The 56,419-nt window shown below is 73.9% G+C and carries 56 protein-coding genes (1 of these 56 running past the window's edge); 37 read left to right on the top strand and 19 right to left on the bottom strand.

From position 1 onward, the window contains the following. From ASD06_RS02405 to ASD06_RS02385, 5 genes are all read left to right on the top strand, one after another. Positions 1–518 carry the 3' portion of a DUF3626 domain-containing protein gene (locus tag ASD06_RS02405; protein WP_200941804.1) on the top strand. Its footprint begins 325 nt before the window's first position, so 518 of the gene's 843 nt are visible here — the last part of the coding sequence; its start codon lies off the left edge, out of view; its stop codon occupies positions 516–518. A 53-nt stretch (positions 519–571) separates the two neighbouring features. Then, complete coding sequence (locus ASD06_RS02400; protein WP_056672487.1) at positions 572–1,111, top strand: DinB family protein; 540 nt, start codon at positions 572–574, stop codon at positions 1,109–1,111. A gap of 91 nt (positions 1,112–1,202) precedes the next feature. Next, entirely contained in the window at positions 1,203–1,865 is a 663-nt protein-coding gene (locus tag ASD06_RS02395) for a zinc ribbon domain-containing protein (RefSeq protein WP_056672486.1), read from the top strand. A gap of 37 nt (positions 1,866–1,902) precedes the next feature. Beyond that, entirely contained in the window at positions 1,903–3,138 is a 1,236-nt protein-coding gene (locus ASD06_RS02390; protein WP_056672485.1) for a winged helix-turn-helix domain-containing protein, read from the top strand. A 97-nt stretch (positions 3,139–3,235) separates the two neighbouring features. Beyond that, positions 3,236–4,756, top strand: coding sequence for a DUF4153 domain-containing protein (locus ASD06_RS02385; protein WP_082537599.1), 1,521 nt, complete (start codon positions 3,236–3,238; stop codon positions 4,754–4,756). Here ASD06_RS02385 and ASD06_RS02380 read toward each other — a convergent pair. Further along, on the bottom strand, positions 4,729–5,676 hold the full coding sequence (locus tag ASD06_RS02380; RefSeq protein ID WP_056672483.1) for a helix-turn-helix domain-containing protein: 948 nt from the start codon (positions 5,674–5,676) through the stop codon (positions 4,729–4,731). The two genes, ASD06_RS02385 and ASD06_RS02380, sit on opposite strands and share 28 nt — an antisense overlap. Positions 5,677–5,762: 86 nt before the next feature. Here ASD06_RS02380 and ASD06_RS02375 point away from each other — a divergent pair, with 86 nt between their 5' ends. After that, complete coding sequence (locus ASD06_RS02375) at positions 5,763–6,014, top strand: hypothetical protein (RefSeq protein WP_056672482.1); 252 nt, start codon at positions 5,763–5,765, stop codon at positions 6,012–6,014. A gap of 62 nt (positions 6,015–6,076) precedes the next feature. Here ASD06_RS02375 and ASD06_RS02370 read toward each other — a convergent pair whose 3' ends face one another. After that, positions 6,077–7,228, bottom strand: a complete 1,152-nt coding sequence (locus ASD06_RS02370; protein ID WP_056672481.1) for a GNAT family N-acetyltransferase — start codon at positions 7,226–7,228, stop codon at positions 6,077–6,079. A gap of 55 nt (positions 7,229–7,283) precedes the next feature. Here ASD06_RS02370 and ASD06_RS02365 point away from each other — a divergent pair, with 55 nt between their 5' ends. Then, entirely contained in the window at positions 7,284–7,577 is a 294-nt protein-coding gene (locus tag ASD06_RS02365; protein WP_056672480.1) for a GNAT family N-acetyltransferase, read from the top strand. 92 nt (positions 7,578–7,669) lie between these two features. On the opposite strand, the gene ASD06_RS02360 is transcribed toward ASD06_RS02365, so the two are convergent. After that, on the bottom strand, positions 7,670–8,290 hold the full coding sequence (locus ASD06_RS02360) for a GNAT family N-acetyltransferase (RefSeq protein ID WP_056672479.1): 621 nt from the start codon (positions 8,288–8,290) through the stop codon (positions 7,670–7,672). Between the two features lie 127 nt (positions 8,291–8,417). On the opposite strand from ASD06_RS02360, the gene secA reads away from it, so the two are divergent. Beyond that, positions 8,418–11,165, top strand: coding sequence for a preprotein translocase subunit SecA (gene secA, locus ASD06_RS02355; RefSeq protein ID WP_056672478.1), 2,748 nt, complete (start codon positions 8,418–8,420; stop codon positions 11,163–11,165). 54 nt (positions 11,166–11,219) lie between these two features. Here secA and ASD06_RS02350 read toward each other — a convergent pair whose 3' ends face one another. Then, positions 11,220–11,735, bottom strand: coding sequence for an Rv3235 family protein (locus ASD06_RS02350; RefSeq protein WP_056672477.1), 516 nt, complete (start codon positions 11,733–11,735; stop codon positions 11,220–11,222). Next, positions 11,732–12,481 (bottom strand): LysM peptidoglycan-binding domain-containing protein, encoded by a 750-nt coding sequence (locus ASD06_RS02345; RefSeq protein WP_056672476.1) that lies wholly within the window; start codon positions 12,479–12,481, stop codon positions 11,732–11,734. Before ASD06_RS02345 ends, ASD06_RS02350 begins: the two co-directional genes overlap by 4 nt. Before the next feature lie 146 nt (positions 12,482–12,627). Here ASD06_RS02345 and ASD06_RS02340 point away from each other — a divergent pair, with 146 nt between their 5' ends. Continuing rightward, on the top strand, positions 12,628–13,197 hold the full coding sequence (locus tag ASD06_RS02340; RefSeq protein WP_056672475.1) for a hypothetical protein: 570 nt from the start codon (positions 12,628–12,630) through the stop codon (positions 13,195–13,197). Positions 13,198–13,219: 22 nt separating this feature from the next. On the opposite strand, the gene ASD06_RS02335 is transcribed toward ASD06_RS02340, so the two are convergent. Then, positions 13,220–13,471 (bottom strand): AlpA family transcriptional regulator, encoded by a 252-nt coding sequence (locus tag ASD06_RS02335; RefSeq protein ID WP_056672473.1) that lies wholly within the window; start codon positions 13,469–13,471, stop codon positions 13,220–13,222. A gap of 154 nt (positions 13,472–13,625) precedes the next feature. Here ASD06_RS02335 and ASD06_RS02330 point away from each other — a divergent pair, with 154 nt between their 5' ends. Genes ASD06_RS02330 through ASD06_RS02320 form a run of 3 tightly spaced genes read left to right on the top strand, consistent with a single transcriptional unit; the run spans position 13,626 to position 16,396 of the window. After that, positions 13,626–14,348, top strand: a complete 723-nt coding sequence (locus ASD06_RS02330; protein ID WP_162248026.1) for an SAF domain-containing protein — start codon at positions 13,626–13,628, stop codon at positions 14,346–14,348. After that, positions 14,345–15,721, top strand: coding sequence for a P-loop NTPase (locus ASD06_RS02325; RefSeq protein WP_157371441.1), 1,377 nt, complete (start codon positions 14,345–14,347; stop codon positions 15,719–15,721). Before ASD06_RS02330 ends, ASD06_RS02325 begins: the two co-directional genes overlap by 4 nt. Before the next feature lie 9 nt (positions 15,722–15,730). After that, positions 15,731–16,396 carry an HAD family phosphatase gene (locus tag ASD06_RS02320; protein ID WP_056672469.1) on the top strand — a complete coding sequence of 222 codons (666 nt, stop codon included), beginning with the start codon at positions 15,731–15,733 and terminating at the stop codon, positions 16,394–16,396. A gap of 9 nt (positions 16,397–16,405) precedes the next feature. On the opposite strand, the gene ASD06_RS02315 is transcribed toward ASD06_RS02320, so the two are convergent. Both ASD06_RS02315 and ASD06_RS02310 read right to left on the bottom strand, forming a co-directional pair. Further along, positions 16,406–17,752 carry a hypothetical protein gene (locus ASD06_RS02315; RefSeq protein ID WP_056672467.1) on the bottom strand — a complete coding sequence of 449 codons (1,347 nt, stop codon included), beginning with the start codon at positions 17,750–17,752 and terminating at the stop codon, positions 16,406–16,408. 3 nt (positions 17,753–17,755) lie between these two features. Then, complete coding sequence (locus ASD06_RS02310; protein WP_157371440.1) at positions 17,756–18,217, bottom strand: cupredoxin domain-containing protein; 462 nt, start codon at positions 18,215–18,217, stop codon at positions 17,756–17,758. A 40-nt stretch (positions 18,218–18,257) separates the two neighbouring features. Here ASD06_RS02310 and ASD06_RS02305 point away from each other — a divergent pair, with 40 nt between their 5' ends. From ASD06_RS02305 to ASD06_RS02255, 11 genes are all read left to right on the top strand, one after another. Then, positions 18,258–19,673, top strand: coding sequence for a wax ester/triacylglycerol synthase family O-acyltransferase (locus tag ASD06_RS02305; RefSeq protein ID WP_056672466.1), 1,416 nt, complete (start codon positions 18,258–18,260; stop codon positions 19,671–19,673). After that, positions 19,670–20,722, top strand: a complete 1,053-nt coding sequence (locus ASD06_RS02300; protein ID WP_056672465.1) for a patatin-like phospholipase family protein — start codon at positions 19,670–19,672, stop codon at positions 20,720–20,722. Before ASD06_RS02305 ends, ASD06_RS02300 begins: the two co-directional genes overlap by 4 nt. After that, positions 20,722–21,210: a hypothetical protein gene (locus ASD06_RS02295; RefSeq protein ID WP_056672463.1), complete on the top strand. Its 489-nt coding sequence runs from the start codon at positions 20,722–20,724 to the stop codon at positions 21,208–21,210. The genes ASD06_RS02300 and ASD06_RS02295 overlap by 1 nt, the downstream gene beginning before the upstream one ends. An 89-nt stretch (positions 21,211–21,299) precedes the next feature. Next, positions 21,300–22,928 carry an L-glutamate gamma-semialdehyde dehydrogenase gene (gene pruA / locus ASD06_RS02290; RefSeq protein ID WP_056672461.1) on the top strand — a complete coding sequence of 543 codons (1,629 nt, stop codon included), beginning with the start codon at positions 21,300–21,302 and terminating at the stop codon, positions 22,926–22,928. A gap of 4 nt (positions 22,929–22,932) precedes the next feature. Further along, positions 22,933–24,315 (top strand): FAD-binding oxidoreductase, encoded by a 1,383-nt coding sequence (locus tag ASD06_RS02285; RefSeq protein ID WP_056672459.1) that lies wholly within the window; start codon positions 22,933–22,935, stop codon positions 24,313–24,315. A gap of 51 nt (positions 24,316–24,366) precedes the next feature. Beyond that, positions 24,367–25,986 carry a diguanylate cyclase gene (locus ASD06_RS02280; RefSeq protein ID WP_056672457.1) on the top strand — a complete coding sequence of 540 codons (1,620 nt, stop codon included), beginning with the start codon at positions 24,367–24,369 and terminating at the stop codon, positions 25,984–25,986. Between the two features lie 120 nt (positions 25,987–26,106). Beyond that, positions 26,107–26,613, top strand: a complete 507-nt coding sequence (locus tag ASD06_RS02275) for a MaoC family dehydratase (RefSeq protein WP_056672456.1) — start codon at positions 26,107–26,109, stop codon at positions 26,611–26,613. A gap of 70 nt (positions 26,614–26,683) precedes the next feature. Next, positions 26,684–27,595 (top strand): ABC transporter ATP-binding protein, encoded by a 912-nt coding sequence (locus ASD06_RS02270; RefSeq protein WP_056673033.1) that lies wholly within the window; start codon positions 26,684–26,686, stop codon positions 27,593–27,595. Further along, a complete protein-coding gene (locus tag ASD06_RS02265; RefSeq protein ID WP_200941803.1) occupies positions 27,592–28,791 on the top strand; it encodes an ABC transporter permease in 1,200 nt (399 codons plus the stop codon). Before ASD06_RS02270 ends, ASD06_RS02265 begins: the two co-directional genes overlap by 4 nt. Before the next feature lie 25 nt (positions 28,792–28,816). Then, positions 28,817–29,659, top strand: a complete 843-nt coding sequence (locus tag ASD06_RS02260; RefSeq protein ID WP_056672454.1) for a PHP domain-containing protein — start codon at positions 28,817–28,819, stop codon at positions 29,657–29,659. After that, positions 29,659–30,285 carry a MarC family protein gene (locus tag ASD06_RS02255; RefSeq protein ID WP_056672452.1) on the top strand — a complete coding sequence of 209 codons (627 nt, stop codon included), beginning with the start codon at positions 29,659–29,661 and terminating at the stop codon, positions 30,283–30,285. Before ASD06_RS02260 ends, ASD06_RS02255 begins: the two co-directional genes overlap by 1 nt. A gap of 91 nt (positions 30,286–30,376) precedes the next feature. Here the strand turns inward: ASD06_RS02255 and ASD06_RS02250 are convergent, their stop codons facing one another. Beyond that, a complete protein-coding gene (locus ASD06_RS02250; protein WP_056672451.1) occupies positions 30,377–31,195 on the bottom strand; it encodes an oxygenase MpaB family protein in 819 nt (272 codons plus the stop codon). Between the two features lie 146 nt (positions 31,196–31,341). On the opposite strand from ASD06_RS02250, the gene ASD06_RS02245 reads away from it, so the two are divergent. Continuing rightward, positions 31,342–32,133, top strand: coding sequence for a ParA family protein (locus ASD06_RS02245; RefSeq protein WP_235502179.1), 792 nt, complete (start codon positions 31,342–31,344; stop codon positions 32,131–32,133). 13 nt (positions 32,134–32,146) lie between these two features. On the opposite strand, the gene ASD06_RS02240 is transcribed toward ASD06_RS02245, so the two are convergent. Then, positions 32,147–32,785 carry a 2'-5' RNA ligase family protein gene (locus ASD06_RS02240; RefSeq protein ID WP_162248025.1) on the bottom strand — a complete coding sequence of 213 codons (639 nt, stop codon included), beginning with the start codon at positions 32,783–32,785 and terminating at the stop codon, positions 32,147–32,149. Beyond that, entirely contained in the window at positions 32,751–34,544 is a 1,794-nt protein-coding gene (locus ASD06_RS02235; protein WP_056673023.1) for a DEAD/DEAH box helicase, read from the bottom strand. Before ASD06_RS02235 ends, ASD06_RS02240 begins: the two co-directional genes overlap by 35 nt. 229 nt (positions 34,545–34,773) lie before the next feature. Between ASD06_RS02235 and ASD06_RS02230 the strand changes: the two genes are divergently transcribed. Next, entirely contained in the window at positions 34,774–35,478 is a 705-nt protein-coding gene (locus ASD06_RS02230) for a ferritin-like fold-containing protein (RefSeq protein ID WP_056672447.1), read from the top strand. A gap of 101 nt (positions 35,479–35,579) precedes the next feature. Here the strand turns inward: ASD06_RS02230 and ASD06_RS02225 are convergent, their stop codons facing one another. The 3 genes from ASD06_RS02225 to ASD06_RS02215 all read right to left on the bottom strand — a co-directional run bounded on the left by ASD06_RS02225 (position 35,580) and on the right by ASD06_RS02215 (position 37,050). Next, entirely contained in the window at positions 35,580–35,852 is a 273-nt protein-coding gene (locus tag ASD06_RS02225) for a GlsB/YeaQ/YmgE family stress response membrane protein (RefSeq protein WP_056672445.1), read from the bottom strand. A 165-nt stretch (positions 35,853–36,017) separates the two neighbouring features. Then, positions 36,018–36,242 (bottom strand): DUF3107 domain-containing protein, encoded by a 225-nt coding sequence (locus tag ASD06_RS02220; protein ID WP_056672443.1) that lies wholly within the window; start codon positions 36,240–36,242, stop codon positions 36,018–36,020. A gap of 97 nt (positions 36,243–36,339) precedes the next feature. Further along, a complete protein-coding gene (locus tag ASD06_RS02215; RefSeq protein ID WP_056672442.1) occupies positions 36,340–37,050 on the bottom strand; it encodes a TetR/AcrR family transcriptional regulator in 711 nt (236 codons plus the stop codon). A gap of 128 nt (positions 37,051–37,178) precedes the next feature. On the opposite strand from ASD06_RS02215, the gene ASD06_RS02210 reads away from it, so the two are divergent. The 3 genes from ASD06_RS02210 to moeB all read left to right on the top strand — a co-directional run bounded on the left by ASD06_RS02210 (position 37,179) and on the right by moeB (position 40,195). Beyond that, complete coding sequence (locus ASD06_RS02210; RefSeq protein WP_157371439.1) at positions 37,179–37,985, top strand: hypothetical protein; 807 nt, start codon at positions 37,179–37,181, stop codon at positions 37,983–37,985. A gap of 70 nt (positions 37,986–38,055) precedes the next feature. Continuing rightward, the gene (locus ASD06_RS02205) at positions 38,056–38,856 is read left to right on the top strand and encodes a DUF3152 domain-containing protein (protein ID WP_200941802.1); all 801 of its coding nucleotides are present in this window, start codon (positions 38,056–38,058) and stop codon (positions 38,854–38,856) included. 145 nt (positions 38,857–39,001) lie between these two features. Next, entirely contained in the window at positions 39,002–40,195 is a 1,194-nt protein-coding gene (gene moeB, locus ASD06_RS02200) for a molybdopterin-synthase adenylyltransferase MoeB (RefSeq protein ID WP_056672436.1), read from the top strand. A gap of 107 nt (positions 40,196–40,302) precedes the next feature. Here the strand turns inward: moeB and ASD06_RS02195 are convergent, their stop codons facing one another. After that, positions 40,303–40,692, bottom strand: a complete 390-nt coding sequence (locus tag ASD06_RS02195; protein WP_056672434.1) for a hypothetical protein — start codon at positions 40,690–40,692, stop codon at positions 40,303–40,305. Here ASD06_RS02195 and ASD06_RS02190 point away from each other — a divergent pair. The 4 genes from ASD06_RS02190 to ASD06_RS02175 all read left to right on the top strand — a co-directional run bounded on the left by ASD06_RS02190 (position 40,676) and on the right by ASD06_RS02175 (position 48,838). Next, positions 40,676–41,047, top strand: a complete 372-nt coding sequence (locus ASD06_RS02190) for an MGMT family protein (protein ID WP_082537643.1) — start codon at positions 40,676–40,678, stop codon at positions 41,045–41,047. The two genes, ASD06_RS02195 and ASD06_RS02190, sit on opposite strands and share 17 nt — an antisense overlap. Positions 41,048–41,140: 93 nt before the next feature. Continuing rightward, positions 41,141–44,308 carry an ATP-dependent helicase gene (locus ASD06_RS02185; protein ID WP_369853655.1) on the top strand — a complete coding sequence of 1,056 codons (3,168 nt, stop codon included), beginning with the start codon at positions 41,141–41,143 and terminating at the stop codon, positions 44,306–44,308. Continuing rightward, positions 44,305–47,706, top strand: coding sequence for an ATP-dependent DNA helicase (locus ASD06_RS02180; protein WP_200941800.1), 3,402 nt, complete (start codon positions 44,305–44,307; stop codon positions 47,704–47,706). Before ASD06_RS02185 ends, ASD06_RS02180 begins: the two co-directional genes overlap by 4 nt. A 169-nt stretch (positions 47,707–47,875) precedes the next feature. After that, a complete protein-coding gene (locus ASD06_RS02175; protein ID WP_056673016.1) occupies positions 47,876–48,838 on the top strand; it encodes a TerC family protein in 963 nt (320 codons plus the stop codon). 119 nt (positions 48,839–48,957) lie between these two features. Here ASD06_RS02175 and ASD06_RS02170 read toward each other — a convergent pair whose 3' ends face one another. Next, a complete protein-coding gene (locus tag ASD06_RS02170) occupies positions 48,958–49,809 on the bottom strand; it encodes an endonuclease/exonuclease/phosphatase family protein (RefSeq protein ID WP_056672430.1) in 852 nt (283 codons plus the stop codon). 5 nt (positions 49,810–49,814) lie between these two features. After that, on the bottom strand, positions 49,815–50,720 hold the full coding sequence (locus ASD06_RS02165) for a macrolide 2'-phosphotransferase (RefSeq protein WP_056672428.1): 906 nt from the start codon (positions 50,718–50,720) through the stop codon (positions 49,815–49,817). A gap of 93 nt (positions 50,721–50,813) precedes the next feature. Between ASD06_RS02165 and nudC the strand changes: the two genes are divergently transcribed. Beyond that, positions 50,814–51,740 (top strand): NAD(+) diphosphatase, encoded by a 927-nt coding sequence (gene nudC / locus ASD06_RS02160; protein WP_082537641.1) that lies wholly within the window; start codon positions 50,814–50,816, stop codon positions 51,738–51,740. A gap of 91 nt (positions 51,741–51,831) precedes the next feature. On the opposite strand, the gene ASD06_RS02155 is transcribed toward nudC, so the two are convergent. Both ASD06_RS02155 and ASD06_RS02150 read right to left on the bottom strand, forming a co-directional pair. Beyond that, the gene (locus ASD06_RS02155) at positions 51,832–52,431 is read right to left on the bottom strand and encodes a hypothetical protein (protein ID WP_056672426.1); all 600 of its coding nucleotides are present in this window, start codon (positions 52,429–52,431) and stop codon (positions 51,832–51,834) included. Positions 52,432–52,487: 56 nt separating this feature from the next. After that, positions 52,488–52,757, bottom strand: coding sequence for a mycoredoxin (locus tag ASD06_RS02150; protein WP_056672424.1), 270 nt, complete (start codon positions 52,755–52,757; stop codon positions 52,488–52,490). A 125-nt stretch (positions 52,758–52,882) separates the two neighbouring features. Here ASD06_RS02150 and ASD06_RS02145 point away from each other — a divergent pair, with 125 nt between their 5' ends. From ASD06_RS02145 to ASD06_RS18675, 4 genes are all read left to right on the top strand, one after another. Further along, positions 52,883–55,042: an ATP-dependent DNA helicase UvrD2 gene (locus ASD06_RS02145; protein ID WP_056672422.1), complete on the top strand. Its 2,160-nt coding sequence runs from the start codon at positions 52,883–52,885 to the stop codon at positions 55,040–55,042. A 330-nt stretch (positions 55,043–55,372) separates the two neighbouring features. After that, positions 55,373–55,588 carry a hypothetical protein gene (locus ASD06_RS02140; protein WP_157371438.1) on the top strand — a complete coding sequence of 72 codons (216 nt, stop codon included), beginning with the start codon at positions 55,373–55,375 and terminating at the stop codon, positions 55,586–55,588. Positions 55,589–55,725: 137 nt separating this feature from the next. Continuing rightward, on the top strand, positions 55,726–56,136 hold the full coding sequence (locus ASD06_RS02135) for a WhiB family transcriptional regulator (protein WP_304438668.1): 411 nt from the start codon (positions 55,726–55,728) through the stop codon (positions 56,134–56,136). Positions 56,137–56,234: 98 nt separating this feature from the next. Continuing rightward, entirely contained in the window at positions 56,235–56,414 is a 180-nt protein-coding gene (locus ASD06_RS18675) for a hypothetical protein (RefSeq protein WP_157371437.1), read from the top strand. Positions 56,415–56,419 lie beyond the last annotated feature (5 nt).

Below are 56,419 nucleotides of genomic sequence, written 5' to 3'. Positions count from 1 at the left end.
AGGGAGGATCGCTGCGCTTCGGGTCGTCGCACCTGCGGCTTCGCCCAGAAGTCTTGCAGCGCAGCACCTTCTGCTTCCCCGACAGCGTCTACGAACCCGAGATCGTCGGCACGGCGGCGGCCATGGAGCTCGGCGAGGTGGTCGATGCCGCCGCCCACAGCGACGACCCGCTCGACGACTACGTCGAGGCCCAGGTGCACGGCCCGGTGCGGCTCGATCGCGACGCCGAGGCGCTCGTGCTCGACCCGTGCTACAGGGCGACGGCGGTCGAGGACATCGCGCGCCGGCTGCCGTGCGCCGTGGAGTGGCACTGCGGGCGCCGGCTCCCCGTGAGCGAGCTCGAACGGCACCCCGAGTACCGCGGGCCCGAGTTCGTGGAGCTGGGCGCTCGCATCGCCGACGGCGGGTGGCTCGACGGCCGCGTCATCGGGGACGCCGCCCGCACCGGGCAGCACGACCCGCAGGCGCTCAAGCGGGTGTGGCACTACGTCGCGCGCTTCGGTGGCCCGTCGGTCTGAAGCCGTGCGAAACGCGGTGTCGCGCTGTCGGTGGGGTGGTGCAGGATCACCAGATGACCTGGACCGCGCCCCCAGCCGAGTACGCCACCAACCTGCTCACCGGCACCGAGCGAGAGCAGCTCGAGAGCTGGCTCGACACGCATCGGCAGACGCTCCTGTGGAAGTGCGAGGGCCTGACCGAGCAGCAGCTCAAGACGCCGGCGAGCCCGCCGTCGACCCTGACCCTGCTCGGGCTGGTGCGGCATCTGGCCGACTGCGAGCGCTGGTGGTTCCAGAAGATCGCGGCCGGGCTTGACGTCCCCGACCTGTACGGCACGGACGACGACCCTGACGCCGACCTCGACGCGTACGCCGCCGCCGACGCCGCGGCCGACCTCGAGACCTTCCGGCAGGAGGTGGTCGCGGCGCGCGAGGCGACGGCCGGGTTGTCGCTCGACCACGTCGTGCGCTCGCCTCGGGGCAACGACATGAACCTGCGCTGGATCTACGTCCACATGATCGAGGAGTACGCCCGACACAACGGCCACGCCGACTTCCTGCGCGAGCAGCTCGACGGCACGACCGGCGACTTCCCGCCGCACGCCCGAGACTGACTGGCGGGGCTCGGCCGCTAGCATGCACGCGCGTCCCGTCGGGGGGCCGCGCCGGCCGATCGACCGGATCTCCTGCGGCAGAAGGCCTACCGTGAGCTCTGAGGTTCGTTTTGCCAACAACTACCGAGACCTGTGCCAACGTGACGGCACCGGTGCGGGCTTCCAGTTCGAGTTCTACTGCGAGCTCTGCCTGGACACGTGGCGCTCGCCGTTCGAGCCGTATCGCGCGGCCCGCGCCTCGGGTTGGCTGCGCCAGGCGGGCAGCTTCGCCGGCGGCCTGCTCGGCGGAGCGGGCGGGCAGGTCGACGACGCCGTCGAGGGGGTGGCGAACGCCGGGTACGGCGTCGCGCGCGACAAGGCGTTCAGCCGGGCGATCGCGCAGGCGCAGGAGCACTTCCACCGCTGCGCCCGCTGCCACGAGTACGTGTGCGACCGGTGCTGGGGTGCCGAGCAGGGGCTGTGCGTGCAGTGCGCTCCTGACGTGGCTGTCGAGGTCGAGACCGAGCGGCACCGCGGCACGCTCGACGCGGCGCGCGAGGCGGCGTACGTCGTCGGCGAGGGGCGGGGCGCTCAGGTCGACGTCGCCACCGACCACCAGCTGGTCTGCCCGGCCTGCTCCGCCGAGGCGCACGGCGCCAAGTTCTGCCCGCAGTGCGGCCAGCGGCTCGCCAGCCTGGCCGCGTGCTCCTCGTGCCACACCGAGCTGCCCGCGGGCAGCCGGTTCTGCCCCGAGTGCGGGACGCCCGCCGGCTGAGCGCGCTGCTGTCGGTGGCGTGCGGGAGCATCGGCGCATGACGACGCGACTCACGGTGCCGGCAGCCCGCCGGATCGCCCTGGCCGCGCAGGGCTTCGGCGAGGGGCGCCCGTCCGGTCAGGTCACGACGCGACAGGTGCAGCGCGTCATCGACCGGCTCGGCATCGTGCAGATCGACAGCGTCAACGTGCTCACCCGCAGCCAGTACCTGCCGTTCTTCTCGCGCCTCGGCCCGTACGACACCGCCCTGCTCGATCGAGCGCGTGATCGTCGTCCGCGCCGGCTCGTGGAGTACTGGGCGCACGCCGCGAGCCTGGTGCAGCCGTCGACCATTCCCTTGCTGCGCTGGCGGATGGCGCGGGCGCGCGAGGAGGCGTGGGGCGGCATGCGTCGGGCCGAGCAGGACCACCCCGGCCTCACCGAGGTGATCCTCGCGCAGGTGCGCGAGCGCGGGCCGCTCACGGCCGTCGAGCTCGAGCAGGCCATCGCCCACGACGCGCCGCGCGAGCGCACCGAGTGGGGGTGGAACTGGTCGGTGGTCAAGCGGCTCCTCGAGCTGCTCTTCTGGGCGGGCGAGGTCACCTCGGCCGGTCGCAACAGCCAGTTCGCGCGGCTGTACGACCTCCCCGAACGCGTGCTGCCGCCCGAGGTGTGGCAGGCGCCGACCCCAGGTGACGACGACGCGCACCGCGAGCTCGTCGCGATCTCGGCCCGCGCCTTCGGCGTCGCCACCGAGGCCGACCTGCGCGACTACTTCCGGCTGAGCGCCGAGGCCACCGCTCGCGCCGTGGCTTCCCTCGTGGCGGACGGAGAGCTGCAAACGGTGGAGGTCGAGGGCTGGCGGCGTCCGGCGTACCTGCACACCGACGCGCGGCGGCCCCGACGGGTCGAGGCTCGCGCACTGGTCACGCCGTTCGACTCCCTCGTCTGGGAGCGGGCGCGCACGCTGGCGCTGTTCGGGTTCGACTACCGCATCGAGATCTACGTTCCCGCGCCGCGCCGCCGCTTCGGCTACTACGTCCTGCCGTTCCTGCTCGGGGACGCTCTCGTGGGCCGGGTCGACCTCAAGGCCGACCGCCAGGCCGACGGTGGCGCCGGCGTCCTGCGCGTGCAAGCTGCGTGGGCCGAGGCCGGTGCGCCGTCGCACACTCCGGCTGCGCTGGCCGACGAGCTGGTGCTCATGGCGCACTGGCTGGGCCTGCAGCGGGTCTGCGTCACCGGCCCGGGCGACCTCGCCCCCGCGTTGAGCGAGCAGCTCCTGCTGCGCGGCTGACCGGCGAGCCGCACCTCAGCGGCCCTCCACCGAACCTGCACCGAACCACCGCTGGGACGCCGACACCTGACCTCGCGCGGTCCCTAGCGTTCCGGCCATGTCGTCGACGTCCGCGCCCGTCCCCGTCCCACCCGCTGCTCGCCGACCGGTTCCCGTGCCGTGGCTGGCCGAGCCCGCTCGCCGGTTCTGGGCGGCGCAGCGGACGCCGGCGCCGACCTGGGTGCTTGCGACCAGCGCCGGCGTCGGCTGCGCTGCTGGTGGCCTCGTGGCCGGCCATCGTCCGGGTCTCGGCTTCGCACTCGCCGGTTTGCTCGTCTGGGCCGTCGCCGCACCAAACCTGCTGCGCCACAGGGCTTTTGGTCAGCTCTGGCTCGCGTCGCTCTCGGTGCTGCTGTGCGGCGTGGTCGCGCTGCGCGACGCGGCGTGGGTCGCGTCGCTGTCGGTGCTCGCCGCCATGGGCACGGCAGCCGTTGCGGCGACGTCCGCGCGTTCGGCCGGGGGCGTGCTGCTGAGCGCTCCGGCCTGGGTGGCGGGTGCGGTGCGCGCGGTGCCGTGGCTGGGTCGGCGGGCGAACGCCCTCTCGCACGGGCGCAGCGAGAGCCTCGTGCGCGCCCTGGGCGCGGTGAGCCTCACGGCCCTGCTGCTCGTGGTGTTCGGTGCCCTGTTCGCCAGTGCCGACGCGGTCTTCGCCAGCTACCTCCCGCGTCCGGACCTTCACCTGCTGCCGGCTCAGGCGGCCGTGGCGCTGCTCGCATCGGTGGCCTGCGCCACCAACGGCCAGCTCGTGTCGGCCCCGCCGCCCACTGCTGAGCTGCGTGCGCCCGCGGGCGGCCCGTCGACCCGCTGGGCCTGGGCCCTTCCCGTGACGGCGCTAGCCGCGCTGGTCTGGGCCTTCGTGCTGGTTCAGGTCGCCGCGCTCGTGGGTGGTCACCGCTACGTCGACGCGACGGCGGGGTTGACCTACGCCGAGTACACGCGCCAGGGGTTCGCCCAGCTGGTCGTGGCGACGGCGCTGACGCTGGTGGTCGTCGCCGTGGCGGTCCGTCACGCGCCCCGTGCGTCGGCGGCCGACCGGCTGGTCGTGCGCGCGTCGCTCGGGGCCCTGTGCGTCGGCACGCTCGGCGTGGTCGCGTCGGCGCTGCGGCGCGTCGACCTGTACGTCGAGGCGTTCGGCTTGACCCGCCTGCGGCTGCTCGTGGTCTTCGGTGAGGTGGCCTTGGGGGCGATCGTGGTGCTCGTCCTGGTGGCGGGTGTCCGGTGGAGCGGTGGGTGGCTGCCGCGGGCCGTGGTGGGCGTGGCCAGCGTGAGCATGCTGGCCTTGGCGGCCGTGAACCCGGACGCCCAGATCGTGCGGTACAACGCGAGCGCCACCGCTCAGGGCCGGCTCGATGTCACGTACTTGCAGGGCCTGTCGGCCGACGCTGTGCCGGCCGCTGACGCCTTGGCCGAGCCGATGCGCTCCTGCGTGCTGGCGGGGCTCGGGCGCTACGGGCCGCAGGAGGTGGCCGGCTGGAACTTCGGTCGCGCCCGAGCGCGGGCGGCAGGGGTCCCGACATCGTCCGGCCTGGCGTGCACGAACGTCGCGAGCGCTCAGGCGGCGCAGAACGACCGGCGGTAGTCGGCGGGCGAGACGCCGACGGCCTTGCGGAAGTGGTGACGCAGCAGGGCGGCTGAGCCGAAGCCGCACTCGGCCGCGATCGCGTCGACGCCGAGCGAGGTCTGCTCGAGCAGGCGGCGGGCGAGCAGCACGCGCTGCGTGGTGAGCCAACGGTGCGGCGTCGTGCCGGTCTCGGCGACGAAGCGGCGGGCGAACGTGCGCTGCGACAGGTGGGCGCGCCGGGCCAGCGAGTCGATGGTGTGCTCGGCGCCCAGCTCACTCACCACCTCGTCGAGCAGCGGCTGCAGGCTGTCGGCGTCCGGCGGCAGTGGCTGCTCGATGAACTGCCGTTGGCCGCCGTCGCGCTGGGGCGGCACGACCATGCGTCGGGCGATGGCGGTGGCGGCCGCGCTGCCCACCTCTCGGCGCACCAGGTGCAGGCAGGCGTCGATGCCGGCCGCGGTTCCCGCGCTGGTGACCAGGTCGCCGTCGTCGACGAAGAGCACGTCCGGGTCGAGCCGCGCGGTCGGGCAGCGCTCGGCGAGCTCGTGCACGTGGCGCCAGTGGGTGGTGCAGGGGCGCCCGTCGAGCAGGCCCGCGGCACCGAGCAGGAAGGCGCCACTGCACACCGAGAGCAGGATCGCGCCGTCGCGGTGGGCCTGCCGCAGGGCCTCGAGCACCGCTGCCGGGTAGTCGTCGCGCACCCGTGCCGCCGGGACAGCGACGAGGTCGGCGCCGGCGACGGCCTCCAGGCCGTGGGTCGGCACGATCTGGGCACCGACGCCCGTCGGGAGCGGCGCGCCGGGCCGCTCACCGCACACGCGGAACTCGAAGGCCGGCACACCCTCGTCGGTGCGGTTGATGCCGAAGACCTCGCACAGCACGCCGAACTCGAACACCGCGCAGTCCTCGACGAGAACGACGGCGACGGTGCGGATCACCCGCCCACGGTACTTGGCAGGATCTTTCTGCACAACGCCCCTACTGCCACTCGTGGCTGGATGTTTACGAGCGCAGCATGAATGCCATGACGACTGCACTGGTTCTCATCATCCTCGTCCTGGCCGCGGTGGCCGTCGTCCGGCAGCTCGGCGCCAACCACCGCCGGGTGACCGCCTGGCCGGCCCTCGATGACGCCCGTGACCGCGACGCGGCGCGCGTGCGGGGCGACCTCGCGGCGACGAGGCCGGCCCCCGTGCGCGGCCTGGCGCGCCCCCGCGTCGTGACCGGTGAGGTCACCGGACGACGCACCGCACCGCCCGCTGCCCACGCGGCCTGACCGCAGCGCACCGCGCCGCACCGCACCGCCACCCCACCGCACACCCCACCGGGGCTGCGGCGTCAGATCTCGGTGGCCAGCAGGTCGTAGAGCACGTGGTCATCGCGCGAGCCGTCGCGCAGCAGGTCGCTCCCGCGGGCGAGGCCCACCCGCACCAGCCCGGCCGCCTGGGCCACCCGGTTCGAGGCGACGTTGCCGGCAGCCGCACGCAGCGACACGCGGTGGTGGCCGAGGCCGCCGTCCTCGTACGGCAGCAGCGTGTGCCGGGCGACCAGCCGGGCCGCCTGGGTCATGACGCCCCGCCCGCGAGCGTCCGGGTGAGCCCAGTACCCGATCTCGGCCTCGCTGAGCGGGGCGTCGAGCCGCATCACCGAGATCGCGCCCAGGCACTGGTCGTCCGTGGCGTCGGCGACGCACCAGTACACGCCGCGACCGGCCGCGTGCTCCTCCTCGCGGCTGCGGATGTACCACTGGGCGTCGGCCACGGTGTACGGCGACGGCAGCTGAGCGAGCCAGTGCTGGGTGCGCGGGTCGCTGCACGCCTCGGCGACCCGGGCGGCGTCGTCCTCGCGCCAGGGCCGCAGCACGACGTGCTCGCCGGTGAGCACGGCGGCGTCGAGCCAGGGGCTCGCAGGCGCCATGGGCTCGCCACGCACCAGCGATCCCACCCACGAGTCGCGGCGCTCGCCGCGCTGGTGGCCGAAACCGCGCACCACGCCCTCGACCCGGAACCCGCACGCCCACGCCACCCGCCGCGACGGCCAGTTGCCGACGTACGCCTCCCAGTGCACGACGTCGAGCCCCGCGCCGCCGTCGGTCTGCGCGGCGAACGCCCACTCCAGCAGCAGGCGCACGGCCCGGCTCATGACGCCCCGACCACGCGCCCACGAGGCGAGGCTGAAGCCCAGGCCGCCCGCGCCGTTCGACCGCCGCAGCGACACGCTGCCGGCGAAGCGCGGGCGGCCGGTGGCGTCGTCCACGGCCTCGACGGCGAACGACACGGTGCCCTCGTGCAGGTTCGGCGCGTGCCCGGCCACGAAGGCCTCGGCGTCGGCGCGCGTGTACGGCGCGGGCACCGTGGTCCAGGCCTGCGTCTCGGCGTCCTGGCACGACGCCAGCACGTCGTCGACGTCGGCGGGTCGGTGCGGGCGCAGGGTGATGCGGTCGGGGTCCGCGCCGTCGGTGAGGGTGGGCGTCTGCTCGGGGATCTGCACCGCCCCACCCTCGCCTGCGCTCGCGGTGGCCCGCAAACCGATTGAGGATGGGGTCATGAGCACTGCGACGACCCAGGTGACCGACCAGCCGAACCACGGACGCTTCGAGGCCACGGTGGACGGCGAGCACGCCGGCTACGCGTACTACCGCCGCGAGAACGGCGTCGTGACGTTCACCCACACCGAGGTCGAGGACGCCTACGAGGGGCAGGGCGTCGGCTCGCAGCTCGTGGCGCACGCGCTCGACGTCGTGCGCACGGCCGGCGAGGTGGTGCGTCCCGAGTGCCCCTTCGTGCGCGAGTACATCGAGCGCCACCCCGACTACCACGACCTCCTGTCGACCACCTGATGTTGATCACGTTAAGTGGGCGGGCTGTCACTTCCCGAGGGGTGCAACCCTCGGCAAGTGGCATGTCACCCACATAACGTGATCAACGGGGGTCAGGGGCGCCAGCGGCCGTGGAGGCAGACGGCGTGCCGGACGACGGGCGCGCCCGGGTGCGCCTTGAGCGGCAGGAACGCCTCGCGGCGGCCCTCGACGGCGAAGCCGGCCCGCAGCGCGACGCGGCACGACCCCTCGTTCTCGACCGCGTGGTCGAGCTGCACGCGGCGGACGTCGCCGCCGTCCGGTGCGAGCAGCCAGTCGGACAGCAGGCGCAGCGCCCGGCTCGCCACGCCGCGGCCCCGAGCGGCGGGTGCGACGCCGTACCCCACGTCGAGCACCGAGAACTGGGGGAGCGGGTGGTCGTTGCGCCAGTCGATGGCGCCGAGCACCACCGCAGGGTGGGCGACGTCGACCACCGCGAAGGAGTTGGGCAGCCCCTCGGTGGCAGCGGACTGAGCGCGCGCCACCCGCTCGGCGCACTGCGCGGCATCCGGCGCGTCGAACACCGGCGACCACCGCCGCATGTCCGGGTCGGCCTGCAGCGCGAGCAGCTGCGGGACGTCATCCGGCTCCCAGACGCGCAGCGCCACGACGTCGTCACGCACGCCCCCGGACGGCCAGCGCCCCCGCGCGGGCGTCGTCGCGTCGTCCTGCGGCCCGCCATCGCGCTCGCGCATGGCGGCAGTATGTCCGACCTCGCCGCGGTGCTGCGTACGATGGGCGTGGCCCGCCCCCTGCGGGCCGGTGCTGCGTCACGCCGTCACCCGGCCGTCGCGGCTGCACCCGACCCACAGGAGACATCGCGTGCCGAAGATCGTCGAGAAGCTGCTGCGAGCTGGCGAGAAGCGACAGGTCAAGAAGCTGCACGGCCTCGCGATGCAGGTCAACGCTCTCGAAGAGGACTTCGTCCGGCTGAGCGACACCGAGCTGCGCGAGGAGACCGAGCGGTTCAAGGCTCGGCTCGCCGACGGCGAGGACATCGACGCCCTGCTGCCGGAGGCCTTCGCCGTGGTGCGCGAGGCGGCCAAGCGCACGCTGGGCCAGCGGCACTTCGACGTCCAGCTCATGGGCGGCGCGGCGCTGCATCTCGGCAACATCGCGGAGATGCGCACCGGTGAGGGCAAGACGCTCGTGGCGACGGCGCCGGCGTACCTCAACGCGCTCACCGGCAAGGGCGTGCACGTGGTCACGGTCAACGACTACCTCGCTGAGTACCAGTCCGAGCTGATGGGCCGCGTGCACCGGTTCCTCGGGCTCACCACCGGCTGCATCCTGTCGTCGATGAACCCGGCGCAGCGCCGCGAGATGTACGCCTGCGACATCACCTACGGCACCAACAACGAGTTCGGCTTCGACTACCTGCGCGACAACATGGCGTGGAGCGCCGACGAGCTCGTGCAGCGCGGTCACCACTTCGCCATCGTCGACGAGGTCGACTCGATCCTCATCGACGAGGCCCGCACGCCGCTCATCATCAGCGGCCCGGCCGACCAGCCCACCAAGTGGTACGTCGAGTTCGCGCGCATCGCCCAGCGGCTGCAGCGCGACCGCGACTACGAGGTCGACGAGAAGAAGCGCACGGTCGGCGTCCTGGAGTCCGGCATCGAGCGGGTCGAGGACTACCTCGGCATCGACAACCTCTACGAGAGCGCCCACACCCCCCTCGTCGGCTACCTGAACAACGCCGTGAAGGCCAAGGAGCTGTTCAAGAAGGACAAGGACTACGTCGTGATGAACGGCGAGGTGCTCATCGTCGACGAGCACACCGGCCGCATCCTGGCCGGCCGCCGCTACAACGAGGGCATGCACCAGGCGATCGAGGCCAAGGAAGGCGTCGAGATCCAGAACGAGAACCAGACGCTCGCCACGATCACGCTGCAGAACTACTTCCGCATGTACGACAAGCTCGGCGGCATGACGGGCACCGCCCTCACCGAAGCCGCGGAGTTCAACCAGATCTACGAGCTCGGCGTCATCGAGATCCCCACCAACCGGCCGATGGTGCGCAAGGACCAGGCCGACCTGGTCTACCGCACCGAGGAGGCCAAGTTCGCGGCCGTCGTCGACGACATCGTCGAGCGGCACCGTGAGGGGCAGCCGGTGCTGGTGGGCACCACGAGCGTCGAGAAGAGCGAGTACCTCTCGCAGCAGCTGCGCAAGCGCGGTGTCTCGCACGAGGTGCTGAACGCCAAGCACCACGAGCGCGAGGCCGCGATCGTGGCGCAGGCCGGGCGCAAGGGCGCCGTCACGGTCGCCACCAACATGGCCGGCCGCGGCACCGACATCATGCTGGGCGGCAACGCCGAGTTCATGGCCGTCGCGGCGCTCAAGCAGGCCGGGCTCGACCCCGTCGACTCGCCCGAGGAGTACGAGGCAGCCTGGCCCGCCGCGCTCGAGAACGCCAAGAAGGCCGTGCAGCGCGAGCACGACGAGGTCACCGAGGCCGGTGGGCTCTACGTGCTCGGCACCGAGCGCCACGAGTCGCGGCGCATCGACAACCAGCTGCGTGGTCGTTCGGGTCGCCAGGGTGACCCGGGGGAGAGCCGGTTCTACCTGTCGCTGCAGGACGACCTCATGCGCCTGTTCAACGCCGGGCTGGTCGACCGCGTCATGTCGACGTCCGGCATCGGCGACGACACGCCCATCGAGTCGAAGATGGTGTCGCGCTCGATCGCCTCGGCGCAGAGCCAGGTCGAGGGCCAGAACTTCGAGATCCGCAAGAACGTCCTGAAGTACGACGACGTGCTCAACCGCCAGCGCGAGGTCATCTACGCCGAGCGCCGTCGCGTGCTGCACGGCGAGGACCTGCACGAGCAGGTGCGCCACTTCATCGACGACGTGGTCACCGGCTACGTCACCGAGGCGACGTCCGACGGCTTCGCCGAGGACTGGGACCTCGAGCAGCTGTGGACGGCGCTGCGCTCGCTCTACCCCGTCGGCATCACCATCGAGGAGCTGCTCGAGGAGTCCGGCGGTCGCCAGGGCCTGACGGCCGACATGCTGTTGTCGGAGCTGAAGTCCGACGCGCAGGTGGCCTACGACCAGCGCGAGGCGTCGCTCGGCGCGGAGGTCACGCGCGAGCTCGAGCGCCGTGTGGTGCTGAGCGTGCTCGACCGCAAGTGGCGCGAGCACCTCTACGAGATGGACTACCTGCAGGAGGGCATCGGCCTGCGCGCCATGGCCCAGCGCGACCCGCTCGTGGAGTACCAGCGCGAGGGCTTCCTGCTGTTCGGCGCCATGAACGAGGCGATCAAGGAGGAGTCGGTCGGCTACCTGTTCAACCTCGAGGTGCAGGTCGAGGGCGAGCCGACCGCCGAGGCGGAGGCCGCCGAGGAGCACCCGCAGATCGTCGCCAAGGGTCTCGGCGAGGTGCATCGTCCGGCGCAGCTGCAGTACTCCGCGCCGACGGTGGACGGCGAGGGCGGCGTCGAGGTGCGCGGCGAGGACGTCGCCGGCGGCGACACCGAGGGCGCCTACCCCGGCACGCCGAAGAACGCCCCCTGCCCGTGCGGGTCCGGCAAGAAGTACAAGCGCTGCCACGGCGCGGCCTGAGGACGTGACCGCCTCGGCCGGCTGAGGGTTCGCCCCTTCGCCGGCCGGTGCGGCTCATCCGGCCTGCAGCACAGTCACCCGCCAGCGCCCGTCACCGCCCTCGAGCCGCAGCGCGAGGGCCTGCGTGCGGTGTTGACCGCAGACGACGGCGCTGACCTCGGCGACGCCGTCCGCCGGCTCGCACACGCGCACGCTGCGCACGACCGGACGGCGGGCGGTGCGACGCTGCTCAGGCGATGGCTGTGCCGCGAGCTTGCGTACCTGCTCGTGGACGAGGGTGGTGGTCCAGCGCAGCAGCTGGCTCGCGGGGCGCAGTCCGGCGAGCACCTCCACGACGACCTGGGCCAGACCACGGCTCCAGACGACCGGATCGGGCAGGTCGGCGCTGCGGGTGGGCACCGGGCCGAAGTCGTCCTCCTCGTCGGGCAGCGGGCCCTCAGGCACCACCAGTGCGAGCACACCCTGCACGCCGGAACGGTCCGCCGGCCGCAGCCGGTGACCGCTCTGGCCGAGCTCGACCGGCGGCAGGCAGTCCGGGACGGGCGCTCGACGCAGCGCCACCGTGCTCATCGGCTCGCCACCCGCGGCGCGTGCAGCGTGGTGCCCGGCTGGAGCAGATCGGGATCAGGGCCGATGGCGGCGCGGTTGGCCGCGTACCAGTGCGGCCACTGGGCGGCGATGCGCGCGTCACTGGCTCGAGGGCCGAGCGCTCGGGCCACGATCGCCCAGAGGGTGTCGCCGCGGTGCACCACGATGCCGTCGGGTGCGCGATCGCGCGCAGCCGCGCCGGTGAGCAGGCGAGCCGATGTCACGACGCGCCCGGCCGGCTCGGCCGCCGGCACCCACCCCGCCGACGGCAGGTTCGCCGTGCTGAGGTGCGCCGCGTTCGGGGTCGGCCCGTCGTGCGTCACCGGGACGCGCAGGTCGGCGGCCGACCAGGGCGCGGCCGGCAGCTGAGGGGAGGGCCCGGCGGCCAGGGCCGGGCCGGCCGCCGCCGCGCTCACGCCCAGGGCCAGCAGCGCCGAGAGCCCTGGCCGCAGCAGCCCCGGCGTCACGCGCAGAGCGACCCGGCCGGCGTCGAGCCCAGGGTCGAGCGCGACGGCGGCGAGGCCCAGGAGGGCGCCGAGGCCGCACCGCCCGAGCAGGGCGGCCACCGCCACTTCGGCGGCGGCGAGCAGCAGGCTCGCGGGTTCCCGGTCGGCCACCAGCTCGCCGACGTCACCGCACAGCCAGGCCGCGCCGGCGCCGGCCACCACGACCAACCCTGCGGCCATCGTGACGCCGACTGCTGGTCGGAGCAGGTCACTGCGGAGCATGAGGCCTCCGATTCATGCGTTTGCGTGCATTTGCCTTCCACCAGACCTTTTCGCGTCTACTTGTCGGCGTCAATGAGAGTTCGCAAATCTGTGGAAAACCGACGAAGCGGCGGCTGCAGCGTGGCCCCTCCGCTAGCGTCGTCCGGGTGCGGTGGGAGAACCTGTTCGCTGATCTCGAGGGCGAGCTCGAGGCGGCCGAGGCCGCTGAACGTCAGGGTGAGATCGCCGAGCGCACCAGGGCCGAGCTGTCGCAGGTGCCGTGGATCGACCGCTTGGCGGCGGCGCGCGAGGTGAGCCTCGACCTGCTCGGTGGCGCCACCGTGCACGGGGCGGTCGTGACGGTCGGGGACGGCTGGGCCGTCCTGGCGACCTCCGGCCACCGCCCGGCACCCGTCGTGGTGCGGCTCGCCGCCGTGGTCGGCGCGCACGGCCTCGAGCGCGGCGTGCGCGCAGCCGGGCGGGCGCAGGTCGAGCGGCGGCTCGGTCTGGCGGCCGCCTTGCGGCGCATCACCCGCGACCGCAGCCCGGTCACCCTGGCTCTCGTCGACGGCCGACGCAGGGTGGGGACTCTCGACGCCGTCGGGGCCGACCACCTCGACCTCGCGGAGCACCCGGCCGACGAGCCCCGCCGCACGCACCGCGTGTCAGGCGTGCTGACCGTTCCGCTGCTCGCGCTCGCCAGCGTCGCTCCGGTGGGCGAGACGTCCTGGGCCTGATCGGCTGCGGGTACTGGCCCGGTCAGCCGCGAGCGGCCTCCTCGGTGGCCGGCTCCTCGCCCGCTCCGAAGGGGTGCTGCTCGACGAACGCGCGGGTCTGGGCGTACATCCGTTCGATGTAGGCCTCGAGCTGGGCGGCCTCGACGCGCCACTGCCCGCGACCGCCGACCTTGATCGCCGGCAGGTCTCCGGAGCGCACCAGCGCGTACGCCTGGGCGGCCGAGATGCTGAGCACCTCGGCGACGTCCGGCAGCGTGAGGAAGCGCGGCGGCATGCGTCCAGTATCCCATCGACGCATGCCGCCCACGGGAAGCCTGTGGACGGCGGGAGCAGCCTGTGGACGGCGAGATGACAGCGATGCCCGGAATGCACCAGAGTGTGCCGTGATCATCAGCGGTCTCCGCCACGTCACGGCCATCGGGGGCATCATGACCACACCCACGCTCAGCAGACCACACGACCGGACGGCGCCGGCCGCCCCAGGCGTCACCGCGCGGCGGTTGCGGCGCCCCTCGTGGCGCGACCCGCGGCTGCTCGTGGGGCTGTTGCTGGTGCTCCTGTCGGTGGTCGGTGTGGCGGGTTTGCTGCGCGCGGTCGACACCACCGAACCGGTCTTCGTCGCTCGCCGCGCGCTCACGCCTGGGCAAGCGGTGACCGGTGACGACCTGGCCGTGGCCCACGTGCGCATCGTGGGCGCGGGTCGGCCCTACCTGTCGGCCTCGCGCCCGCTGGCCGGCCTCGTCGTCGTGCGCCCGGTGCCCGCCGGCGAGCTCGTGCCGGCCTCGGCCCTCGGGGGCGCCGACCGCGTCGACCTGCGCCCGATCACGGTGCCCGTCGAGCCGGCCGCGGCCGGTGCGCTGCCGCGCGGGTCGGTGGTCGACGTCTGGGTCGCGTCGCGGTCGGCCGACCGTGCGGACTCCTACGAGCGTCCCCGCCTGGTCGCCTCCGGAGTGCAGGTCGGCGACCGGTCGCAGGCGCGCGCCGGCTGGGGCGGCGCGGCGTCGGCCGGGTCACTTGGCTCGACCGGGTCGACGGTGCAGCTGCTGCTGACACCGGCGCTCGTCCCCGAGCTGATCCAGGCCGTCGACAACTCCGCGCGCATCACGCTCGTGCCCGCCCCGGCGGCGCTGCCCCGACGGAGCGGGACGTGATCTGCGCTTCCCCCGTGCTCGTGGCCACAGCGGTGAGCGATCGGTACGAGGCCGCGCTGGTCAGCGGTCTGGACGCCGAGGCGGGGGTGCAGGTCGTCCGGCGCTGCGCTGACGTCGCCGACGTCCTCGCCTGTGCCGCTGCCGGGCTGGTGCAGGTCGTCGTGGTGTCGGCCGACCTGCGAGGGCTCGACGCGGCTGCGCTGGAGCTGCTTGAGCACCACCGGTGCGGCGTCGTCGCGTTGGTCGACGGCGCGCCGGGAGATCCGAGCACGCACGAGCGCAGGCTGCGCCAGGCCGGAGTCGGACAGGTGCTCAGCGTGGCAGCGCGGCCCGGGGAGGTGGCCGCTGCCGCCCGAGCCGCCGTGGAGGTGGCCGATCGCGCCGCCCGGAGGCGACCCGCTGGCCTCTCGCTGGCTGACCCACGGGCGGTGTCGCGGCGCGAGCCGACGAGCCTCGGGTCGGCGCGGCCCGAAGCCGTGGACGGCGCCGCGCGGCTCCGCGCGCGTGGCCACGTGGTGGCCGTCTGGGGACCAGTGGGCGCCCCCGGACGCACCACGGTGGCCGTCGAGCTGGCCGCCGAGCTCGCCGGTGCGGGGCAGGAGGTGCTGCTCGTGGACGCCGACACCTACGGTGCCAGCATCGCCCAACGGCTCGCGCTGCTCGACGAGTCCGCCGCCATCGCGGCGGCCTGCCGGGCCGCCGAGCGCGGCAGCCTGGACCACACCGCGCTGGAGCGGCTCGCGCCGGGGGTACTGCCGCGGCTGCGGGTGCTCACCGGCCTGCTGCGACCTGACCGGTGGACCGAAGTGCGGGCCACGGCACTCTCGACGGTGCTGGAGTGCGCCCGGTCGCTGGCCGACTGGGTCGTGGTGGACACCGGCTTCTCGCTCGAGCAGGACGAAGAGCTGGCGTACGACACCGTCGCGCCTCGCCGCAACCAGGCCACACTGGCGAGCCTGGCCTCGGCCGACGTCACCGTGGTCGTCGGCGCCGCCGATCCGGTGGGGCTGCAGCGGCTCGTGCGCGCCGTGCGCGAGCTGGCGGACCTGCCCGAGGCCGCCGGGGGCCGTCCCGTCGTCGTGGCCAATCGCCTACGAGCCGCCGCAGTGGGCCCGCGCCCGGCGCGGCAGGTGCGCGAGGCGCTGCAGCGGTACGCCGGGATCGACGACGTGCTGCTCGTTCCCGACGACCCCGAGGCCGTCGACAGCGCCGTGCTGGCCGGCCGCACGCTGGCCGAGCACGCGCGCTCCAGCCCCGTGCGGGCCGCGGTGCACGACCTCGCGCTGAGGGTGCGTCACCACGTCGAGGCCACGAACCACGACACCCGGCCGCTCGACGAGGCGGCGTCCGGCGTGCCGGTCGGGGCTCACTAGGCTGGCCCGGTGAGCCTCCCTTCGACGTCCACCGTGCCCGTCGGACTCGTCGTCGACTGGGGTGGCGTGCTCACCACCGGCATCGGCGACGCGTTCAGCGCGTGGGCGCAGGCCGAGGGCATCGACTACGGGCACTACCTCGCCGCGCTGAAGCAGTGGATCGGCCCGGACGCCGTCGACCCGGCCGAGAACCCCGTGCACGCCCTCGAGCGGGGCGAGCTGGAAGTGCCCGACTTCGAGCGCCACCTCGCCGAGGCGATGTCGGTGCACGGCTCGACGGTGCGGCCTGAAGGCTTGCTGCGCCGGATGTTCGCGGGCCTGGAGCTCGCCGAGGAGTCGATGGTCGGCCTGGTGCGGCGGGCCAAGGCGCAGGGCCTGCGCACGGCGCTGCTGTCGAACTCCTGGGGCAACGACTACCCCCGCGAGGGCTGGGACACGCTCTTCGACGCCGTCGTCATCTCCGGCGAGGTGGGCATGCGCAAACCCGAGCACCGCATCTACCAGCACGTGCTCGACCTGCTCGATCTCGCGCCGGCCCAGGCCGTGATGGTCGACGACCTGCAGCCGAACGTCGTCGCCGCCGTCGAGGTCGGCATGATCGGCGTGCTCCACCAGAGCTACGAGCAGACGCTGATGGAGCTCGAGGCGGTCTTCGGTCTCGACCTCGCCGGCTGATCGGGCTGATCAGGCGGAGAAGAGCAGGAACAGCCCACCGCACGTGTAGGCCACCATCAGCGCGAGCAGCGGCAGCTGCCCCACCACCGCACGCCGTCGCGGGAACAGCGTGATGGCCCGCTCGTGAGCCAGCACCACGCCCAGCACGTGCCCGACGACGATCGCGACCACCTGCACCGTGGCCACGAGGTTCGGCTGCAGCAGCGCGGGATCGGCGGCCCGGCCGGTGAGGCCCAGCCAGTTCGCGCCGGTGCTCAACGGGTCGCTCAGCTTGATCAGCGCGTTCTGCCCCTCGAGCACGAACAGCGACCAGTAGTGGGCGACCACGTAGCCCAGGGCCACGGGCACGAGCGAGGGCGCGAACTGCCGCGCCATTCCGGCCGCACCCACTCCACCGATGGCACCAGCCGCGGCCGTGCATCCCGCGAAGAGCAGGCCGACCACGGCGATGACGGCGAGCAGGCCCAGCGTCTTCACGAGCGTCTCGGGCAGCGGCGAGCTCTGCACGAACGTGAACCACGCAGGCGCGTTGGAGGCACCGTCGTACGCCGTGGTGCCGAGCATCACGGACACCGTCAGCGGCAGCCCCGGCGCGGGCGGCAGGGCGTCGAGCCCGGCGAGCGGCGAGCGCACGACGAGCCGCCCGTCGGTGCGTCGTCCGAGCACGCTGAGCCGGCCGTAGAGCGCCGACCACACCTCGAAGGCGTCGCCGCGGTCGAACCAGCGCGAGCCGAACACGAAGGCGCAGAACAGCATCGCGGTGGCGTAGACGGTGATCGCCAGGCGCATCACCGGCAGGGTGGCGTTGTCGGGCGCCACGAGCTCCAGCCAGGTGAACGCAAACAGCCCGACCGCCGCGGGCCAGAAGCCGAATGACGACGGCAACCGCAGAGCACCGTCGCGCGGGTCGAGCCGAGCCAACGACATGACCGCGAAGTGCAGGTGCCGCAACGGGTTCAGCCGCCGCCAGATCGGCCCGAACAGCACCGAGAGCGGCACCAGCCCCACCCAGAGCAGCACGTACACCACGAACGGCACCGGGTTGTTGGCGTCGTCCTGGCCGAGCACCAGGGGGATCAGCACGTACACCGACGCGACCGCGCCGAGGGCGGCCAGCACGATGCGTGTGACCCGAGAGTCGAGCACGGATGCCAGCCACCCCGGCACCGGCCGCCCGGCGTGCGCCCCGGAGATCCGCGGCTCGCGCCACAGCAGACCCAGCAGCAGGAACGACACCACGAGCGCGACGGCGGCGCCGGCCACGGCGTAGCCGAACGGTAGGGGGAGGTCCTGTCGGCTGCCGACGCCGTGGGCGACGATCGCGCCGCCGGCCAGCACGCCCGAGAGCTCAGGCACGGCTCACGGCCGCACCACGACCTGCAGCAGTCTCAGCTCGGGTTCGTGCGTCTCGACCTCGTACAGGCCGGGCGGCGCGCCGGTGAGGTCGACCGTCGTGGGCTGCCCCGCGACCAGCTCCCGTTCGACGTCGAAGCCGTGGGCGTGCAGCTCGTCGTTGTGGTCGCTCGTCACGACCAGGCGCAGCGTCTGGCCAGAGGTCAGCTCGACGCGGTGCGGTGCCGGCGTCACCTGCTTGCCGCGGATCGTGATCTCGACGGTCTGGTCGGCTGCGGCAGTGGTCGTCGAGCTCGCCGAGGGGCCGGACGACGCGGTGCCGGATGCGGTCGCCGACGGGCTGGAGGTGGCGCCGGACGCCGTCCCCGTCGACCCGCTCGCCCCCGCAGTGCCGCTGCTGCAAGCGGTGAGCGCGAGGAGCAGCGCGCTCGCGGCGACCGTCAGTGGCGCGCGTCGCAGGCCGGGCATGACCGCAGTCTAGGAGGGCCGGGGATGGCACGATGAGCGGGTGCCCGCCCGTCTGAGCGCTCTCGACGCCTCCTTCCTGTACCTGGAGGAGCCGACGACGGCCATGCACGTGGGCTCGGTGGCGGTGTTCGAGCCGCCGCCGGACGGTTTCGACTACGACCGGCTCGTCGCGCTGGTCTCGGCCCGGATCGCGTACGTCCCGCGCTACCGCCAGCGGGTGCGCAGCGTGCCGGGCCGGCTCGCCAACCCGGTGTGGGTCGACGACGAGCACTTCGACGTCACCTACCACGTGCGCCGGTCGGCGCTGCCGCGGCCGGGATCGGACGAGCAGCTGGCCGAGCTGGTCGCGCGCGTGCAGTCGCGCCCGCTCGACCGCAGCCGGCCGCTGTGGGAGGTGTACCTCGTAGAGGGCCTGTCCGGCGGGCGGTTCGCGATCGTCACCAAGACCCACCAGGCCATGGTCGACGGCGTGCACGCGGTCGACATCGCGCAGGTGATCCTCGACGACAGCCCGGACGCCCCCGACCTTCCCGCTGACACCTGGACGCCGGCCAAGGAGCCTACGGACGTCGAGCTCGTCGTGAGCGCCGTCGCGGACGCCGTGCGTAGCCCGGGCGGTGCGTTGGAGGCGTTCCAGGGCAGTGCCAAGGACGTCAAGGCGACGGCCGGCAAGGTGCTGGGCCAGCTCGGCCACGTGCTCTCGGCGGCGGCCCGCACCGCAGCGCGCCCCGCACCGACCAGCCCGCTCAACGCCGAGATCGGCGAGCAGCGGCGCTGGGCGCAGGTCGAGACGTCGCTCTCCGACTACCGGAAGATCCGCGACGCCCACAGCCGCAGCGGTCGAGAGCTCACCGTCAACGACGTCGTCCTCGCCTCGGTGGCCGGTGCGCTGCGGGCCTGGTTGCTGACGCGCGGCGAGTCCGTGGTGCCGGCGAGCGTCGTCCGGGCGCTGGTGCCGGTGAGCGTGCAGTCCGCCGACGACGAGATCGCCTACCGACTCGGCAACCGGGTCAAGGCGTTCATCGTGAACCTGCCGGTGGGCGAGCCGAGCCCGGTGATCCGCCTGCACCAGATCGCCTACGCGATGCGCGCGCAGGCCGAGGCGGGCGACGCGGTGAGCGCCAACACGCTGGCCGGCATCGCCGGGTTCGCGCCACCGACGCTGCACTCGCTCGGTGCGCGGGTGGCCAGTGCGGTGTCGCGCAGGATGTTCAACGTCGTGGTCACCAACGTGCCCGGCCCGCAGCACCCGCTGTACGCCGGTGGCGCGCGGATGCTGTCGTCGTGCCCGGTCATCCCGCTGGCCAAGGGGCAGGCGCTCAGCATCGGCCTGACGTCGTACGACGGCGGCGTGCACTACGGCATCAACGGCGACCGTGATGCGATGCCCGACGTCGCCGTGGTGGCGCAGTGCCTGCTCGACGCCCTGGCGGAGCTGCGGGAGACCGCCCGGTGACCCGACGCGGCCTGGTGCTCGGAGGCGGGGGAGTGCTCGGCGCCGCCTGGATGGTCGGTGCGCTGTCGGCGATCGAGGACTCCCTCGACATCGACCTGCGCGATGTCGAGGCGATCGTCGGCACGTCGGCCGGCTCGGTGGTCGGCGCCCTGCTCGCCGCGGGAGTCAGCGTCGCCGAGCTGCGCACCCACCAGCTGGGCGAGTCGGTGGCCTCCGGCCCGCTCGTCGGCTTCGAGTGGGACTACGAGCGCGCCACCGGTGGCGGGCGTCCGCCTCGGCCTCGACCGGGCCTCGGTTCGGCCGGACTCATCGCGCGCAACGTGGCGCACCTGCGGCGGTTGCCGCCCACCGCCGTCCTGTCGGCGCTGCTGCCGGAGGGCCGTGGCTCGCTCGCCAGCGTGGGGGCCATGGTGCGGCACGTCGTGCCCAGCGGCTGGGTCGACCGTGACGGCCTGCAGGTCGTCACCATGGACTACGAGTCCGGGAGGCGCGTCGCGTTCGGGCGCCTCGGCGCCCCGGAGGCCGACCTGGCCGACGCGGTGATGGCGTCGTGCGCGATCCCCGGGTGGTACCAGCCGGTGCGCATCGGGGCCGACCGCTACGTCGACGGCGGCGCCTGCTCGTCCACGAGCGTCGACCTGCTCGCGGGGCTCGGCCTCGACGAGGTGCTCGTGGTGGCGCCGTCCGTCAGCTTCGCGCTCGACGCACCGGACGCCCTCGTCACCCGGCTCGAGCGCCAGTGGCGCACCCGGGTGACCCGGCGGTGCCTGCGCGAGGTCGCCAAGGTGCACGCCGGTGGCACGGAGGTGACGGTGATCGGCCCGGGCCCCGAGGACCTCGAGGCCATCGGTGGCAACCTGATGGACGTCGGACGCCGGCGTGCGGTGCTCGAGACGTCGTTGCGCACCTCGGCGGTGGCCCTGCGCGACCCCGAGCCGCTCGACGACCTGCCCGCCAAGGTGGCGCGGGCCGAGGCGGCACTCGCGACGGCTGGTCACGACACCGATCACGACACGCCCTCGGACCACGCCCCTGAGAGAGGTGACTGATGCGGGTCTACGTCCCCACCACCGTCGAGCTGCTGCAGACCCTGCGCGACAAGGGGTTTCAGCCACCAGTGGCGGCGCACGCCGTCACACCTGCTGTGCGCGAGTGGTACGTCGAGGGTGATCTCGAGGAGCTCGAGTACGCGGCGTCCGACGAGGCTGCCGAGGCGTCGCTGCGCCTGCTCGCCGCGACGGGCAACGCCGTGCCGCGGCGGGTCGTGGTGGCCGCCGACGTGCCCGACGACGCGGTGAGGCCGAGCGGCCTGGCGCGATCCGGCATCGAGGTGCAGGTGCCCGTCACGCTCGCCGATGTCGCGAGCGTGCACGTCGACGACGACGAGGCGCGGGCCGACGTCCGCGTTGCGGCGCAAGCGGTCTGCGCCGCCGACGCCGGTGACGACGGCGCCGCGGCCGACGTCGGGCAGGCGGCGGCCCACGAGCTGCTCTGGTACGACGTCAGCGAGCTCGACGACGTGCTTGGCCTGGCGTAGCGAGGTCGTGACATGCTGGCCGCTGACCGGCGCGCCGGGACCCGGCCGCGCTGAAGCAGCTGTCGACCCGACCCCGAGGAGCCGCGGCCATGGACGCCCGCACCAACGTCCCCACTCCCGTCAACGAGCCTGTGCTCGACTACGCGCCGGGCAGCGCCGAGCGCGCCGCCGTCGAGGTGAAGCTGGCCGAGCTGCAGGGCGAGCGCATCGACCTGCCGATGACGATCGGGGGCGTGCAGCGCATGGGTGGTGGGCGCCGGGTGCGCGTCGTCCAGCCGCACAAGCACAAGCACGTGCTCGGGGTGCTGAAGAACGCCACCCAGACCGACGCGCGGGCGGCCATCGACGCCGCCAAGGCCGCGGCCCCCGGCTGGCGGGCCCTGCCGTTCGACGAGCGCGCAGCGGTGTTCCTCAAGGCCGCCGAGCTGCTGTCGGGGCCGTGGCGCCAGACGCTCAACGCCGCGACGATGCTCGGCCAGTCCAAGACGGTCGTGCAGGCCGAGATCGACTCCGCCTGCGAGCTGATCGACTTCTGGCGCTTCAACGTCGCCTTCGCCCGCGAGCTGATCGCCGAGCAGCCGATGGCCAACAGCAAGGGCATCTGGAACCGGCTCGACCACCGCCCGCTCGAGGGCTTCGTCTACGCGATCACGCCGTTCAACTTCACGGCGATCGGCGGCAACCTGCCCACCGCCCCCGCGCTCATGGGCAACACGGTCGTCTGGAAGCCCGCGCCCACCCAGCAGCTCGCCGCTCACTACACGATGCGGCTGCTCGAGGCCGCCGGCCTGCCGCCCGGCGTCATCAACCTGGTGACCGGTGACGGCGTCGCCGTGTCAGAGGTGGCGCTGAAGGACCCCGACCTCGCCGGCATCCACTTCACCGGCTCCACCAAGGTGTTCCAGCACCTGTGGCAGGAGGTCGGGGCGAACATCACCGGCTACCGCGGCTACCCGCGCATCGTCGGCGAGACCGGCGGCAAGGACTTCGTCGTCGCCCACCCGAGCGCCGACGTCGACGTCCTGCGCACCGCGCTCGTGCGCGGCGCCTTCGAGTTCCAGGGCCAGAAGTGCTCGGCCGCCTCGCGCGCCTACATCCCGCGCAGCGTCTGGCGTCGGCTGAAGAAGGACCTCGTCGACCTCACCGAGTCGCTCAGCGTCGGGCCGGTCACCGACCTGTCGAACTTCATGGGCGCCGTCATCGACGACCGTGCGTTCGCCAAGCACGTCGCCGCGATCGAGCGAGCCAAGAGCACCGCGGGACTCGACGTCCTCGCCGGCGGCACGTACGACGACAGCGAGGGGTACTTCGTCCGCCCGACCATCATCGAGGGCGGCGACCCCACCGACGAGATGTTCGCCACCGAGTACTTCGGCCCCATCCTGTCGGTGTACGTCTACCCCGACTCCCAGTACGACAAGGTCGTCGACCAGATGGAGTCGTTCGCGCCGTACGCGCTCACCGGGTCGATCATCGCCCAGGACCGGAACGCGATCGCCGCGGCCCGCGCACGGTTGCGCTACGCCGCCGGCAACTTCTACGTCAACGACAAGCCGACCGGCGCCGTCGTCGGCCAGCAGCCGTTCGGCGGGGCGCGGGCGTCGGGCACGAACGACAAGGCCGGCGCGATGCAGAACCTGCTGCGGTGGACGTCGACACGCTCCATCAAGGAGACGTTCGTGCCGCCCACCGACCACCGATACCCGCACATGGGCTGAGCTCGTGACGACCACGGACGTCGACGCGGCAGTCCTCGCGGACCTCACCGCGGGGCTGCCCGCCGGCGCGCTCGTGGTCGACCGAGGAGTCGTCGACGGCTACCGGCGCGACCGGGCCGACACCGTTGACCCGGGGTGGCCGCTGGCGCTAGTGCGCGCGACGTCGACCGCCGACGTCCAGCACGTCCTGCGCACGGCGACGGCCCACCGGGTGGCCGTGGTGCCGCGGGGTGCCGGCAGCGGGCTGTCCGGCGGTGCCAGCGCCACCGACGGGTGCCTGCTCCTGTCGCTGGAAGCGTTGCGAGACATCGAGATCGACGCGCCCGCGATGGTCGCCGTGGCTGGTGCCGGCGTCCTCAACGGTGAGCTCAAGCGGGCCGCAGCGCAGCACGGCCTGTGGTACCCGCCCGACCCGTCGTCGTACGAGATCTGCTCGATCGGCGGCAACCTCGCCACGAACGCCGGCGGCCTGTGCTGCGTGAAGTACGGCGTCACCACCGACTACGTGCTCGGCTGCGACGTGGTGCTCGCCGACGGCACGCTCCTGCGCCTCGGCGGACGCACCATCAAGGACGTCGCCGGCTACGACCTCAAGCGGCTGTTCGTGGGCTCAGAGGGCACGCTCGGGATCATCACGAGCGCGACCTTGCGCCTGCGCCCGCTGCCGCCACCGGCGATCACGCTCGTGGCGACCTTCCCGACGGTCGAGGCGGCCGGCCGCGCCGTGTCGAGCATCGTGGCGGCGCACCGCCCGGCCACCCTCGAGCTGATGGACCGCGCCACCGTGCGCGCCGTCGAGGACTTCCGCTCGCGCGGCCTCGACGTCGACGCCGGCGCCACCCTGCTCGCCCAGAGCGACGCGGGGCCGGCTGCGGCCGCCGAGATCGCCGCTACTGAGGCGGTCTGCGTCGAGCAGGGCGCGACCTTCGTCGCCGTCACGGACGACGCCGACGAGGGCGAGATGTTCATGCAGGCGCGCCGCGAGGCCTTCCCGGCCCTGATGCGCCTCGGCACGACGCTCATCGAGGACGTCGGCGTACCGATCCCACGCATCGCCGAGCTCGTCGCCGGGGTCGAGCAGGTGGCAGCGCGGCACGACACCTCCATCGCCGTCGTGGGGCACGCCGGCGACGGCAACTTCCACCCGCTCATCAGCTTCGACCCCACCGACAAGGCGGCCGTCCAGCGCGCCGACGCGGCGTTCGCCGCGGTCGTCGAGCTGGCGCTCTCGCTCGGCGGGACGCTCACGGGCGAGCACGGCGTGGGCGTGGTGAAGGCGCCGTTCCTCGCCGCCCAGCTGGGCCCAGAGGTGCTCGAGGTCAGCCGTCGGATCAAGGACGCGCTCGACCCGGTCGGCATCCTCAACCCCGGCAAGCTCCTCACCTGAGCTGCCGAACGCCCCCTCAGGCTGAAGGGGCGTTTGGCCGATAGTGCGTGAGTGAGCACACTCCTGACTCGACCGGCCGCCCCCTGGGCGGGTGCCGGCGACCGGCTGGACGTGACCTACGCCGACACCGAGGCGCTGCTGTCGGCCATGGAGGCGGCTCGCTCGCAGTACGACGACGAGGCGGCCGCCGTGGCCCAGCACCTCGCGTCGGTGGCCAAGGGCCGCGGCTGGGTGCCGCTGGAGCGGCGGGCCACCCTCATCAACGCCGACTTCGCGATGCGGTCCGGCGACGCCGGCACGGCCTCGGTGCTCGCCAAGGAGGTCGCCGCGTGGGCCCGTGACGCCGGTGACGTCTACCTCGAGGCGCGCAGCGCGTTCGTGCTGTCGACCGTGGCGCTCGCCATCGGTGACCTGGCCTCGACGCGCACCGAGGGGCTGCACAGCGTCCGGCTGCTGCCCGCGGACGCGCCGGTGGGCGTGCGCATCGACCACGTGCTCGTGGCCGCCGTCGGGTTCGGAGCGGGGACGACCGAGGGCGACCGTCGCTACGACGAGGTGCTCGAGCTCGCGACGGAGGCCGGCGACGGCGAGGCCATGCTCGTGATCCACAACAACCGGGCGTGGCACGCCGTCCTCACCGGCGACCGCGACGGTGCGCGCAGTCACGCCGGGGAGCTGCTGCGCGCCTCCGAGCTGTACGGCCTGCCGCTCAAGGCGATCATGGTCGACACCGTGGCCCGCATGCACGTCATGCACGAGGAGTTCGACGCGGCCCTGGCCGTGCTGTCGCCGGTGTTCGACGGTGACGGGCCGGTGCGCCTCGGCGAGCCGACTGCCCGCATCGACTGCCTGCTCGCGGCGGCCGAGATCCACCGGCGCCGCGCCGACTTCGCTGCCGCGGCGACGCTGCTCGACCGCGCGGAGGAGGAAGCGCGCCGCGGTGGCCTGCTGGCGAGCACCGCGGCGGTGCACGAGGAGCGGGCCGTCTGGCACGCCGCGCAAGGCGACTTCGCCGCCGCGTTCGCCGAGTACGTCGCCTTCCACTCCACCTCGCAGCGGGTGTCGAGCGAGGAGGCGCAGACGCAGGCGCAGCTCGTGCACGCTGCCTACGAGGTCGAGCAGGCCTCCCGCGATGCCGTCCGGTTCCGCGAGCTCGCCTACCGAGACGCGCTGACCGGCCTGTGGAACCGCCGCTTCCTCGACGAAGAGCTCGCGCGCAGGTACGCCGTGGCGAGCCGGGAGGGGACGTCGCTCACCACCGCCATCGTCGACGTCGACCACTTCAAGCGGATCAACGACGAGCTCTCGCACGAGTGCGGCGACGAGGTGCTGCGTGCACTCGGCCGCCTGCTCGAGGACGCCGCCGCCGTCGAGGGCGCTGCCGATCGCTCGATCGCGGTGGGGCGCCTGGGTGGGGAGGAGTTCGCCATCGTGCTGTCCGGCGTCTCTGCTGACGTCGCCGTGGTGGTGTGCGAGCGAGTGCGGCTCGCGGTGCAGGACCACGACTGGAGCCCGCTGACCGGCGCCGTACCGGTCACCGTGTCGATCGGCGTGAGCACCGCGCCCACGGGCGTGACGTCGCCCGGAGCGCTCATGTCGGACGCCGACCGCAACCTCTACGCCGCCAAGCGCAGTGGGCGCAACCGCGTGATGGGCGACCCTGCTCGCTGACGGCCGTGCGTGACCAAGAGCACGCTCGTCCGGCCCCGGCGCGGGGCCGGCGTCCGGCAGCATGAGCCGAGGCGGCGCCTGCCGGCGCCCGTCGACGGGCCAGCGACCAGGGAGACGAGCATGCAGTTCGGGCGCAGCTACGAGGAGTTCGAGGTCGGTGCGGTCTACAAGCACTGGCCAGGCAAGACCGTCACCGAGTACGACGACCACCTGTTCTGCCTGCTGACGATGAACCACCACCCCCTGCACCTGGACGCGAACTACGCCGAGCAGACCACGCAGTTCGGCCAGAACGTCGTGGTGGGCAACTACGTCTACTCGATCCTGCTCGGCATGTCGGTGCCCGACGTCAGCGGCAAGGCGATCGCCAACCTCGAGATCGAGTCGCTGCGGCACGTGGCGCCCACCTTCCACGGCGACACGATCTACGGCGAGACGACCGTGCTCGACAAGCGCGAGAGCACCAGCAAGGACGACCGCGGCGTCGTGCACGTCGAGACCAAGGGCTACAAGCAGGACGGCACGCTCGTGTGCGTCTTCCGCCGCAAGGTCATGGTGCCGAAGCAGAGCTACCTCGACGCGCGCGGCGGCGAGCAGCCGGGCCGCCCCGAGCTGCGGGAGGGCTGAGCTGTCGGGCCGACCCGTTAGGGTCGAGTCGACGTCGGCCGGGGCCGGCGCGTCTCGGGGAGGGTGAGTGGTGACGGCGGCTGGGCTCGAGCTCGACGACGTGAGCAAGCGGTACGGCCAGGTGGTCGCGCTCGACCACCTCAGCCTGCAGGTGCGCCCCGGTGAGCTTCTCGGGTTCGTCGGCAGCAACGGCGCGGGCAAGAGCACGGCCATGCGCATCGCGCTCGGGGTGCTCGCGGCCGACGCCGGGCAGGTGCGCTGGGGCGGCCACCCGATCACCGCCGCCGACCGCCGGCGCATCGGCTACATGCCCGAGGAGCGCGGCCTGTACCCGCGCATGAAGGTCGGCGAGCAGCTGGTCTACCTGGCGCGCCTGCACGGCCTCACCGCCGCCGAGGCCGATGTCGCCGTGCGCACCTGGACGCAGCGCCTCGGCGTCAGCGAGCGAGTGGGCGACGAGGTGCAGAAGCTCAGCCTGGGCAACCAGCAGCGGGTGCAGCTGGCCGCCGCGCTGGTGCACGACCCGGCCGCCCTGGTGCTCGACGAGCCGTTCTCGGGCCTGGATCCGCTCGCCGTCGACGTCATGAGCGAGGTGCTGCGCGACACCGCGGCGCAGGGAGTTCCGGTGATCTTCTCCAGCCACCAGCTCGACCTCGTCGAGCGCCTCTGCGACCGCGTGGCCATCGTGCGCCAGGGGCGGTTGGTGGCCTTCGGTGCCGTCGACGAGCTGCGCGCGGGCGGCTCCAGCCGCCTGGTCGTGCACGCACCGCAGGCCCCCGCGGGGTGGGCCGAGCGACTGCCCGGCGTCGTCTCGCACACGGTCGAGGAGGGGCGCGACGTGCTCGAGCTCGCCCCCGACGCCGACGACCAGCCGGTGCTGCGGGCCGCTCTCGCGACCGGGCCCGTGCACGAGTTCCGGCGACGCCAGGCGTCGCTGACCGAGCTGTTCCGGCACGCCGTCAGCGAGCAGGTGGCGGCGTGAGCGACCAGCTGTCGTCGCGCCACGTGATCGGCCTGGTGGTGCGCCGCGAGCTCACCGCCCGAGTGCGCAGCAAGATGTTCGCGATCTCCACGGCGCTGTTCCTGTTGAGCGTCGTCGGCCTCGCGGTCGTGATGCACTTCGTCGGCGACCGCGCGACGACGGCGAAGGTCGGCCTGCTGCCGTCGGCCACCGCCGTCGCCGCGCCGCTGCACGACGTCGGCACCGCCGTCGGGCTCACCGTGCGCACCGTGCAGGTCCCCGACGAGGCGACGGCCGAGCAACGGCTGCGCGATGGCTCGCTCGACGCCGTGGTGGTGCAAGCCGGCGCCGTGATGCAGGTGCAGGTACGCCGCACGCTCGGCGACCAACTGAAGGCCGCGCTGACCGTGCTGGCTCGCCAGGTGGCGCAGGACCAGGCGGTGGCGGCGGCCGGCGGTGATGCCGCCCAGGTGCGGGCCGCTGTGGCACGCTCGGCCGTCCAGGTGCGCTCGGTCGAGCCGGCGACGCAGTTCCAGTCCGAGCGGATCGCCCTCGGGCTGGTGGCCGGGATCCTGGTCTACCTGTCGCTGATGATCTACGGCCAGACGGTGGCGCAGGGCGTGATCGAGGAGAAGACGAGCCGCGTCGTCGAGCTGCTGCTCGCCACGCTGCGCCCGTGGCAGCTCATGCTCGGCAAGGTGATCGGCATCGGCGCTGCCGGGTTGCTGCAGATGGTGGTGGTCGCGGGCGGCGGGCTGGCTGTGGGGCTCGCGCTGGGCACCCTGACGCTGCCGTCGTCGGTCGCGATCGGGGTCGTCGTCTGGGCGCTGGTCTGGTACCTCATCGGCTTCGTGATGTACGCGCTGCTGTTCGCCGCGGCGGGCGCCATGGTGTCGCGCCAGGAGGACGCCGGCGGGGTCACGGCGCCGATCCTGGGCATCATCATCGTGCCGTACGTGATCGCCGTGAGCATCCTGCCGAGCCAGCCCGACAGCAAGCTCGCGCACGTGCTGTCGCTCGTCCCGGTGTTCTCCCCGACGCTCATGCCCGTGCGCATCGCCCTCGGGGTGGTGCCGACGTGGGAGCTGGCGTTCACCGTGGCGCTGGGCCTCGCCGTCACGGTCGGCTTCGTGTGGATCACCGGCCGGGTCTACGGCAACTCGGTGATGCGCACGGGCGCGCGGGTACGACTGGGCGACGCGCTGAAGCCGCTGTGAGGGGGCCGGCTCTAGGCTGAGGGTCGTGCGCACCGACCTCCACACCCACTCGACGGTGTCCGACGGGACGCAGTCGCCGGCGCAGGTCGTGGCCGCCGCGCACGAGGCCGGGCTCGACGTCGTCGCGCTCACCGACCACGACAGCACGGCCGGCTGGGCGCAGGCAGCGGATGCTGCCCGTCGGCTCGGCGTCCGGTTCGTGCCGGGCATGGAGATCTCGTGCGGCAGCGATGGCGTGAGCGTCCACCTGCTGAGCTACCTGCACGACCCGAGTGACGACGGGCTGGCCGTCGAGGTCGACGCGGCGCGTGACAGCCGTCATCACCGGGCCGAGCGCATCGTCGAGCTGCTGGCCCGCGACGTCGAGGTCAGCTGGGCCGACGTCGAGGAGCAGGTGGCCGAGGGCGCGACCATCGGCCGCCCGCACATCGCCGACGCCCTCGTGGCGCGCGGTGTGGTGCGCGACCGCGAGGAGGCGTTCGCGGGGCTGCTGTCGTCACGGGGCCCGTACTACGTGCGGCACTACGCCCCCGACCCCGTGCACGCCGTGCAGCTGGTGGTCGCGGCCGGGGGAGTGCCGGTGATGGCGCACCCGATGGCTCGCCGTCGCGGCCGGGTCGTCGCCGACGAGGTGATCGAGGAGATGGCCGACGCCGGGCTCGCCGGCCTCGAGGTCTACCACCGCGACCACGACCGCGACGAGCGCGAGCACCTGCTGGCCCTCGCCCGGCGCCTGGACCTGCTCGTCACCGGGTCGAGCGACTACCACGGTGCCGGAAAACCGAACCGGCTCGGTGAGAACACCACGGACGACGACGTGCTGGCTGAGATCGAGCGCCGCGCCACCGGCACCGCGGTCGTGGGCTGATGAGCGCGGTGCTCGACGCGCAGCTGCTGGGCTCGGTGTTCGTCACGCTGTTCGTGATCATGGACCCGCCCGGCACGGTGCCGATCTTCCTGGCGCTCACCTCGGCGATGACCGGCCGCCAGCGGGTGCTCGCGGCGCGCCAGGCCGTGCTCGTCGCGTTCGGCGTCATCGTGGCGTTCGCGGTGTTCGGGCGGGCGCTGCTGGAGTACCTGCACATCAGCCTGCCCGCGCTGCAAGGCGCCGGTGGCCTGCTGCTGCTGCTCGTGGCGCTCGAGCTGCTGACCGGCAAGGACGAGGCGCCCGGCTCGGCCGAGGGCGTCAACGTCGCCCTCGTGCCGCTCGGGACGCCACTGCTGGCGGGTCCGGGAGCCATCGTGGCCACGATGGTCTTCGTGCAGCAGGCAGCGGCCGCCGACCGGCACGCGCCGGCCTACGTCGCGATCGCGCTGGGCGTCGTGCTCGTGCACGTGTGCCTTTGGCTGGCGATGCGCTTCTCGGTGCGCATCCACCGGGTGCTCGGTGAGGGCGGCACGACTCTCGTCACCCGGATCGCGGGCCTGCTGCTGTCGGCGATCGCCGTCCAGCTCGTGGCCGACGCGGTGCGGGCCTTCGTGCTGCAGGGCTGACCGCGTGCGGTGATGGGTGCGGCGGATCGGTGGTGAACGCCGCACTTTCGCCGCACCCATCGCCGCACGTCTTCGCGGCGAGCCGGCCGGTTCAGTCCTCCGGCGGGGCGGCCAGGCGCTCGCGCGCCGTCCGCACGTGCGGGCTCGGCGCCACCTCGGGCACCCCGGCCCCTCCGCGCAGGCTCGAGCGCAGGGTGTGCAGCGCCACGGTGGTGGCTGCGCCGTGCAGTGCGGCGGCACCAGGCAGCCCCGGCATCGCGTAGAGGCGGCGAGCCCAGCCCGGCAGCGCGGCGTAGGCGAGGCCGGCGACGGCGGCCCACGGCGGGCGCGGCACGGGGATGCGGTCGACCAGCACGGACGGCGCCACGACCTCGCCGATGTCGGCGCGCGCCTCGGTGCTCGCCACGAGCTCGGACCGCAGCTCGCGCAGCGTGTCCTGCACACCCGCGAGGTCGTTGGGAACCTCGTCCGGCTCCAGCCCGAGCAGCGTGGCGGCTGATACCTGCTCGGCGACGTAGCGGTCGGCCTGCTCGTCGTCGAGGGCCACGCCGGAACGCCGCAGCACCTCCACCACCGAGTCGACCTGGCAGCAGTGGTGCCACGCCGCCAACGGCTCGAGGCCGCGCATCGACTGCTCGATGCGCTCGCGCGCCGCGACGGCCAGCGCCTGGCCCGGCGTCCCGAAGGTGACGGCGCCCACGACCTCGACCGCCCGGCTCAGTCGCAGCCACACGTCGTCGGACGCCGCGGGGTTGGCCGGGTGCAGCGCTCCGAGCAGCAGACCGCGCAGCACCGCCAGGCCGAGCAGCGGCTCGGAGTGCAGACGCCAGGTCTGAGTGCTCGGCCGGAAGAGGCCCACGTCGTCCGCCTCCCCGACCGAGAGCACGTCGTCGTGGCGCTCACTGGTCACACCACGACCATGGCAAAGCCTTGGCGTTCGTGCATCTCAGGGCTGCGCCGAGCGGGGCGTGGCCGGTGTCACGCCGCCCTCGCTTGTGACGCGGTGGACCGCCGGGCGAGACTGAGCCCGCACGCCCCGGCCGGATCGGAGAGCTCGTGGCTCGTCGCAGGATCAAGACGCCGCAAGGCGCCCGCGTCATCGCGGTGGCCAACCAGAAGGGCGGGGTGGCGAAGACCACGACGGTCGCGGCGCTGGGTGCCGCCTTCGCCGAGCAGGGACGCCGCGTGCTGCTCGTCGACCTCGACGCCCAGGCCTGCCTGACCTTCTCGCTCGGGCTCGACCCGGACGAGGTCGACGCCGGCGTCCACGAGGTGCTCACCGGCGCCGCCGAGATCACCGACGTGCTGCACACCACGGACGACGCGGTCGACCTGCTGCCCTCGACCATCGAGCTCGCCGGCGCCGAGGCCGCGCTGCTGAGCCGCCCGGGGCGCGAGTTCGTGCTGCGCTCGGCGCTGGAGCCGGTGCTGGCCGACTACGACGTCGTGCTGATCGACTGCTCCCCGTCGCTGGGCGTCCTGACGCTGAACGCGCTGACCGTCGCCGGGTCGGTGCTGGTGCCGCTGCAGTGCGAGATGCTCAGCCACCGCGGCGTCGGTCAGCTGCTCGACACCGTGGCCGACGTCCAGCGCATCCTCAACCCCGACCTGCAGGTGCTTGGCATCCTGCCCACGATGTTCGACGCGCGCACCACGCACGCGCGGGCGGTGCTGGCCGACCTGCCCGACCGCTACGGCGTGCCGGTGCTCGAGCCGCCGATCCCGAAGTCGGTGCGGTTCGCCGAGGCGCCTGCGGTCGGCCGCTCGGTGCTGGCGACGGCGCGTGGTTCGAAGGGCGCCGCCGCCTACCGCGCAGTGGCCGAGGCCATCTCCGCTGGCTGGCGCTGAGCCGACGCAGCACCTAGAGGCAGTGCGGCGCAAGGTCTCCTGAGCCGAGGACCACCGACGCCGTCTGCCGCCAGATGTCGTCGTCGCCGCGGCCGAACACGCAGATGCGGTCGGTCTCGGCCCACACCGGGCCGTGCTCGGCCAGCGCCGCTCGCACTTGGGCGAGCTGCGCCGGCCCCCCGTCCGCCGAGACCGTCAGGTGCGGCACGACCGTGTCGTGCAGGCCGCCGTACGGCGGGTGGTCGGGGAAGGTCGCCAGCACGTCGTCGAAGAGCTCCGTCAGCTCCGCCGTGGGCGTCGGGGTCAGGTAGACCACGCCGGACTCGGGAAACAGGTCGGCCGCCGTGAACTCGATCCGCAACGGACGACCCCGCTGAGCCACCGCGCGCAGCCGCTCCAGCGCCTCACCGTCGTCGGCCGGCGCCCAGGGAGCGAGCAGCGTGACGTGCGGGGGGAAGCGGCGCTCGATGGGCAGTGCCGGGTGGCCCGGCACGTACGACGTCGAGCGCCACGGCGAGGTGAACGCCGCCAGCTGCGGCAGGGCCAGGATCAGCCCCGTGTCGTACTGCGGTCGCGGGCGTTCTTCAGCCGCCGCCTGCGCGTTCACCGCCAGCCGATCAGGCCGACGGCGCAGCAGAGGGCGCGGAGTCACCCGAACCACCGCGACCGCGACCACCGCGCCGACGACGACGCCGGGGAGCGCCCTCACCGCTCGGGTCGGCGGTCCCGGAGTCCGAGACGCTCGTCCCAGGGCCGGTCGCCGTCGTCGCGTCCGCACCCTCGCCCGAGCGGCGGGTGCGGCGACGGTTGCGCTGGCGCGGAGCCGACGCCTCGCCGTCCCCGTGCTCGGTGCGCTCGGTGCGCTCGGTGCGCTCGGTGCGCTCGGTGCGCTCCGTGCGCTCACTGCGCCCATCGCGCTCACCTCGGCCATCGCGCTCACCTCGGCCACCGCGCTCGCCCCGACCACCGTGGCCGCGCTCGCGCGAGGCGCCAGCACCCTTGCTGCGCTGGCCGGTCTCGCCGAGGTCCTCGACCTGCTCGGCCGCCAGGCCCTCGCGGGTACGCGCCGAGCGGGGGAGCGTGCCCTTGGTGCCCTCGGGGATCGAGAGGTCCTCGAAGAAGTGCGGAGAGCTCGAGTAGGTCTCGACGGGCTCGGGGATGCCGAGGTCGAGTGCCTTGTTGATCAGCCCCCAGCGCGGCATGTCGTCCCAGTCCACGAACGTCACCGCGACGCCCGTGCGCCCGGCGCGGCCGGTGCGCCCGATGCGGTGCAGGTAGGTCTTCTCGTCCTCGGTGCACTGGTAGTTGATCACGTGGGTGATGCCGTCGACGTCGATGCCGCGCGCGGCGACGTCGGTGGCGACGAGCACGTCGACCTTGCCGTTGCGGAAGGCGCGCAGCGCCTGCTCACGGGCGCCCTGACCCAGGTCGCCGTGGATGGCCGCGGCGGCGAACCCGCGCTCGGCGAGCTCGTCGGCCACCTTGGCCACGGTGCGCTTGGTGCGCGCGAAGATCATGGTGAGCCCGCGGCCCTCGGCCTGCAGCATGCGGGCGAGCATCTCGACCTTGTCCATCGCGTGCGCGCGGTAGACGAACTGGCTGATCGCCTTGAGCGTCGCACCGTCGTCGGCAGGGTCGATGGCCCGGATGTGCGTCGGCTGGGTCATGAACCGGCGGGCGAGCGAGACCACAGCGCCCGGCATGGTGGCCGAGAACATCATCATCTGCCGCCCGTTCGGCGTGAGCGCGAGCAGGCGCTCGACGTCCGGCAGGAAGCCCAGGTCGAGCATCTCGTCGGCCTCGTCGAGCACCAGGGTGCGCACGTGACCGAGGTCGAGATGACCCTGCTGGGCCAGGTCGAGCAAGCGTCCGGGCGTGCCCACGACGACCTCGACGCCGCGGCGCAGCGCCTCGACCTGCGGCTCGTAGGCCCGGCCGCCGTAGACGGTGAGCACGCGGGTGCTGCGCAGGGCGCTGGCGGTCTCGAGGTCGCCGGCCACCTGGACGGCCAGCTCGCGGGTCGGCACGACGACGAGCGCCTGCGGCTTGCCGGGCGCCTCGAGGGCGTCGAAACCGTCCTCACCCGGAGCGACGGTGCCCTGCAACAGCGGCAGGCCGAAGCCGAGGGTCTTGCCGGTGCCGGTCTTGGCCTGGCCGATGATGTCGTGCCCGGTGAGCGCGACCGGCAGGGTCATCGCCTGGATCGGGAACGGCGTCGTGATGCCGACGCGGCTCAGCGCCTCGACGATGTCGGCACGCACCGCGAAGTCGGCGAAGGTGCGGGTCTCGGTGGCGGGAGCGGCGGGAGCGCTGTCGGCGCCCTCGTGCTGGGTGTCGTCGATCCCGTCGATCTCGTCGATCTCGTCGGTGGCGTCAGTGGATGCGGTGGATGCGGTCGTCTGGTCGGTCATCTGCTCAGTCACACGCGGCCTTCACGTCGGGCGGGGGCCGCACGCCGCGCGTCGTTCACGCTGGGCGGGCCGCTCCGCTGGGGTGGAGCCGATCGGGTGTCTTCAGGCTCTGCGAGTGCGTTGCCAGTGCTGTCGCGCCGGCAGGCGAGGTGCCGTCTGGTGCGTAGATGATCCGACCGGGCATCCGTGTCGTGATCCAGTCTACCGCTCGCGGCTACGCTCGTGACCCATGACGCCTGCGCCCGACCTGTCCGACGCGCCCGACCCCTTCGCCGACGCCGACTACCGCGCCGCCGTGGTCGACCTGCTCGGGGCGCTCGGGTACGGCGAGCTGACGGCGTTCAGCCGGCTGGCCGCGGACGCCGAGCTCGCGCCGTCACTGCCCGACAAGGCCGCGCTGGGCCGCCAGGCGGTGAGCGAGTTCCACCACTACGAGCTGCTGGAGTCGCGCCTGCGCGAGCTCGGCGCCGACGTCAGCGAGGCCATGCAGCCGTTCGTCGAGGCCATCGACGCCTTCCACGACCGGGCGCGGCCCTCGAGCTGGCTCGAAGGGCTGGTGAAGGCCTACGTGGGAGACGGCATCGCGGGCGACTTCTACCGTGAGGTCGCGGCCTACCTCGACCCGGCGACCCGCGAGCTCGTGCTCGAGGTCATGCAGGACATGGGCCAGGCGGAGTTCGCCGTCCGGGCCGTGCGCGAGGCCATCGACCGCGACCCCAGCGTCGGCGGCCGGCTCGCCCTCTGGGGACGCCGGCTGGTCGGCGAGGCGCTGTCGCAGGCCCAGCGCGTCGTGGCCGAGCGCGACGCCCTCGCCAACCTGCTCATCGGCGGCGGGTTCCACGCCGGCGCCGACCTCGCCGAGATCGGGCGGATGTTCGCGCGGCTCACCGAGGAGCACACCCGTCGGATGGGCCGGCTCGGGCTCTCGGCCTGACTCCTCATCACCCGACCGGCCGCTGACCGGCCGCACCCCCTGCACACACATCGGGGGCCGCACCCGTGCTGGGTGCGGCCCCCGAGGGCTGTGTGCGGCCGTCAGGCGACCGTGCGCCGGTCGTTGCGACCGAGGATCGCGGCCGTGATGGCCACGAGCACCATCGAGACGATGATGCTGATGATCCAGCGGATCCAGTCGACACCGCTGGTCTCCTGCACGCCCAGCGCGCCGGCGATCCACCATCCGATGAGGGTGCCGATGATGCCGACGATGATGGTCGCGATGATGCCGATGCCCTGACGGCCCGGCAGGAACAGTCGCGCCAGAGCACCGATGATGATTCCGGCGATGATCAGACCGATGATCGTCATGTGGGGTCCTCCCAGCTGGCCCGGGGGTCACCCGGTGCCTTCGTCGTCGCGAACCGTTCACGACGGGGTCGGCGCTCGCCGACCGCTCGAAAGGCTTCCACGGGTGATCGCCCTCCGCACGTCGAGCCGGTGGACCCGACGTCCCGGAGGACGCCCACAGCGCCGTCACATGGTGCCGAAGCCCACCCGCCGCTCGGTCTCGACGCCGACCTCGACGTAGCCGATGACGGCGCCGGGAACGATGACGGTGCGCCCCTTCTCGTCGTTCAGCCGCAGCATCGCGCCGGTCTGGACGGCCTGGTCGACGAGCGTCGCGACCTCGTCGGCGGTCTGCGGCGACTCGAAAGTGATCTCGCGGGCGACGTTCTGGACGCCGATCTTGACCTCCACGGGCGGTGGCCTCCTGGCTCTCGGGTGAGACGTCGGTACGACGCCGGCCTCAGGCTAACCGCGAGGAGCGTCGCGCTGTTCCGCGCCCCGCCGCGAATCAGCCGGCTTCGGCGGCCGACTCACCGCGGACGTCGGTCTTGGGGAAGCCGCCGAGCCCCCGCCACGACAGCTGGCCCACCAGCCGCGCCGCGGCCTCGCGGGGGATCCGGCCCTCGGTCGACAGCCAGTAGCGGGCGCTCACCTGCGCCATGCCGGTGAGGGCGACGCCGAGCAGCTTGGCTTCGTCGGCGGGCAGCGAGGTGTCGTCGCTGATCACCTCGGCGATGGCGTCCGCGCAGCGCTCGGTGACGGCGTCAACGCGCTCGCGCACGGCGGCCTCGTTGGTGAGGTCGGACTCGAAGACCAGCCGGAACGGCTCGCCCTCGCGGTCGACGAACTCGAAGTAGGCAGCCATGGTTGCGGCGACCCGCAGCTTGTTGTCGTGAGTGGAGGCCAGGGCCTGCCGGACGGCGGCCACGAGCGCCTCGGTGTGCTGGTCGAGCAGCGCCAGGTAGAGCTCGAGCTTGCTCGGGAAGTGCTGGTACAGCACCGGCTTGGACACGCCGGCCTGGTCAGCGATCTCGTCCATGGCGGCCTGGTGGTAGCCGGCGCGCACGAACACCTCCTGCGCGGCCACGAGCAGCTGGGCGCGGCGCGCCGTGCGGGGCAGCCGGGCGCTGCGGCCCCGCGTCGCCGGTGACGTCGTCACGTGGGTCCTGCCTTCCGTCGTGCCTGGCCGAGGTCCCGATCCTACGGGCCAGTAGGCCATCTGGTGGGTACCGGCCGCGTGAGCTGCTGATACCGCCGGATCTGGTGCCACAATCTGAGCGCTGACCGCCGCGGGGGCGGTCGCGACGGACCAGACAGGACCAGTGCGCGGTAGTGGGCTCCTACGAGGTGGACGCGGCCACGATGTGCGACGCGCTGAGCCACGTCCCCGGGGTGGAGCACGTCGCGCTGGAGTTCGACGAGCTCGGCAACGGCGTGCTGCGCGTGCTCGTCGCCGGCGGCCAGGACCACGCGTCCGTGGTGGGTGCAGCCGTGAGCCGCGTGCGCGACCGGTTCGGTCTCGACGGCGACGGCGCCCGCCTGCGCCTCACCGGGCCGACCGGGCGGCCCGTGGTGGCCGTCGTCGAGAGCCTGGACGCCGACCCCGCGCTCGGTGCAGCGGTCGACGAGGCCCTCGACCCCGTGCTGCGCACGCTGGGCGAGCCGCTCGTCCCGAGGCCCGCACCCGCGGCACCTTCCGTGCCGGTGCAGACGCAGGGCCCCGTCGGCCCGTCGCCGGAAGCGGCGACGTCCGCGCGCGTCGTGGTCGACCGCGTGAGCGTCGTCACCGAGCAGCACGAGGTGCTCGCGAGCGTGCGCCTGCGTCAGGGCGAGCGCACCCACGAGGGAACGGCGCGCCGTCCGGCCACCGGGGCCGGTGCCCATCGCGCGCTCGCCGAGGCGACGGCGGCTGCGGTGGAGGCGGTGGTCGACGCGCGAGCCCGGCTCGACGTCGACCAGGTCGACCTGCTGCAGGTGGGTCCCGACCACGTGGCCGTGGTGGTGCTCACCCTGCTCGCACCCACCGGCATCGACCGGCTCACCGGATCGGCCCTGGTGCGCAGCGATCCCCAGGATGCCGTCGTCCGGGCGACGCTCGACGCGCTCAACCGCCGCGCCGGCCTCACGGGGGGCCGGGACGGCACCGCGCGCTGACCTTCGCTGACGCGGGCGGTCGTGGCCGGTCGTGGGCGCGCTGTCCGCGCCCCCTGGCATCCTGAGCCTCGTGACCTCCTCGCCTCGCGCGGCTGCTCAGCGCCGCGCGGCCCGTCGCCGGGCGGTGCAGCGGCGCCGTCGGCAGGCCGCGGGGGCGGTCGTCGCCCTCGTCGTGGCGCTGGGCGGGTGGGGCCTGGCCCGCGTGGTCGCTGACGACCCGCCGGTCACGCCGACGGCGGACGTGACCGCCGTCAGCTCACCGTCGCCGACGGCCTCGGGCTCGGCCCCGTCGTCTGCCGTGACGACGGCCTCGCCGGCTGCGTCGCCGTCCGCCTCGCCGCGGGTGTCGCACGTCGTCTCCCGGGGCACCGGACGCCTGGTGCCTGTGTCGGGCAGCGACCCGGCACCGGGCCGCGGAACCACGACCACGGTGCGCGTCGAGGTCGAGGACGGCGTCGACGTCGACCGCGCCGCCTTCGCCGATGCCGTGCTGGCCACCCTCAACGACGACCGCTCGTGGGGTCACGGCGGCCGGCGCAGCTTCGCCCGCACCGACGGCGACGCCGACGTCGTCGTGGTGCTCGCCAGCCCCGACACCTCGGCGCGGCTGTGCCGGCCCCTGCAGACCTTCGGCAAGCTGTCGTGTCGCAGCGGGCAGCGGGCGGTGCTGACGTCGTACCGCTGGCTGCTCGGCACGCCGGAGTTCCCCGACCTCACGGTGTACCGCCAGTACGTCGTCAACCACGAGGTCGGGCACGTGCTGGGGCACGGGCACGAGCAGTGCGGCGGCGCCGGACGCCTCGCCCCGGTGATGCAGCAGCAGACCAAGCGGGTCGCGCCCTGCCGCCCCAACGCCTGGCCCTACCCCTAGCCCCTCGTCGCACCCGCCCCCGCCCCCGCCCCACCCGCGGCATCGTTGATCACGTCCAGTGGGTGACACTCCGCTTGTCGAGGGTTGCACGCCTCGACAAGCGGACAGAAGCCTCGACAACCGCCGTCGCGCCTACAGTTGGTCCGTGAGCCTGCCCCCGCTCGTCGACCCCGGCCCGCCGCTCGACCGCGAGCAGGTCGCGCGCTACGCCCGCCACCTGCTCATCCCGGACGTCGGCGAGCTGGGTCAGCGCCGCCTGACCGGCGCGCGCATCGCCGTCGTCGGCGCCGGTGGCCTGGGCTCCCCGGCGCTGCTCTACCTGGCCGCGGCCGGCGTCGGCACCATCGGCGTGATCGACCCTGACGTCGTCGAGGCGTCGAACCTGCAGCGCCAGGTGGTGCACGGCGCGAGCGACGTCGGACGCCGCAAGGTCGACTCGGCGGCCGACGCCATCGCCGAGGTGAACCCGCTGGTGCGGGTGGTGCGCCACCCGGTGCGGCTGGACTCGAGCAACGCCCTGGACGTGCTCGCCGGCTACGACCTCGTGGTCGACGGCACCGACAACTTCGCCACGCGCTACCTGGTGAACGACGCCTGCGTGCTGCTCGGCGTCCCGTGCGTGTGGGGGTCGATCTACCGCTTCGACGGTCAGGTCAGCGTCTTCTGGGGTGGTCACGGGCCCTGCTACCGCTGCCTGTTCCCCGACCCGCCCCCGCCCGGCAGCGTCCCGTCGTGCGCGGAGGGTGGCGTGCTGGGTCTGCTGTGCGCGGCGATCGGTGCCGCGCAGGGCACCGAGGTGGTCAAGCTCGTCGTCGGCATGGGGGAGCCGCTGCTCGGGCGGTTGCTCGTGCACGACGCGCTGCGGGCGAGCTGGCGCGAGCTGCGCGTGCGTCCCGACCCCCAGTGCCCGGTGTGCGGCGAGCACCCCACCATCACTCGCGACACCGGCCTGATCGACTACGAGCAGTTCTGCGGCCTGCCGCCCGTGCCCGAGCGGCGCGACGGCGCGCTCGTCGCACCCGCCGAGCTGGCCGAGCTGCTCGCTGCCCGCGAGCGGGGCGAGTCCGACCTGGTGCTGGTCGACGTCCGTGAGCCCGGCGAGCGGGCCATCGTGTCGATCCCCGGCGCCGTCGCGGTGCCCCGGGCGGCGTTCGACACCGGTGAGGCGTTCGAGCAGATCCCGTTCGACCGACCCGTGGTGCTGCACTGCCGCTCCGGCGTGCGGTCGGCGGCCGCGCTCGACCTCCTGCGCGCGGCCGGCCACCCGGACGCCCGGCACCTCGACGGCGGGGTGCTGGCCTGGGTCGAGCAGGTCGACCCGAGCCTGCCCACCTACTGACCTCGCGCCGTCCCGGGGTAGCGCTCGTTGATCACGTTGAGTGGGTGACACTCCGCTTGTCGAGGGGTGCACCCCTCGACAAGCGGACGGAACCCTCGACCAGCGGCCTAGCTCGCGGCCTGGCCGGCGCAGGCCTGCCTCAGCGCGTCGACCGCCTTCGCGGTGGCGGCCTTGCCGGCCTCGGAGTCGCCGACCGTCTGCAGGGGGTCGGTGTACTGCTTCGGGACGCCGGCCTGCTCGGCCACGGACGCGATCGAGGCCACCGCCGCCCGCTCGTTCGCCGACACCTGCCCGTCGGCGAGCGGCCCGGAGCCGGTGGTGAGCCCGCACGCCTGCTTCACGGCCTCCTGCTGCGCCTTGGTGCGCAGCGAGTCGGCGGCGTTCGTCGCGGCGTTCGACGCGGCGGAGCGGGCGGCGTCCTCGGCCTGGCTGCACGCGGCGAGAGGCAGGCAGACGACGGCGACGGCTGTGGTCACGGCGATGAGTCGGCGAGGCACGCCCGCAGTCTGGCACGGCAGACTGGGTCCCGTGCCCGACGCCGCGCCCGCTGACCTGCCCGACCTCGACGACTTCGCGGCCCGGGTCCTGGACGTCGTCGACCAGGTGCCGCCGGGCCAGGTCGTCACCTACGGCGACATCGCGGAGTACCTCGGCGACGGCGGCCCCCGGCGGGTCGGCGCGGTGATGTCGCGCCACGGCAACGCGGTGCCCTGGTGGCGCGTGCTGCGCGCCGACGGCAGCCCGCCGCCCGGGCTGGAACGCGAGGCGTTGGAGCAGTACCGCGCCGAGGGAACGCCTCTGCGTGCGTCGGGCCAGCGGGTCGACCTGGCTCGCGCCCGCTGGGCCGGATGACTCGCTGGTCGTCCCACGGGCCTGTCGGAGCCCTGTGATGGGATCGTCAGCGTGACCCAGACCCCCCTGCGTGAGCGCGCGGAGCCGGCGCTCGTGCTGCGCCGCGAGCGCCTCGTCCCGACGTCGCGCACGCTCGACGTCGAGCAGCTCGCGGCCGTCGAGCACCGCGGCAGCGCGCTCAGCCTCATCGGCGCGCCCGGGTCGGGCAAGACGACGACGCTGGTGGAAGCCGTGGCCCACCGCGTCGAGCACGACGGGCTCGACGCCGGCACGGTGCTCGTGCTCGCTCCGACGCGGCTGGCGGCCGCTCGGCTGCGCGAGCTGGTCACCGGGCGGCTCGCCGTGACGGTGCGTGAGCCGCTGGCCCGCACCCCGCAGTCGTTCGCGTTCGGCGTGCTGCGCCAGGCGGCGGCGCTCAGCGGTGAGCCGGCGCCCCGGCTGATCACCGGACCGGAGCAGGACGTCGTGCTGCGCGAGCTGCTGGCCGGTCATGCGATGGGCCACGGCCGCGACCCCGCCTGGCCGCCCGACCTGCTGCCGGCCATCGGCACCCGGGCCTTTCGCGGCCAGCTGCGTGACCTGCTGATGCGCGCGGTCGAGCGGGGCGTGTCGCCGAGCGAGCTCGCGGCGCTCGGACGCCGGCACCGGCGCCCGGAGTGGGTCGCGGCAGCCGGGGTGCTGCGCGAGTACCTCGACGTGACGGCGTTGTCGACGCCGGGTGGCTACGACCCGGCGGCGATCACGGCCGAGGCGGCGGCTCGCATGGCAGGCGACGCCGAGCTGCTCGAGCGGGTGCGGGCGCAGGTGCAGTTCGTGGCGGTCGACGACGCGCACGAGCTCACCGCAGCGGCCGCTGACCTGCTGCGCCTGGTGGTCGGGACTCGTCCGTCGCTCCTGCTCGCCGGGGACGCCGACGCGGTCACGCAGTCCTTCCGCGGCGCGGACCCGGACTTCCTGCTCGACCCGGTGCGCGAGCCGGGCGCGGCGGCCCCGACTGTCGTGCGGCTACGCACTTCCTGGCGCCAGCCGCCCGCGTTGCGCGCGGTGAGCCGCCGGGTCGCCGACGCGATCGGCGCGCGGGGAGGGGCGGCGCACCGGCTGCTCGTCGAGCGGCCGGACGCCGGCACCGCACCGGGTGCGCGGGAGCACGGCCGCGCCGAGGTGCACGTGCTGCGCTCGGCGGCGCATGAGGTGGCGTTCGTCGCCGACCGGCTGCGCCGCGCGCACCTGAGCGACGGCGTGCCGTGGTCGCGCATGGCGGTGCTCGTGCGCGGCCGGCAGCGCGCCGCATCGCTGCGCCGGGGGTTGCAGCAGTCCGGTGTGCCGGTCGACGTCCCGCTCACCGAGGTGCCGGTGCGCGACCAGACCGCCGTCGTGCCGCTGCTCGACGCCTACGAGGCGGTGCTGCGTCTGGTGGCCGGTGAGCCGGCGCTCGACGCGGAGGGCGCGGTGTCGCTGCTGATGTCGCCGCTGGGTGGCGCCGACGCGATCGCCGTGCGCCGGCTGCGCCAGGCGTTGCGCGCCGAGGAGCTCGGGGCGGGTGATGGCGAGCGTGCGCGTTCGAGCGACGAGCTGCTGGTCGAGGCGCTGCTCGAGCCGGGCCGGTTGGGCAGCATCGAGTCGCTGACGGCCGACCCCGCCACGCGGGTGGCGCGCGTGCTCGCAGCCGGCGTGGCCGCGATGACCTCGGGGGCTGAGGGCGCCACGGCCGAGACGCTGTTGTGGGCGATCTGGTCGGCGTCCGGTCTGGGCGGCCCGTGGCAGCGGGCGGCGCTGGCAGGCGGGGCGTCCGGCGCCCGCGCCGACCGCGACCTCGACGCCGTCGTCGCGCTGTTCGACGCCGCCACGCGCTTCGTCGACCGCTTGCCGCAGGCCGGAGCGCGCGAGTTCATCGAGTACCTGCGCGGTCAGGACGTCGCCGCCGACACGCTGGCCGAGCGGGCGGCCGGCGAGGCCGTCGCCCTGCTCACGCCGGCTTCGGCGGCCGGGCGTGAGTGGGACGTCGTCGTGGTGGCCGGCGTCCAGGACGGCGTGTGGCCCGACCTGCGTCTGCGCGGCTCGCTGCTCGGCGCCGAGCGGTTGGTCGACGTGCTGGCCGGTCGCGAGCCATCACTGCGCTCCGACCTGCTGGCCGTGCGCGACGACGAGACGCGACTGCTGCACGTGGCGGTGAGCCGGTCGCGCGCCGCGCTGCTGGTCACCGCCGTGCGCGACGACGACGAGCAGCCGTCGCCGTTCGTCGACCTCGTCGACCCGCCGCCTGAGGCTCTGCCAGCAGCCGGCTGGGACGCCGACGGCGTCCGCACCATCACCCTGCCCACCCACCCGCTCACCCTCGCGGGCGTCGTGGCCCGGCTCCGCCAGCAGGTGTGCGGCGGCGGCCCGGCGGCCGGCGCCGCGGCGCGCCGTCTGGCGCGGCTCGCCGCCGAGGGCGTCCCCGGAGCGCACCCCGACGACTGGTACGGCGTCGCCGAGCTCACCGACGACCGTCCGCTGGCCACCGACGGCCCGGTGCGCGTCTCGCCGTCGAAGGTCGAGGCGTTCGAGCGCTGCGGCCTGCGCTGGCTGCTCACGGCGGCGGGCGGCACCGCTCCGACGTCGGCCTCGCAAGGCCTCGGCACGCTCGTGCACGACCTGGCCGACGAGCTTCCCGACGCCGACGCCGAGACCCTGCTCGCCGAGCTGCGTCGCCGGTGGCACGTGCTCGGCTGGGGTGAGGGCTTCGCGGGCGACGTGCAGCGCGAGCGCGCCGAACGCGTCGTGCGCAAGCTGGCCGACTACCTCGCCGGCGCCCCCGAGCTCGTGGCGAGCGAGCTCGACGTCGACGTCGTGCTCGACCTGCCGCACGGCCAGGCTCGCGTGGTCGGCCGGGTCGACCGGCTCGAGCGCGACGGCGACGGCCTGCACGTCATCGACCTCAAGACGGGCAAGCAGGCGCCGGCCGCCAAGGAGCTGCCGCAGCAGCCGCAGCTCGGCGCCTACCAGCTGCTGGGGCTGGCCGGCGCCTTCGCCGACCACGCACCGGACGTCCCGGTGGCCGGCGCCGCGCTGGTGCAGCTGGGCGGCACCGAGAAGAAGCCCAAGGTGCAGCGTCAGGAGGCGCTGCCCGACGGCGGCGGCTGGGCCGTCGAGCTGCTCGACCGGGTGGCGCACGGCATGGCTCAGCACCAGTTCGTCGCGACGGTCAACGACCTGTGCGATCGCTGCCCCGTGCGCAGCTCGTGCCCTGCGCGACCCGAGGGACGGCAGGTGACCTCGTGAGCCGGCCGAGCGCCGTCGACATCGCCCGCGCGCTGGGCAAGCCCGACCCGACGCCGGAGCAGGTCGCCGTGATCGAGGCGCCGCTCAGCCCGCTGCTCGTGGTGGCCGGTGCCGGCTCGGGCAAGACCGAGACCATGGCGGGCCGCGTCGTGTGGCTCGTCGCCGGCGGCGACGTCGCGCCGGGGGAGGTGCTCGGGCTCACCTTCACCCGCAAGGCCGCGGCCGAGCTGGGCGAGCGGGTGCGCAGTCGGCTGCGCGCGCTGCGCCGAGCGGGGCTCTGGACGCCCCCCGAGCCGCCCAGCGTCCCCGACCACCACAACGTCCACGCCGACCACGCCGACCACGCCGACCACGCCGCCGACGCGAGCGGCGCGGCGGTCGACCTCGACGTCACGGTCGCCACCTACCACTCCTTCGCGGGTCGCCTCGTGCGCGAGCAGGGCCTGCGCCTCGGCGTGGAGCCCGAGTCGCGGCTGCTCACCGAGGCATCGTGCTGGCAGCTGGCATCCGACATCGTCGAGCGGTGGTCCGGCGACATGGGCGCGGTCGACTACGCGGTCTCGACCGTCGTCACCGCGGTGCTCGACCTCGCGGGCGAGGCGGCCGAGCACCTCGTCGACCTCGACGCCGTCGACACCTACCTCGCCGACGTCATGGCGCGGGTCGAGGCGCTGCCCTACAGCGACGCCACTGCAGGCCGCAGCGGGGCACCGGCCAAGCGGTACGCCGAGGTGACGACGCTGCTGGGCAACCTCGCCGCCCGCCGCCAGCTGCTGCCACTCGTGCGGGCCTACCAGCAGGCCAAGCGCGACCGCGAGGCGCTGGACTTCGGCGACCAGCTGGCACTCGCGGCCCGCCTGGCCCGTGAGCTGCCGGACGTCGGCGCCGGCCTGCGCCAGCAGTACCGCGCCGTGCTGCTCGACGAGTTCCAGGACACCAGCCACGCCCAGCTGGTGATGCTCGAGTCGCTCTTCGGTGGCGGCCACGCCGTGACGGCCGTGGGCGACCCGCACCAGTCGATCTACGGCTGGCGGGGCGCGAGCGCCGACACGCTGAACGCGTTCCGCGAGCGCTTTCGGACGGCGTCTGGCGAGCCTTCGCCCGTGCTGCCGCTGTCGACGAGCTGGCGCAACGACGAGCTCGTGCTCGAGGTGGCGAACGTGCTGGCCCAGCCGCTGCAGCAGCAGACCCGTGTCGACGTCGAACCGCTGCGCCGACGTGACGGCGCGGGCTCAGGGGAGGTCGAGGTGCGAGCGCTGGAGACCAGCGCCGTCGAGGCCGACGCGGTGGCGCAGTGGGTGGCCGCCCGGTGGCTGGGACCCGACGCTCGCCCGGTGCCCGGCCGGTCGGCGGCGGTGCTGTGCCGCAAGCGCTCGCAGTTCCCGCAGGTCGAGGCGGCCCTGCTTCGGGCCGGCCTGCCCTACCAGGTGGTCGGTCTTGGCGGCCTGCTGTCGACCCCCGAGGTCGCCGACCTGCTCAGCGCCTTGCGCGTCGTCCACGACCCCACGCGCGGCGACCACCTGATGCGGCTGCTCACCGGCCCCACCTGTCGGCTCGGTGCGCACGACCTGACGGCCCTCGGCGCGTGGGCGCGCGAGCTGCACCGGCGGCGATCCGGTGAGCCCGGTCGCAGGTCGGCGGGGGAGAGCGAGGAGGACGCCGCGAGCCTGGCGGAGGCGCTCGACGAGCTGCCGCCCCCGGCCTGGACCGACCCCCAGGGCCGTGACCTGTCCGCCGCCGCGCGGCCGCGTCTGCAGCGGCTGGCCGGCCTGCTGCGTGGGCTGCGGCGCCGTACCCACCTGCCGCTACCCGAGCTGGTCGCCGACACCGAGCGCGCGCTGCTGCTCGACGTCGAGGTGGCCAGCCGCGCCGACGTCGGCTTCGCCCAGGCCCGCGCGCACCTGGACGCCATCGCCGACGTCGCGGCCGGCTTCGAGAGCACCGCCCAGCGGCCGACGCTCGGGGCGTTCCTCGCCTGGCTCGAGGCCGCGGACGAGCAGGAGCACGGCCTGGAGCCGGGCCAGGTCGACGTCGACGAGCACGTCGTGCAGGTCATGACCATCCACGCCGCCAAAGGCCTGGAGTGGGACGTCGTGGCCGTTCCCGGCCTGGTCGAGGGGGCGTTCCCGAGCCACAACGCACGGCCCCGCTCGGACGGCTCCGGCTGGGTGATCGGCGAGGTGAAGGACCGCGGCTGGTTGGCGACCCTCGGCACCGTGCCCTACGCCCTGCGCGGCGACCGCGCCAGCCTGCCCGACGTGCGGTGGTCGGCAGCGGCCGACCAGAAGGCGCTGCGCGCTGAGCTGGAGGCGTTCTACCGTCGCGGCGGCGAGCACGAGCTCGCCGAGGAGCGGCGGCTGGTCTACGTCGCCGTCACCCGCGCCCGTGCCCACCTGCTGCTGACGAGCCACGTGTGGGGCACCACGCTCACCCCGCGGCTGGCTTCGCGATTCCTCACCGAGCTGGTGCCCGGCCTGCACGTCGGTGACGACACCGTGGCCCCGCACGTCGCGTCGGGGGTGCGCGTCGGGCAGGTGTGCGCCGTGCCGCCGGACGGCGAGGGCAAGCCGCCCGACGAGGCCTTCGGGCCGGCCACCTGGCCGGTCGACCCCCTGGGCGAGCGCCGGGCCGACGTCGAGCAGGGCGCCGAGCTGGTGCGGACGGCCGCGGCGCAGGCCTGCGAGGGCGTGGCCGGCGCTGTCGTCGAGGGCGCCGGCTGGCAGCGCCTCGACACCGAGATCGAGCTGTTGCTCGCCGAGCGCGCCGCGAGCCGCGACCGCGGTGCCGTCGTCGCGCTGCCCACGCACGTGTCGGCGTCCCGGCTCGTGCGCCTGGCCGACGACCCGCGCTCCCTCGCGCTCGACCTGCGGCGCCCCATGCCGCGCCAGCCGCACCCGGCGGGCCGGCGCGGCACCGCCTTCCACGCGTGGGTCGAGCGCTACCTCGGCGCCGCCGCCATGGTCGACCTGCTCGACCTGCCGGGAGCGGCCGACGACGACGCCGCGCACGACGACGACCTCGCGCAGCTCATCGAGCGGTTCCTGGCCACCGAGTGGGCGCACCGGCGGGTCGTGGCCGTCGAGGTGCCGCTCGAGACGCCGGTCGACGGCACGGTGGTGCGCGGACGCGTCGACGCCGTGTTCGCGCGCGACGACGGTGGCGTCGACATCGTCGACTGGAAGACCGGTGCGCCGCCCAGCGGGGCGCCGGCGAGGTCGCGGGCCGTCCAGCTGGCCGCCTACCGGTTGGCCTGGCACCGGCTGCACGGCGTCCCTCTCGATCGCATCGGTGCCGCCTTCTGCTACGTCGCGACCGGCGAGACGGTGCGACCGGCCGACCTGCTCGGCGAGGCCGAGCTCGTGGCCATGCTGCGCGCCATCGACGGCGATCCTCGCTGAATCGGTTGCGGCCCACCGGCTTGCGGTACGCGCTGGCCATGCCTCACCATGAGTGGCGAGGGGAGTACCCCAGCACCGCACGTCGTCAGTACGGCTTCACCGACGAAGCTCGGCGTGCGGGTCGCTCCGGCGGCGGGCGAGACCTCGGTCACTGACCGGAGGTGTGCTCGTGCTCGTTCCCTGGTGGGCCTGGCTGGCCGTCGTCGCCGTCATCCTCGCCCTGCTCGCTGTCGACCTGTTCGCGCACCGCAGGGCGCACGTCATCGGCGTCCGTGAGGCTGCGGTGTGGTCGGCGGTGTGGGTGGCGGTCGCCGTCGCCTTCGGTGGCGTGGTCTGGGCGGCGCTGGGCGGCGAGGCGTCGGCGCAGTACTTCGCGGGCTACGTGATCGAGAAGAGCCTGGCCGTCGACAACGTCTTCGTCTGGGCCGTGATCTTCTCGGCCTTCGCGGTGCCGCGGGAGTACCAGCACCGGGTGCTCTTCCTCGGCGTCGTGGGCGCGCTGGTGATGCGTGCCGGCCTCATCGCGCTGGGCGCCGTACTGATCAGCAGCTTCTCGTGGGTGCTGTACGTGTTCGGCGCCTTCCTGGTCGTCACCGGCGTGCGGATGCTGCGCCACCGGCACGAGCACGCCGACATCGAGGGGTCGCGTGCCGTGGGCTGGCTGCGGCGGGTGGTCCCGCACACGCGCGACTACCACGGTGCCCGCGTCATCGTGCGCCGCGCCGGTCGCTGGGTGGCGACGCCGCTGCTCGTCGTGCTGCTGGTGGTCGAGGGCACCGACCTGGTCTTCGCCGTCGACTCGGTGCCGGCGATCTTCGCGGTGACGCAGGAGCCGTTCCTCGTCTTCACAGCGAACGCCTTCGCGATCCTCGGCCTGCGGGCGATGTACTTCCTGCTTGCCGACCTCATGCACCGGTTCGTCTACCTCAAGACCGGTCTGTCGCTCGTGCTGGTCTGGGTCGGCGTGAAGATGCTGCTGCTCGCCGTCGACGTGAAGGTGCCGACGTTGCTGTCGCTGGGCGTGGTCGGCGTGCTGGTCGGGACGTCGGTGGTGTGGTCCTTGCGGGCGACGCGGGGGAGTGGCTCGCAGCAGCCGGACGGTCCGGTCAGCCGCGAGCCGGCGTCGCGGTGAGCGCCGCCAGCACCGCGCTGCCTCGCATCCCGGCGTCCGCCGAGCGGTTCGCCATGGCGGACGGCGGCCACGGCTTCGCGCTGGGTCCGACGTGCACGATCGCGAAGGAGGGGCAGGCGTCAGGGGTCGACGTCGGCGAGGAGCGCGAGGTGGTCGGAGACCTCGAGCGACAGCGCCTGCGTGAAGCCCGCCGTCGCCGTCGCCGCATCGGTGAGCAGGTGGTCGAGCTGCAGGCGCGGCGCGGGCGCCGGGTAGGTCGCCGCACGCGCGAGGGACGTCCACCCCGTCAGCCAGCCCGGCACGGGCCCGGGCAGGTTCAGGTCACCGGCGAGCACGCGTGGGCCGGGCAGCGAGCGCGCCCAGCGGGTCACCGCGCGCAGCTGGCGACGTGCCGCCAGCGGCGAGAACGACAGGTGCGTGGAGATGACGGTGACCGGGCCGCGGGGTCCCTGCACCACGGCTGCGAGCGCCGCCCGCGGCTCGTCGGGCACGAACATCACGCGCGGCGCCTTCGTGACCGAGCCGTCGTCGGGCACCTGCGGCAGCACCATCGGAAGCACGGCCCGCGACCCCGCCAGCGCTCGGACGCGCCAGGCCAGCACGGGCAGCCGGGACACCAGCCCGATGCCGTACGCCGGTCGGCCGGCCGGCGTCGTGTGAGCATCGGGGTGTCCGCGCTCCAGACCCTGCCACCCCGACGCCGGCCCCGGCACACCCGTCAGCGTCGGTGTGAAACGGTGGTGCGTCGCCCCGAACGCCTCGGCCACGGCCGCGAGCTGGTCGATGCCACCGCTGCGCTCCTGGCCGTGGTCGACCTCCTGCACCGCGAGGACGTCAACGCCGAGGTCGACGAGACGGGCCACGGAGCGAGCCAGCCGGTCGCCGTCCACCGCGGGTGCGGCGAGGCCGGCTGCGGGGTCGCGGGGAGGTAGCGACCGCCCCGACCACAGGTTGAACGTCGCGACGCGCACGGGGTTCAGTCCTCGTCCGCGACGTGCTCGGCGAGCTCGAGCAGGTGCCGGCTCGCGCGCTCGACGACGTCGGCGTCGTCGGCTGCCACGCCACTGAGCAGCCAGCGCGCGAGGGCCAGCTCACCGGCCAGCCGGGCCCGGTCGAGCAGGTGCCGGTCGGGCGCCTCGCCGCGGCCCATGGCGTAGGCCTCGAGCACCGTGTCGAGGCCGTCGTCGTCCGCGGTGACGGCCACCCAGGCGAGGTCGTCGGCGGGGTCGGCCACGGCGGCCTCGCCCCAGTCGATCACGCCGCTCAGGGCGCCGCGGTCGACCAGCACGTGCTCGGGTGCGAGGTCGCCGTGCACTGGCGTGGGGACGAACCGCCAGCGCGACACGTCCTCGAGCGCGTGCTCCCACCGGGCCAGCAGCGCCGCCGGCACGTGGCCCGTCTGCGCCGCGCGGTCGACGTCCGACAGCCGGCGCAGCCGGTACTCCTGCGCCGTGTACGTCGGCAGCCCGGCGTCCTCGAGCGCTCGCGGGTCGATCTCGTGCAGGGCGGCGATGGCGCGGCCGACCTGCGCGGCGAGGGCCGAGCCGGCGCGCAGCTCGTCGGCGCGGACGGGACGCCCCGGCAGGTAGGGGTGCACGAGGCACTCGCCGCCGTCCGGCAGCGGGGCGCGACCGGCCGGCTGAGGTACGGCCACCGGCAGGTAGCGGCCGAGGAGCGGCAGCAGCCGCGCCTCGACGTCGAGCGCCACTGCGGCGGCCGTGCGGCGGGGTGCGCGCACGACCCAGCGGCGCTGCTGGTCGTCGGTGACGATCGCGACGTCGAAGTCCATGCCGTCGACCTGCGGCGGCTCCACCGACACCGGGTCGAGCCCGGGCACGGCGGCGCTGGCGAGGGCAGCGAGCTGCAGGTCCGTGCGGGTCACGCGATCACGGTAAGCCAGCGGGGCGTGCGGTGGCCGACCGGATCGGGGCGGCCCGGCGTGTTGCCTGCGACGGCGCTCGCTAGCGTGCGGGGCGTGAGTTCACCCGGCGAGCAGGGCTCGCTCCACCTGTCCGAGCTGGCGCTCACCCGCGCCGTCGACGACCGTGCCGCGGCTCGCCGCAGCCCGACGCTGCTCGCGGAGCTGCTGGCCGCGCCGGCGACGCGCGTGCTGGAGGTGTCGAGGGGACGCGCGCAGCTGGCCGACGGCGACCGGTTGCGGTGGCGGCCGCCCGCGGCAGCCGATGCGCGCCGGCTGGGCGTGTTCCTCGGTGAGCAGGACGGCGTGTCCCGCGTCGCGGTGGGCCTGGCCGTCGACGAGGCGCCGGCCGACGACGACCCGTCGTGGCAGGGGCTGCGTGCCCTCGCACCGGCCCTCGGCCCGGCGGACGCCGGGCTCGTCGTCCAGGCCGTCGCGGTGCTCAACTGGCACGACGCGCACCGGTTCTGCCCGCGGTGCGGCGCGCCCACCGAGGTGATCGAGGCCGGGTACGTGCGGCGCTGCACCGCGGACGGCAGCCAGCACTGGCCGCGCACCGACCCGGCGGTGATCATGACCGTCGTCGACGACGACGACCGGCTGCTGCTCGGCCGGCACGTCGACTGGCCCGCGGGCCGGTTCTCCACGCTCGCGGGGTTCGTCGAGCCGGGGGAGTCGCTCGAGGCGGCGGTGCGCCGCGAGGTGCTCGAGGAGGTCGGGCTGGCGGTCGGTGAGGTGGCCTACCGGGGCAGTCAGCCGTGGCCGTTCCCGTCGTCGGTGATGCTCGGCTTCACCGCGCACGCGCTGGGCACCGACGTCCGGCCGGACGGCGACGAGATCGCCGAGGCGCGGTGGTTCACGCGCGCCGAGCTGCGCGAGGCGGTCGACGCCGGAATCGTGGGGCTCTCGCCGCGGGTGTCGATCTCGCGCGCGCTGGTCGAGCACTGGTACGGCGAGCGCCTGCCCGACCCGCCGCCGTCCTAGCTCTCTGCCCACCCGGCAAATCCCCCGGAATTTGTACGACTGGGCTGCGCGAGACGTACAAGTTCCGGGGAATTTGCCAGAAGGGCGGGGGTCAGGGGGCGCGTTGCAGGGCGGGGCGCGCCGGGTGGTCGAAGCGGACGACGAAGCTCGCCCGGGCCGCCGGGTCGGTCTCGTCGAGGTAGCGCGCCCAGGCGGGTACGGCCCGCGGGCGCTCGTCCGGCTCGAGCCGGCGCTCCTGGGCGGCGGCGGACGTCGCGAGGTGCACGCTGACGTCGAACGCGTCGGCGAGCTCCCAGCGCAGCAGGAAACGTCCGTCGACGACCACGACGGTGCCGGGCACCGCCGCCCGGCGCGGGGCCCGCGTGGAGCGGTCGGTCACCGGATCGCGCAGCGTCGGCAGCCAGCTGGGCCCGTCGGGGTCGTCGCCGTCGGGGCCGATGCGGTCGAGCACCTCACGGCGCAGGGCTGCGTCGTCGTACCAGTGGTCGTAGAGCGCGTCGGGGTCGCGCGGGCCGTGCTCCAGGCGCTGTGAGCGGGGCAGGCAGAAGTCGCGCTGGTGCACCCGAGTCGCCGTGAGCCCGCGGCCGAGCAGGTGGTCGGCGACGGCGTCGGCCAGTGCGGCGCCGTCGTCCGGCACGCAGCCGTCGACGCCCACCCGGACGCCGAAACCGCCGTCGCGAGCGGCCGGCACGAATGTGCTGGCGTGCTCGGCGACGGCGGCGGCCAGCGCCTGCGGGGTGAGGGGCCTCAGGCCGCGGCCCCGAGCCGGGCCTTGACCTCGTCGAGCGAGGGGTTCGTGGCGACCGTGCCGTCGGGGAAGAGCACCGTGGGCACGGTCTGGTTACCGCCGTTGGCCTGCTCGACGAACGTCGCCGACTCGGGGTCGGTCTCGATGTTGACCTCGGTGTAGCCGATGCCCTCGCGGTCGAGCAGCGTCTTCAGGCGGCGGCAGTACCCGCACCACGTCGTGGAGAACATCGTGATGGTGTCGGCGGGCGGTGGCGTCGTGGCGGACATGCTGCTCCCGGGGTGAGGTTGGCTGAACGTTCAACGGCGTCAACGGCACCGGATGCGCCGATCTTCCCGCACCGCTGTGGACGACGTCCTCGCGGTGTCGGCGGCCGGTGCGAGGATGGTGCGCGATGACCCAGCCGACCGCCCTGCGCGCCTCCGCCGACGCCGTGCTCGACGCCCTCGACCCCGAGCAGCGCGAGGTCGCGACGTCCCTGGCGGGGCCGCTGTGCGTGCTCGCGGGCGCGGGCACGGGCAAGACGCGCGCGATCACGCACCGCATCGCCTACGGCGTGCACGCGGGCGTGATGACCCCGCAGCAGGTGCTCGCCGTGACGTTCACCGCGCGCGCCGCGGGCGAGATGCGTTCGCGGCTGCGCGACCTCGGGGTCGCCGGCGTCCAGGCGCGCACCTTCCACGCGGCCGCGCTGCGCCAGCTGCACTACTTCTGGCCGCAGGTGATCGGGGGGGCCGCGCCCGAGGTGATGCCGCACAAGGCCGGCCTGGTCGCCGAGGCCGGCTCGCGGCTGCGGCTGCAGCTCGACCGCACCGCCGTGCGCGACCTCGCCGCCGAGGTCGAGTGGGCCAAGGTCAGCCTGCTGACGCCGGAGACCTACGCTGCAGCCGCGAGGCGCGCCGGTCGCGACCCGGCCGGGCTCGACGCCACCGCGATGGCCCGGGTGCTCGCGCTGTACGAGGAGGTCAAGGGCGAGCGCGGGGTCATCGACTTCGAGGACGTGCTGCTCGTCACGGCCGGGGTGCTGCAAGACCATCCGCAGGTCGCCGAGGCGGTCCGGCGCCAGTACCGGCACTTCGTCGTCGACGAGTACCAGGACGTCAGCCCGCTGCAGCAGCGGCTGCTCGACCTGTGGCTCGGCGGCCGGCAGGACGTCTGCGTCGTGGGTGACGCGAGCCAGACCATCTACTCCTTCACCGGTGCGAGCCCGAAGTACCTGCTCGACTTCCCGCGCCGCCACGAGGGCGCCAAGGTCGTGCGGCTGGTGCGCGACTACCGCTCGACGCCGCAGGTCGTCCGGCTGGCCAACCTCCTGCTCGACCGCGTGCCGGTGGCGCAGCGGCGGGCGCGGGTCGAGCTCGTCGCGCAGCGGGCGGCCGGGCCGGAGCCGACGTTCACCGGGTACGACGACGACGTGGCCGAGGCTGCGGGCATCGCACGGCGCATCGGCGACCTGGTGGCTCAGGGCACCCGGCCCAGCGAGGTGGCGGTGCTGTTCCGCACCAACGCGCAGTCTCAGTCGCTCGAGCAGGCGCTGGCCGAGGCGGGGATCGCCTACGTGCTGCGCGGCGGAGAGCGGTTCTTCAGCCGCCGCGAGGTGCGTGAGGCCGTCATGCTGCTGCGCGGTGCGGCTCGTGCGGGTGACGCCGAGACGCCGCTCGGCGAGGCCGCCCGCGACGTGCTGGTGAGCGGTGGGTGGTCGGCGCAGCCGCCGAGCCAGAGCGGGGCGGTGCGCGAGCGCTGGGAGTCCTTGCAGGCGCTCGCTGGCCTGGCCGACGAGGTGGCCGCCAAGCGGCCCGGCGCGACGCTCGCCGACCTGGTCGCCGAGCTCGACGAGCGCTCGGCCGCCCAGCACGCGCCGACGGTCGAGGGCGTCACGCTGGCCTCGCTGCACTCCGCCAAGGGCCTGGAGTGGGACGCCGTGTTCCTCGCCGGAGTGTCCGAGGGGCTGATGCCCATCTCGATGGCCGACGGGCCGGAGGCGGTCGAGGAGGAGCGCCGCCTGCTGTACGTCGGCATCACGCGGACCCGAGAGCACCTGCACGTGTCGTGGGCCCGGGCCCGCACGCCGGGGGGTCGGGCGTCGCGGCAGCCATCGCGGTTCCTCGACGGGCTGCGACCCGCGGACGATGCGTCATCGGGCGGGGGAGTGGCCTCGTCCGGGCGCGGTGGATCGAGCCGCGGCAAGCGCTCGCGGACGCCCGCCAAGTGCCGCACGTGCGGCGCGCCGCTGATGACCGGCAGCGAACGCAAGGTCGGCCGGTGCGATGACTGCCCTGCGACGTACGACGAGACGACCTTCGAGGCGCTGCGCACCTGGCGCTCGGCCGTCGCGACGGCGGCCAGCGTGCCGGCGTACGTCGTGTTCACCGACGCGACTCTCGTCGCCCTCGCCGAGAACCAGCCCGACGACGTCTCCGGTCTGGCCCAGATCCCCGGCATCGGCGCCACCAAGCGCGAGCGCTACGGCGAGCAGGTGCTCGCCGTCCTCGCCGGCGCCGACCCGACGACCGTCGCCGCCAGCACCGGTGCAGACGCCTCCGACGCGCCGTAGACCCACCCCTCCCGACGAGCCGGCCACGCACCCGGGTGAGCCCACCCGGGTGGTAGGCCGGACCGGCCGGTGACCGAGCGTCGAGATCGGATGCCGTGTTCGACGCGACCCCTTGTGCCGCAACGGTTTGACGGCGGCTTTCGGCCTCACCGAGCGCGCGGGGTCGGCCTCGGCGCGTCCCCTCCGCATCACGGATCAGCAACGGATCAGAACTCGCGGAAATAAATACGTTGTCGCACCCCCGGGGGTGCCCTACTCTCATACGCACGCAACCGACGCGCCCGCATGGGCGCCCCGAGCCAAGAGACGGAGGTGGACACGATGGAGAGCATGAGCATCCAGCTGGAGGTCATCGAGACCTGCAGCGCGCTGTCGCGTCCGCACGCCTCTCGGCGTTCCGGGGTGGTCTCTGCGGACATCAGCGCCACGTACCAGGGGACCGGTCTGTCCTTCGCCGGTCTCGTTGACGCCATCGGTGTCGACGTGGCGCCGCGCACCCGCAAGGGCGGCCCCTCGGGTACCACGATCTGGAGTCCACCGGTCTAGCACCAGCTGACCGGCGCTCTTCAGGCCGCGGAACCCGACCACCGGGATCCGCGGCCTTTTTGTGTTCCGCCAACGATCCGCTTGCTTCACCAGTCAGCACGCACCACTCACGACCACAGGCAGGACGACTACCACTCATGAGCACCCTCGCTCCGGAGCGACCGCTCCACACGCACGGAGAGCTCCGGCTCCCCGTCCCGGCCCAGGCGACACCCCGCCAGGCCGTCCAGACCCCCCAACACCAGATGGAGGTGACACCGTTGCAGCTCACGGCACTGCTCGAGCCCACCCTCGACGCCCGTGCAGATTCGGCGACCATCCCGTGTCGTGCCCACGACGCGGAGCTGTGGTTCGCCGAGCTCCCGGCGGACGTCGAGCTCGCCAAGTCGCTCTGCGGCGACTGCCCTGTCCGCACCGCCTGCCTCGACGGCGCTCTCGAGCGTCGTGAGCCGTGGGGTGTCTGGGGCGGTCAGCTGCTCGTCCAGGGAGCCATCGTGGCGCGCAAGCGTCCGCGTGGCCGCCCCCGCAAGTGCGAGGTCGCCGCATGATCTTCGCCGCCCACACCTTCGACGTCACTTCCGTCATCACCGCGCCGACCGACTCGCACGGTGAGCGAGACACCAGACCCACTCTGAGGAGTACTCACATGCAACAGCTCATGCACGAAGACCTGGCCCGAGCCCATCTCAACCAGCGGCTCGCCGACGCAGAGCGTCAGCGTCTGGCCCAGTACGTCGTCCGGCTGGCTCGCGCCCGCCGGCACGCGAACCGGGCCCGTCGTCAGGTCGAGCAGGTCCAGCTGCGGCTGCGCCTTCTCGCCGGCTGACGCCC

It is taken from the genome of Angustibacter sp. Root456 (assembly GCF_001426435.1).
GTDB lineage: Bacteria > Actinomycetota > Actinomycetes > Actinomycetales > Angustibacteraceae > Angustibacter.
Note: the sequence above shows the minus strand (reverse complement) of the source record. Positions and strands in the feature narration are given on the sequence as shown.

What these genes read in the sequence shown, in the direction of transcription:
- ASD06_RS02400 (WP_056672487.1), top strand. Translation starts at nt 572, where the DNA reads ATGACCTGGACCGCGCCCCCAGCCGAGTACGCCACCAACCTGCTCACC.
- ASD06_RS02310 (WP_157371440.1), bottom strand. Translation starts at nt 18,217, where the DNA reads ATGCCCGGCCTGCGACGCGCGCCACTGACGGTCGCCGCGAGCGCGCTG.
- pruA (WP_056672461.1), top strand. Translation starts at nt 21,300, where the DNA reads ATGGACGCCCGCACCAACGTCCCCACTCCCGTCAACGAGCCTGTGCTC.
- ASD06_RS02230 (WP_056672447.1), top strand. Translation starts at nt 34,774, where the DNA reads ATGACGCCTGCGCCCGACCTGTCCGACGCGCCCGACCCCTTCGCCGAC.
- ASD06_RS02145 (WP_056672422.1), top strand. Translation starts at nt 52,883, where the DNA reads ATGACCCAGCCGACCGCCCTGCGCGCCTCCGCCGACGCCGTGCTCGAC.
- ASD06_RS02360 (WP_056672479.1), bottom strand. Translation starts at nt 8,290, where the DNA reads ATGCGCGAGCGCGATGGCGGGCCGCAGGACGACGCGACGACGCCCGCG.
- ASD06_RS02365 (WP_056672480.1), top strand. Translation starts at nt 7,284, where the DNA reads ATGAGCACTGCGACGACCCAGGTGACCGACCAGCCGAACCACGGACGC.
- ASD06_RS02385 (WP_082537599.1), top strand. Translation starts at nt 3,236, where the DNA reads ATGTCGTCGACGTCCGCGCCCGTCCCCGTCCCACCCGCTGCTCGCCGA.
- ASD06_RS02150 (WP_056672424.1), bottom strand. Translation starts at nt 52,757, where the DNA reads ATGTCCGCCACGACGCCACCGCCCGCCGACACCATCACGATGTTCTCC.
- ASD06_RS02135 (WP_304438668.1), top strand. Translation starts at nt 55,726, where the DNA reads ATGAGCACCCTCGCTCCGGAGCGACCGCTCCACACGCACGGAGAGCTC.
- ASD06_RS02140 (WP_157371438.1), top strand. Translation starts at nt 55,373, where the DNA reads ATGAGCATCCAGCTGGAGGTCATCGAGACCTGCAGCGCGCTGTCGCGT.
- ASD06_RS02350 (WP_056672477.1), bottom strand. Translation starts at nt 11,735, where the DNA reads ATGAGCACGGTGGCGCTGCGTCGAGCGCCCGTCCCGGACTGCCTGCCG.
- ASD06_RS02345 (WP_056672476.1), bottom strand. Translation starts at nt 12,481, where the DNA reads ATGCTCCGCAGTGACCTGCTCCGACCAGCAGTCGGCGTCACGATGGCC.
- ASD06_RS18675 (WP_157371437.1), top strand. Translation starts at nt 56,235, where the DNA reads ATGCAACAGCTCATGCACGAAGACCTGGCCCGAGCCCATCTCAACCAG.
- ASD06_RS02390 (WP_056672485.1), top strand. Translation starts at nt 1,903, where the DNA reads ATGACGACGCGACTCACGGTGCCGGCAGCCCGCCGGATCGCCCTGGCC.
- ASD06_RS02235 (WP_056673023.1), bottom strand. Translation starts at nt 34,544, where the DNA reads ATGACCGACCAGACGACCGCATCCACCGCATCCACTGACGCCACCGAC.
- ASD06_RS02295 (WP_056672463.1), top strand. Translation starts at nt 20,722, where the DNA reads ATGCGGGTCTACGTCCCCACCACCGTCGAGCTGCTGCAGACCCTGCGC.
- ASD06_RS02335 (WP_056672473.1), bottom strand. Translation starts at nt 13,471, where the DNA reads ATGCCGCCGCGCTTCCTCACGCTGCCGGACGTCGCCGAGGTGCTCAGC.
- ASD06_RS02330 (WP_162248026.1), top strand. Translation starts at nt 13,626, where the DNA reads ATGACCACACCCACGCTCAGCAGACCACACGACCGGACGGCGCCGGCC.
- ASD06_RS02225 (WP_056672445.1), bottom strand. Translation starts at nt 35,852, where the DNA reads ATGACGATCATCGGTCTGATCATCGCCGGAATCATCATCGGTGCTCTG.
- ASD06_RS02190 (WP_082537643.1), top strand. Translation starts at nt 40,676, where the DNA reads ATGAGTCGGCGAGGCACGCCCGCAGTCTGGCACGGCAGACTGGGTCCC.
- ASD06_RS02275 (WP_056672456.1), top strand. Translation starts at nt 26,107, where the DNA reads ATGCAGTTCGGGCGCAGCTACGAGGAGTTCGAGGTCGGTGCGGTCTAC.
- ASD06_RS02215 (WP_056672442.1), bottom strand. Translation starts at nt 37,050, where the DNA reads ATGGCCTACTGGCCCGTAGGATCGGGACCTCGGCCAGGCACGACGGAA.
- ASD06_RS02255 (WP_056672452.1), top strand. Translation starts at nt 29,659, where the DNA reads ATGAGCGCGGTGCTCGACGCGCAGCTGCTGGGCTCGGTGTTCGTCACG.
- ASD06_RS02375 (WP_056672482.1), top strand. Translation starts at nt 5,763, where the DNA reads ATGACGACTGCACTGGTTCTCATCATCCTCGTCCTGGCCGCGGTGGCC.